This is a genomic window from Pseudomonas sp. FW305-25 (assembly GCF_017351415.1).
GTDB lineage: Bacteria > Pseudomonadota > Gammaproteobacteria > Pseudomonadales > Pseudomonadaceae > Aquipseudomonas > Aquipseudomonas chlororaphis.
The window spans coordinates 57,672-113,112 of sequence record NZ_JACNDE010000017.1 but is presented as its reverse complement, the minus strand read 5'-3'; the positions used below and the strand labels follow the sequence as shown (position 1 = coordinate 113,112).

The window sequence follows — 55,441 nt, the reverse complement described above, 5'->3', positions numbered from 1 at the left end:
CAGCACCGGGTCGATCGGCCAGATCAGCACCGAACTGGCGGCCCTGGCCTGAACCGCCCCCAGCAACGCCATGGCCAGCACGGCACAACCAACGACCTGCAACCGCCGGGAAGTCGAATACATACCGCTACTCCTTATGGTCTTGCCCCATCACCACGACAGCTGCACCTGCAGCACATCGCTGTACGTCCCCCCAGGCTGATTACCCGGTAATTGCACCTGGCCGTAGATCGGCAGGCTGATGTTGTTCGCGTCGCTATAGGCCACCGCCACGCTCTGGCCGATGCCCAGGCTCTGGCTGAATGCCGCGTCGCGAAACAGCTGATAAGCCACCCGCGCACTGCCGCCGTCGAGCTGCATGTGCCGTCCGCTGCTGTTGTACTGGCCGCCGTCGACGCTCATGTTCAGGGTTACCCCCGGCGTGCATTGCAGTTGCACGCTGTTCGCCAGGGCGACCTGCAGCGTGCTGGTGGACAACGCCAACTGGCTGCCGAAGTTCAGGTTGCCGTAATTGCTCACGCCACCCACCACCAGGCACCCGGCGACCACCGTGGCGCTGACCTGGAAGCTCTGGCTGGTCACCGCCGCCAGGGGCAGCGGCAGGCTGCTGGCACCGAGCAGCACCAGCACCGCGCACGCGTGACGGGCCATGGCGTCAGAAGGTCAGTTCGACGGCGACGGTATCGGTGTAGGTGCCCGCCGGCAGGCCAGCCTTGCCGAGCGCCTTGCCGTAGATATTGACGGTCTGCGCCACGCCGGTGCTGGTGGCCAGGTTGATAACATCGTCGATGGCCAGGAGCTGCGAATGCCCGGAGTCGGTGTACAAGTCGTAAGGCACGAAGTTGCCGCTGCCATCGGCCAGGGCCCGGGTGCCGCCGGCGGACTGGCCGTCGTGGGCGCCCGCGCGGACCTTCACCACCGGGCTGGTACCGCTGGAACAGAGGATCGACAAGGCCCCGCCGCCGCCACCGAGCACCTGGGCCGTGGCCTGGGTGAACAGGCTGTCGGTGGTGCCGAAGTTCAGGGCGCCGAAGTTCAGGCCGCTGCTGCCGCCCGCGCCATTGACCTGGCAACTGCTGGTGAGAATCAGGCTGGACGTGATCTGGCCGGTGACCGTCGCGGCCTGGGCCACGGAAAACATGGCCAGTCCAAGCAGCGACAAGGCGATCCGGGATACAAGCATGTGCATGACATTCGTCCTCTTTGGGTTTACCAATCCAGCGTCACCGTCAGGGTGTCGGTGTAGACCCCCGCCGGTAGCGCATGGCTATTCGCGACCACCGAGCCAAACACCGGGATCGGTACCTGGGCCCCACTGGTAACGGCGAAATTGCGTTGCTGACCGATGCTGTAGCTGTCGCCACCGGAGGCATCGAGGAACAGCCGATAGGCAATGGTCTGGCGACCATTGCTCAGGCGCCGGGTGTTGCCGTCGCCATTGCGGCCGCCGTCGATGGTCACGGTGAAACCGGTCACCGACGGGTTGCAGGCCACCTCCAGGCGCCCGCTGCCGCTACCGCTGACATTGGCTCTCAGGGGCGCACTCCAGGTCGGGCCATGCTGGCCGAAATCCAGCAGGCCGAAGTCGTCGACCGGATTCTCGGGCGTGCGGGTCGCACCATTGGTCACTTCACAGCCGGCGATGATGGTCAGCCGCGCGTGTATCTGCCCGCTGATCGCCGCTTGCGCATCGCCAGCCGGAAGGAGCAAGGAACCCAGGGCGGCCAGCGCCCAGCTTCTGATCGTCATCGCCGCCCTCCTGGAGCCATGGGTTCTCTCACCTTGACCGCCCTTGGTGCGCGGTCTCCCTGCGCTGCCCGGACCCACCGGGCAGCTCCCGCGCCGCCACTACCAGGTGACCGTCACTTTCAGCAGATCGGAATAACGGCTGACCCGCGGGATCTCGGCCAGCGGCTCGATCCGCCCGTACAACGGCAGGTCCACCGAACCCGAGTCCGGCACCCGGCCGCTCACCGGCACATTCACCGGCAGCGGAATGCGCCGGGCCGCGTCCTGGTACAGGCGATAGGGAATGGGCTTGCTGTGTGCGGCACTGCCGGCCAGGTAGCGCACTTCGCCGACACCCCCGTGTTGCCCGCCATCGACGCGCACTTGATAAGGGGTGTCCGGGTTGCACTCGAGCCTGGGCAGGCGAGTGTCGAGCAACGCCGCGCTGAGGGGGCCGGCGGGGTTGTCGAGACGCGGGCTGCTGCCGAAATCCAGCACGCCCAGTTGCTCGGCGCCGGCGTCGCGCTGCTGTTCCACCAGCTGGCAGCCACGCTGCACGTCGACCCGGACCTCCACCTGGAGTTCCACGGCCGATGCTGTCGCGGCGAGCAGCATGCTCATGACTGCAAAAAACCGGCTTGCCATTCAACGCCTCAATCCTTTTGAGGAACGATAGGTACAGCTCAGGTTAGTCAGCGCCAGGGAAATCGCCAGCGCCGGGGGCAAGCCGCCCGCCAATGAAACACCCCCTTGGGTGCCCGATGCACCAGGGTCGAACACAGTGACACGGGCAAAAAACTGTACCGACCAGAACTTTCCGTAGAATAAATCAGCGCCGTCAGACAGCGCTGGATGCCGGGCCGGGGATTGGTTAAATTACCGCGCCGGTTCCAGGGGGGGAGCGGGCCTGGAACCATCGGGGTGACACCATTGGCCGCTTTACCGCCAAACCGCTCGCTACGCCCATCGCGCTGGCCCAGGCTGCGCGCGTTCTTCGGCAAGGCCTTCGCCCGGCCCGCCGCCAGCACCAGCCACGGCCGAGTGATTCACGAGTATTTCCGGCACAAGGCCCACGACCAGGGCTACACCCTGAGCCACAGCCAGCAGCGGGTGATCGACTACATGGCCCAGCAGGCCAACGCCCTGCTCCAGCCAGACGCCAAGCCAAACGCCAGCCGCAGCCTGTACCTTTATGGCGCGGTGGGACGGGGCAAGAGCTGGCTGCTGGACGGTTTCTTCCGCGCCATCCCGCTGGCGGAAAAACAGCGCCTGCACTTCCACGATTTCTTCGCCCAACTGCACCAGGGCATGTTCCGTCACCGCGAACAGCCCGACGCCCTCGAGGCCACCCTCGACGAACTGCTCAGCCACTGCCGCGTATTGTGCTTCGACGAGTTCCATGTCCACGACATCGGCGATGCGATGCTGATCACGCGGCTGTTCAAGGCCCTGTTCCAGCGCGGCATCCTGCTGCTGGTGACCTCCAACTACGCCCCCCAGGGCTTGCTGCCCAACCCGCTCTACCACGCACGCTTCAAACCGGTGATCGACCTGATCGCCAGCCGCATGCAGGTGATGGAGGTCGGCGGCCCCCACGACTACCGCAGCCAGCCCCGCAGCCATTCGCAGCAGGTATTCACCCAGGGCCGTTACCTCTGGCCCGGCAGCGAGCAGCAGCGCCTGAGCCTGGGCCTGCCGCGGCGCAACGGCCCGACCTCGGCGCTGATGGTCGGCGCGCGCCAACTCCAGGTACGGCTGTGCGAACAACACAGCGTGGGTTTTGCCTTCAGTGACCTGTGCGAACAGCCGACCGCGGTCATGGACTACCTGGAGCTGAGCCGGCGTTTCGACCACTGGATCATCGACGAACTGCCCGAGCTGGGCGAATGCCCGATTGCCGTGCAGCAACGCTTTATCAACCTGATCGACGTGCTGTACGACCAGGACAAACACCTGACCCTGATCGGCGAACGCTCCCTGCGCGAAAGCCTGGGCGGTAACGCCATCGACCTGGCGCGCACCCGCAGCCGCCTGGGCCAGTTGCAGGAAATCAGCGCGGATACGCCGCCGGGCTGAACCGGCGGTCGCCACCCACCGCTCCACGCCGCTATCATGGCGGCCATTTCCAGGGCCACGCGCCCTCCTCCTGCCTGAGTGTCGAACCTGTTCATGGATACCCTTGCCCAACTGCGAGCCGGCCAATTGACCGGGCTCAAGCGTCTGGACCTGTCTTGCGGGCTGAGCGAATTCCCCCGGGAAATCTTCGACCTGGCGGACTCGCTGGAAGTCCTCAACCTCAGCGGCAATGCCCTGAGCAGCCTGCCGGACGACTTGCACCGCCTGACCCGCCTGCGGGTGCTGTTCTGCTCCGATAACCTCTTCACCGAGATGCCGGCCTGTGTCGGCCAGTGCACGCAACTGAGCATGGTCGGCTTCAAGGCCAACCGCATCGAGCGGGTGCCCGCCGCCGCCCTGCCGCCGCTGTTGCGCTGGCTGATCCTCACCGACAACCGCATCGAGGAACTGCCGGACGAGCTGGGCCAGCGCCCGCACCTGCAAAAGTTGATGCTCTCCGGCAACCGCCTGACCCGGTTGCCCCAGAGCCTCGGCCAATGCCAGCAGTTGGAGCTGATCCGCATCGCCGCCAACCGGCTCAGCGCACTGCCGGCCTTCCTGCTTGGCCTGCCGCGCCTGACCTGGCTGGCCTATGCCGGCAACCCGCTGGAATCCGAGGCCGACGCCGCGGCGCTGGAATCGGTGGTACGCATTCCCTGGGCCGAGCTGGAAGTGCAGCAGCGCCTGGGCGAAGGCGCGTCCGGAGTGATTCACCAGGCCCGCTGGCAGCCCCCCGGGCAAGCGCCAAGCGAGGTGGCGGTCAAGCTGTACAAGGGCAGCATGACCAGCGACGGCTCGCCGCTGCATGAAATGAACGCCTGCATCAGCGCCGGCCGGCACCCGAACCTGATCCGGGTCGAAGGCCGGATCAGCGATCATCCCGAAGGGCAGAACGGCCTGGTGATGCAGTTGATCGAGCCGAGCTACCGCAACCTAGCGGCCTTGCCGAGCCTGGCCTCCTGCACCCGGGACATCTACGACGAGAGCACCCGCTTCAGCGCCGACGCGGCCTTGCGCATGGCCCGCGGCATCGCTTCGGTCGGCGCGCACTTGCACCACCAGGGCATCACCCACGGCGACCTGTACGGCCATAACATTCTGTGGAACCCACAGGGCGAGTGCCTGCTGGGGGATTTTGGCGCGGCGTCCTTCCATGCGCTGGCCGACACCGAGGAAACCCGGGCCCTGCAACGCATCGAAGTACGGGCCTTCGGCATTCTGCTGGAGGAGTTGCTGGCAAGGATCGAGTCGGGCCTGAGCCCGCAGCAGCATGAACGCCTGGCGGCGCTGATCAACGACTGCTGTCAGCCGCAGGTGCTGGCGCGACCGGGATTTGCCGAAGTCGGGGACGTGTTGCGGGGGATTTGAAGAGCATCGCCAGCCAACTCGCTCCTGCTGGAGCTTGCCGGCTGGCGCAAGAATCGCTCAGGTAGCGCGATTCACCGGGCCGGGCTCAACCCGCCAGGCCGACGAACATGTCCTGCACGTCGTCATGGTTGTCCAGGCCTTCGAGGAAGGCTTCGACTTCCGCCATCTGCTCGTCGGACAGGCCGCTGACCGGGTTCTTCGGCTGGTAGCCGAGCTTGGCCGAGAGCACGGTGAAGCCTTGCTCGGGCAGGGCTTTCTGCACCGCGTCGAGGTCGGCAGGCTCGGTCAGGAACAGGGTCGCGCCCTCGTCCCCAGGCTCGAAATCCTGGGCCCCGGCTTCGATGGCCGCCAGCTCCGGATCGGCGTCCGGGCTGTCCGGCGCGGCTTCGATCATGCCGACATGGTTGAAGTCCCAGGACACCGAACCGGAAGCGCCCAGTTGGCCCTTGCGGAAGGCCACGCGGATTTCCGCCACGGTGCGGTTGATGTTGTCCGTCACGCATTCGACGATCAGCGGCACCTGGTGCGGCGCGAAACCTTCGTAGGTCACGCGGTGGTACTGCACGGTCTCGCCGAGCTGGCCCGAACCTTTCTTGATCGCACGCTCCAGGGTCTCGCGGGGCATCGAGGCCTTTTTCGCCTGCTCCACCACCAGACGCAGGTGTGCGTTGGTGGCGACGTCAGCGCCGTTGCGGGCAGCAATGGTGATCTCTTTGACCAGCTTGCCGAAGATCTTGCCCTTGGCGTTGGCTGCTGCTTCTTTGTGTTTAACCTTCCACTGTGCGCCCATTACTCACTCTCTTTGATCTGTGGCGTCGAGTTGGATGTGGCCGACGCGATGGGCAAGTTTATACGGCCTGAAGGCACCAATCGACCAAAAAGTCAGATCCACGACCACCTGTCCCGCATCGGAGCCCGTGGCGACCTTTCCTGAATCGTGGTCGCGAAAGCCGGGTGCCCCTGTAGCCGCGCCGCAGGCTGCGATAAGGCCGAAGGCCTTCAGCGGTCTCAAGATCGTGCGCCCGCGTTGTCGGAATGCCGCCCAGATCGATCGCAACCTGCGGCAGCGGCGACAGGTTCAGGGCAATCCGCGCGTCAGTTCGTCGGCGCCAGCTGTAGAAACGCCTGGATCAAGCGCAAGTCCCGGCGCCGCTCCAGGCAGCCGAGCATGTGCCGGTTCAACAGCCCCTCGCCGATAATCGGCACCGCCCGCACCCGCGGGTCGGGGCTGAGTTCCAGCGACGACACCACGCCCACCCCCAGTTGCGCCGCCACCGCCTCGGTCACCGCCTCACGGCTGTCCAGTTCCAGCAGCACCTTGGGGTTGACCCCGGCCTGGGCACAGGCCTGGTCGAAGGTGCGGCGGGTGATCGAGCTGGGTTCGCGCAGGACCATGATCACCTGGTCCAGTCGCTCCAGCCGCACGCCCTCAGGCTCGGTCAGCCATGGATGGCCCTGCGGCACCAGCGCGCAGATCCGCGACTCGCCAAGGCTTTGCAGATGCAGGCCCTTGCGCGGCTCGACCTCGGTCAGCACCGCCACATCGGCGTGCTCCGAAAGCAGCGCCGCCAGGGTTTCCTGGGCATTGCCCAGGCGCAGGTTGACGGTAATCCCCGGATAGCGCTCGCGCAGGCTGGCAAGCATCGGCATCACCAGGTGCGGGCCGTCCGCCGCCACTTCCAGGCGCCCGGTGAGCAGTTGCCGGTTGGCTTCGAGCATGGCCTGGGCCTCTTCGGCCAGGCCGAACATGGCGCGGGTGATCGCCGCCAGCCTGGTGCCCTCTTCTGTCAGTTCGACCCGGCGCGCGGTGCGGCGCAGCAGGGTGATCTGGTAGTGCTCTTCCAGCGCCTTGATATGCCCGGTGACCGCCGGCTGGCTGATGAACAGCCGCGCCGCGGCCCGGGTGAAGCTGCCTTCACGGGCCACGGCATCGAATGCGCGCAGCTGGAACAGGTTCATATCTATCGGCCTCACTTATGGCTGGCATAACGACAAACAATTTGATTGATAAAGAGCCAAACTGCAATTTAGGCCCCGTAGTTTTTATCCCAAGCGCATCCCACAGCGCTTCTACGAGGACACCCGAATTGAGTACTGCCGAGCCCATCCTGCTCACCCCCGGCCCCCTGACCACCTCGGCCCGCACCCGCCAGGCGATGCTGGTGGACTGGGGTTCCTGGGATGAGCGTTTCAACCAACTGACCGCCAGCCTCTGCGAACAGCTGCTGGGCATCGTCAACGGCGCCGCCAGCCACCACTGCGTGCCCCTGCAAGGCAGCGGCACCTTCGCCGTGGAAGCCGCCATCGGCACCCTGGTGCCACGGGGCGGCAAGGTGCTGGTGCTGATCAACGGTGCCTACGGCAAGCGCCTGGCGAAGATCTGTGCAGTGCTGGGGCGCGACTTCAGCACCTTCGAAACCGCCGAGGACCAACCGACCAGCGCCGCCGACGTCGATCGCCTGCTGCAAGCCGATGCCGCCATCAGCCATGTGGCGCTGATCCACTGCGAAACCAGCACCGGCATCCTCAACCCGTTGCCGGAGATCGCCCAGGTCGTGGCCGGGCATGGCAAGCGCCTGATCATCGACGCCATGAGTTCCTTCGGCGCGCTGCCGATCGATGCCAGGCACGTGCCGTTCGACGCGCTGATCTCCGCGTCCGGCAAATGCCTGGAAGGCGTCCCCGGCATGGGTTTCGTCTTCGCCCGCAAGGAAGCCCTGGCCGCGGCCGCCGGCAACTCGCACTCGCTGGCCATGGACCTGCACGACCAGCACGGCTACATGGTCAAGACCGGGCAATGGCGCTTCACGCCGCCGACCCATGTGGTCGCGGCGCTGCACGAAGCGCTGCTGCAATACCACGAAGAAGGCGGCCTGCCGGCGCGCCACCAGCGCTATGCCGCCAACTGCCAGGCGCTGCTCGACGGCATGGCCCGGCTGAGCCTGCGCAGCTTCCTGCCGGCGGCGATCCAGGCACCGATCATCGTCACCTTCCACGCGCCGAAAGATCCGCGCTACCAGTTCAAGGAGTTCTACGAACGGGTCAAGGCCAAGGGTTTCATCCTCTATCCCGGCAAGCTGACCCAGGTCGAAACCTTCCGCGTCGGCTGCATCGGCCATGTCGACCCGGCCGGGATGCGCGCCGCGGTCCAGGCCATCGCCGACGTGCTGCGGGAAATGCAAGTGCTGGATATCTGACCCCGACACACAACCTGTAGGAGCGAGGCTCGCCCGCGAATGCGGGCACCGCGCTCTTTCAGGTCAACCTCATCATCGCGGGCAAGCCTCGCCCCCACACAGGTCTTCGACACATGAACTACAACACCCCCAACCAGCTGCAAGCCGCCATCCTCGACTGGGCCGGCACCGTGGTCGACTTCGGCTCCTTCGCGCCGACCCAGATCTTCGTCGAAGCCTTCGCCGAGTTCGATGTGCAGGTCTCCATCGAAGAAGCCCGCGGCCCGATGGGCATGGGCAAGTGGGACCATATCCGCACCCTGTGCGACCTGCCGCAGGTTGCCGAGCGTTATCGCCAGGTGTTCGGCCGCACCCCGACCGATGAGGATGTCACCGCCATCTACCAGCGCTTCATGCCGCTGCAGATCGAAAAGATCGCCGAACATTCGGCGCTGATTCCCGGCGCCCTGGAGACCATCGCCAACCTGCGCCAGCAAGGCATAAAGATCGGCTCCTGCTCCGGCTACCCGAAGCAGGTCATGGACAAGGTGGTGGAACTGGCCGCGACCAATGGATACGTCGCCGACCATGTGGTAGCCACCGATGAAGTGCCGAACGGCCGCCCATGGCCGGCCCAGGCCCTGGCCAACGTGATCGCCCTGGGGATCGACGATGTCGCCGCCTGCGTGAAGATCGACGACACCGTGCCGGGCATTCTCGAAGGCCGTCGCGCCGGCATGTGGACCGTGGCCCTGATCTGCTCCGGCAATGCCCTGGGGCTGACCTACGAAGGTTATCGCACCCTGGGCAGCGACACCCTGGCCGGCGAGCGCCAGCGCATCCACGCGTTATTCGAAGGTTCGCGCCCGCACTACATGATCGACACCATCAGCGACCTGCCACAGGTGATCGCCGACATCAACCAGCGCCTGGCCAACGGCGAGATGCCGCAAAGCAACTGATCGGCCACTTGCCCCCCAACGGCAGCCCCGATCCGCGGCTGCCGTTTTTTTCCGCTACCCGCTCAAACCGCGCATTTGCCCCGGGCAGAGCCTCGGAAACAGGATTACAGTTACAGCACTCCGTCGTTAAGAACGGAGACAACTGACCTGATGAACGAGGAAGGATCTATGCCCTGGAAGAACTCCGACAGCCGTTACAGTACGGTGTCGATTGCATTGCATTGGCTGATGCTGGTGTTGTTGATCGCGGTGTACGCCTGCATCGAACTGCGCGGCATTTTCCCCAAGGGCAGCGGTGGCCGGACGCTGATCAAGGAAGCGCACTTCATGCTCGGCCTGACCGTGTTCGTGCTGGTCTGGCTGCGCCTGTTCGCCCGCAGCCTGGGGGTAGCGCCGAAGATCCTGCCGACCCCGCCGAGCTGGCAGACGATCCTGGCCAAGCTGATGCACTGGGCCCTGTACCTGTTCATGATCGCCATGCCGATCCTCGGCTGGCTGATCACCAGCGCCGAAGGCCATCAGGTGATGTTCTACGGCATCGACCTGCCGCTGCTGGTGGCTGAAGACAAACAGTTCGCCAAGCAGGTCGAAGGCTGGCACGTGCTGCTGGGCACCGTCGGCTACTGGCTGATCGGGTTGCATGCGGTGGCCGGGCTCTATCACCACTACTTTATGCGCGACAACACCCTGCAACGCATGCTGCCCAAGCGCGGCTAAGGCTGCGCCGGCGCGGCGAACCCCCGGCGGCCCTGCAAGCCGCCGGTATGGACGAAGACCAGACGGCTGCCGGCGGCAAACCGCCCGGCCTCGACCTGTTGCTTGAGGGCCAGCAAGGCCTTGCCGGTGTACAGCGGCTCCAGGGAGATGCCGCTGTGCCGTTCGCTCTCCTCGATAAATTCCAGCAGCATCGGGTCGACCTTGGCGAAACCGCCACGACTGCTATCGAGCAGTTCATAGCCTGCAGCCTGCAGCCCCGCCTCCCGCACAATCGCCGCCACCTGTTGCGCGACGCCATGATCGTCCGGCACCGCCAGGGCGCCATACACCGGGTGGGCACCGGCCTCCCCCAACACCAGTCCGGCCAGGGTGGTGCCGGTGCCGGCGGCCAGCCACCAGCCGTGATAGTCATCCCAACCCAGGGCATCCAGTTGGCCGCGCAGCTGCTTCACCAGCGGCATGCAGCCGGTCGCCCCGAGCAAGCCACCGCCGCCCTCCGCCACCGGGAACAGCCTGGGGTACTGCGCCTGCCAGGGTTGCCAGAAATCAGGCTCATGCCGCGCCCGGTAGCCGGCGTAACCGAGCCAGTGCAGCTGCATGCCAAAGCCTTGCAGGTCGAGCACGGTGGGCGTGTCCTGCGGATGGCCGCGCAGCAGCCCCACGGTGGCGAAACCAAAACGCTTGCCGGCGGCCGCCAGCGCATGCAGGTGATTGGAGTGCGCGCCGCCCAGGCTGATGATGCCCTCGGCGCCGGCTTGGCGAGCCGCCGCCAGATGCGGGGCGAGCTTGAACCACTTGTTGCCGGAAATCAGCGGGTCGATCTGGTCCAGGCGCAGGACCGCCACCTCGACCCCGGCCTCGGTCAGCCAGTCGAGGTCCAGGGGTTGCAAGGGTGCGCTGGGCAGCCAGTCGAAGGAAGCAGGAAACGCCATGGATGGGGAGGTTTGGAAGGAGTGAGGCGGGAGTCTATCAGCAAAACCGCGGAGTCCCTGATAGCGGGTCCTACGGCCCCGATCGCAGGCTTCGCCAGCGGCTACCTGATCCCCGGTGTAACCGCTGGCGCAGGCTGCGATCGGCCACGCAGCGGACGTAATCAGGCCACCGCGCTAGTCGCGGTGGCCATGATTAGCGGCGGATCAGAGTTCGGCGGCCAGGCGCGAGCCCTGGTTGATCGCGCGCTTGGCGTCCAGCTCGGCCGCCACGTCGGCGCCACCGATCAGGTGCACGTTCTGCCCGGCGGCCACCAGGCCTTCGTGCAGTTCGCGCAGCGGGTCCTGGCCGGCGCAGATAACAATGTTGTCCACCGGCAAGACTTGCGGTTCGCCACTCTCACCGATGCGGATGTGCAGGCCGGCGTCGTCGATCTTCAGGTATTCGACGCTGTTGAGCATCTGCACCTGCTTGTTCTTCAGGCCGGTACGGTGGATCCAGCCGGTGGTCTTGCCCAGGCCGTCGCCGACCTTGGAAGTCTTGCGCTGCAACAGGAACACCTGGCGCGCCGGGGCATGACGCTCGGGCTTGATGCCGGCGACGCCACCACGGGCCTCCAGGTGCGTGTCGATGCCCCACTCCTTCCAGAACGCTTCACGGTCCTGGCTGGTGGCCACGCCCTGATGCACGAGGAATTCGGAGACGTCGAAGCCGATGCCGCCGGCCCCGATCACCGCCACTTTCTGGCCCACCGGCTTGCGCTGCAAGAGCACGTCCAGGTAGCTCAGGACCTTGGCGTTGTCGACGCCCGGGATCGCCGGCGTGCGCGGGGCGATACCAGTGGCCAGGATGATTTCGTCATAGCCGCCGGCCACCAGTTGCTCGACATCGACCCGGCGGTTCAGGCACAGCTCGACGTGGGTGGTCTGCAGCTTGCGCTTGAAGTAGCGCAGGGTTTCGAAGAACTCTTCCTTGCCCGGCACGCGCTTGGCGACATTGAACTGGCCGCCGATTTCGCTGGCCGAATCGAAGAGCGTCACCTGATGGCCACGCTCGGCCGCCACGGTCGCGGCGGACAGCCCGGCAGGGCCGGCGCCGACCACGGCGATCTTCTTGATCTGCTGCACCGGCAAATAGTTGAGCTCGGTCTCGTGGCAGGCCCGCGGGTTGACCAGGCAGCTGGTGAGCTTGCCACCGAAGGTGTGGTCCAGGCAGGCCTGGTTGCAGCCGATGCAGGTATTGATTTCGTCGCCACGCCCCGCGGCCGCCTTGTTGACGAACTCCGGGTCGGCGAGGAACGGCCGCGCCATGGAAACCATGTCGGCGTCGCCTTCGGCAAGGATCTGCTCGGCCACTTCCGGGGTGTTGATGCGGTTGGTGGTGATCAGCGGGATCGATACCGAACCGCGCAGCTTGGCCGTGACCTTGCTGAAGGCGGCACGCGGCACCTTGGTGGCGATGGTCGGGATCCGCGCTTCGTGCCAGCCGATCCCGGTGTTGATGAGGGTCGCGCCGGCCTGCTCGATGGCCTGGGCCAGTTGCACGATTTCTTCCCAGGTACTGCCGCCTTCCACCAGGTCGAGCATCGACAGGCGGAAGATGATGATGAAGTTCGGGCCTACCGCTTCGCGCACGCGGCGGACGATTTCCACCGGCAGGCGCATGCGGTTTTCGTAGCTGCCGCCCCAGCGGTCGGTCCGGTGGTTGGTATGCGCGGCGAGAAACTGGTTAATGAAGTAGCCCTCGGAACCCATGATCTCGACGCCGTCGTACTCGGCCTGCTGCGCCAGACTGGAGCAGGTGACGAAGTCGCGGATCTGTTTCTCAATGCCTTCTTCGTCCAGCTCCTTGGGCTTGAACGGGTTGATCGGCGCCTGGATCGCGCTCGGTGCCACCTGTTTCGGGCTGTAGGCATAACGCCCGGCGTGGAGGATCTGCATGCAGATCTTGCCGCCCGCCTCGTGGACCGCACGGGTGACAACGCGGTGCTTGAGCGCTTCTTCCTCGGTGGTCAGCTTGGCCGCGCCGGAGTACACGCCGCCTTCGTCATTGGGGCCGATGCCGCCGGTGACCATCAGGCCAACGCCGCCGCGGGCGCGCTCGGCGAAGTAGGCGGCCATGCGCTCGAAGCCACCGGGCTTTTCTTCCAGGCCGGTGTGCATCGAGCCCATCAGGGTACGGTTGCGCAGGGTGGTAAAGCCCAGGTCCAGCGGGGCCAGCAAATGCGGGTAGTGAGCGGCGGCCATCGGTAACTCCACATCGAACGATCACGGAAAAAATGCGGAAGCTCTGCGGCCTCCGTCGGTCATGTTCGACAGACTAAGAGCAGCCCCCAAGGCGCTCAATGACCGTAACTGACAACTTATTGATCCAAATGCGCAGCCCGGCCTTGGCAATCGCGGACATGGGCCCTACCCTAGTCAGCGAATCCCGCACACGGCTGCCGACTGTCTTCCCATGCGCAAACTTCTTTATTTCACCTTCACCCTGGCCCTGATTGCCGCCATCACCAGCTACGCCCTGTGGACCCGCGAGCGGCCGATCGGTCACTACCTTTCCGACCTGCGCATCCAGCTCGCAGTGGACCAGGGCACTCCCGCCGATCACGGCAATCTGCTGGGCATCCAGCCCGAGCTGTTCCCCACCGACTACCAGAGCCCCGAGCGCCTGCACCGCAAGCTTGCGGCCTACCTGCAGCAGGCCCGGGACCAGGGGCTGTTGAATGAAAAGACCGTGGTGGTGCTGCCGGAGCACATTGGCACCTGGCTGATGGTCAGCGGCGAGAAAAACGAGCTGTACCAGGCCGCCAGCCTGAAAGAAGCGATGAACTGGCTGGCGGTGAGCAACCCACTGCCCTTCCTGCGCGCGCTGATCACCGCCAAGGGTGACAATCGCCTGGACGACGCGCACCTGCGGATGAAGGCCAGGAGCATGGCCGATCAATACCAGCGGCTGTTCGGCGGCCTGGCCAAGGAGTTTGGCATCACCCTGGTGGCCGGCTCCATTGTCCTGCCCGAGCCGGTGATCGAAGGCAGCAACCTGCGCATCGGCAGCGGCGCGCTGTACAACACCACCCTGGTCTTCGGCAGCGACGGCCTGCCGATCGGCCAGCCGCAACGCCAGCTGTACCCGACCTTCGACGAGCGCGGTTTTATCCAGGCCAGCACCGACCAGGCTGTCCAGGTGGTCGACACCCCGGCCGGCCGCCTGGGGGTGCTGATCGGCAGCGACAGCTGGTACCCGGACAACTACCGCAAGCTCAACGCCCAGGGCGCGCAACTGGTGGCGGTCCCGGCCTTCGTCATGGGCCGTGGCGCCTGGGACCGGCCGTGGCGTGGCTACAAGAATCTCTCGACCCCGAGCGAGGTCAGCCTCAAGCCGGAAGAAGTCAGCGAAGGCGAAGCCTGGCGCCGCCTGACCCTGACCAGCCGCGCGCCCAGCAGCCTGGCCAGCGCCGGTGTCAGCGTGTTTCTGCGCGGCCAGTTCTGGGATCAGGGCAGCGCCGGGCAAAGCTTCATCAACAGCAACGGCGAGCACTTCGCCGATGGCGATGCCCGTGGCGCGCGCTTGCTGAATATCTGGTTGTAAATCCATGAAGCCCCAGCCGATGCGCCTCGGAGACCTGTCGGTGGGCTTCGTCCATAGCCTGGCGGACGCCGTGCGCAGCCATGGCCTCGACCCGCAGCCGCTGCTGGAACAATACGGACTGGATACCGCACGCCTGGCCGAGGCCGGGGCGCGGCTGTCGATTCCCCGTTACATGCGCCTGGGCCACGCGGCGATTCAACTGACCGGCGATCCGGCGCTGGGGCTGCGCATGGGCCAGCTCAGCCGCCTGAGCCAGGCCGGGCTGGCGGGCGTCACCGCCGCCCAGGCGCCGACCGTACGTGAAGCCGCACGCTGCCTGACCCGCTTCGAGGCCCTGTATGGCTCGAACTATCGCGGCCAGTCGAGCTTCCACGAAGACGCCGACGGCGCCTGGCTGCGCTTCTACTCCATCAGCCCCTATAACGCTTACAACCGCTTTGTGGTGGATTCGATCCTGGCCGGCTGGCTCCAACAACTGGGCAGCCTCGGTTTACCGGTCAAGGCCGAACGCATCGAGATCGAGTTTGCCCAGACTGATTACCGCGAACGCTACACCAGCCTGGGGGATTGCCCGATCCAGTTCGGCGCCGAGCACAATCAGCTACGCCTGAGCCAGGCCACCCTGGCCCAGCGCAATGTCGAGCACTGCCCCAGTACCTGGCGCCATCTGCTGCAACTGTGTGAACGGGAACTGGAGCAACTGACCCGTACCCGCAGCCTGCGTGAACGCATCACTCAGTTGCTGGGGCCTTTGCTCAATGGTGGCCGGGAACCCGACCTGGAAGAAGTGGCGGCACGCCTGAAGCTGCCAACCTGGACTTTGCGCCGCAAACTGGCCGAGGAAGGCACGCAGTTTCGCGCCATTCTCAACGACACCCGTCGCGACCTGGCCATGACCTACATTCGCGATACCGAACTGGCCTTCGGGGAAATTGCCTATCTGTTGGGGTTTGCCTCAGCCGAGGCCTTTCAACGCGCCTTCAAGCGCTGGAGCGGCCAGACACCGGGTGAATTTCGTCGCAGCCACCGGCAGTCCGCCTAAAAAAAACGCCACCGGCGTTACAGCTCGGTGGCGTCTTCTGCGGGTTCCAGCGGGTCCAGTTCGAAAGCCTGGAATTCCAGCAGTTCTTCTTGGTAATCGTCCATGGCGGACTCCTTGTGTGTGGGGTGTAGGTAATCTGCTCGCTGAGAGGTCTTCTTACTGACCTTGGCCACCAGCATAAAGTGCCGGTGTGACAGAAAAAATACCGCGCGCAATCTGCGTCCCTTAAATGGAACGTAGCAGCTGGCAACGGATTTACCGTGGGCTGGCAAAGAAATTTTCAGAGAGGCTCGGCAACCGCGGGATCGACACCTGGGTCGATCTCGCAGCTATCTGCAGATGCTTACTGTGGCAGCGCCGGAATCGGCTCTGTCGGGGCCGGCAAGGTGCTGGCGGGAGGCGGGGTAACGATCTCGGTGGGCGGCGTCGGCTCGGCAGGTGCGCCCGGCGCAATGGGCGCCGCTTCCGCCGGTGGTGCCAGCGGTTGCGAGAGGTTCGATTCGGCTGGCACAACCGGAGGGGTGGCCGGGGCCGGCTCGGCGGCCGGTGCAACAGGCGCCGGTTGTGGCGTCACTGGGGCCGGCGCTGCGGCAGGCTCGGCGGGCTTGGGTTCGGGCACGCCCAGATCGGTCTTGGGTTTCTCGATGATGTGCGCGGCCTTTTTCGCTTCCTGCGGCAGGAACAGCTCCACCAGGGCGAAATAACGCTCGTAGAACTTCGCCGAGGAAACCGTCTCGCTGGCGACCTTGACCATCGAGTCGTCGGTCGAGCCGATCGGCATCGATACCGAGCCCAGCACACCCACCCCCAGGCTTGCCGAGTTGTTGACCTTCTTCAGGGCATAACGGTCTTGCAGGGCGTTGGCGAACACCGTGGAACGGTGGCCGCTGTTGCCATCCTGGGCGCACACCACGCTGAAGCTGATCTCCATGTGGGTTTCGCCGGTCTGCTGGAAGCTCTTGTGACCACTGACCAGCTTCGGATCGCTGCTGGTGATGATGTAGCCCTGGCTGAGCAAGGCGCGACGGGCGGCCTCGCAGGACGCCGTCTCATTCACCGGGTAATTGCGCGAAAAAGTGCCGGAGTCATCGAAGTTTTCATGCTCGTAAATGGCGGTCTTCTGCGACGAACAACCGGCGACGGCCGCCAGCAGCAGCGTCAACCCGGCAGCACGCAGGTGAAATGATCTATGCATCGAAAATCCTGAGGAAAACGGTCCGGGGCGTATTGTGCAACAGTTCGAGGCCACTGGGCGCGCGGATTAGTGTCTTAAAATTAATACAAGGCTACTGACCACGGTTTGCCGGAAAAAGTCGCGCGCACAGATGATCGATGAACACCCGCAGCTTGGCGGCGGTGTGTCGGCTCGCAGGCCAGAGCAGCCAGAAGGTGCCGCGGTGTTCCAGATGCTCATCGAGCACCTGCTGCAACTCGCCCCGTGCAACCGCCTCACGCACCATGAAATCGGGCAGGCAGGCGATCCCCAGCCCACTGCGCACGGCGTGGTCCACCGCTTCGATAGAGGTACTGACAAAACGCGTCGGCAACAGCGGCTCCGGGGCATCGACCGCCCGTCGCAGCGGCCAATGCTCGAATTTGCCGGTGTTATGGAAGGTATGCCGCAAGCACCCGTGGTTAGCCAGGTCCGCAGGGGCCTGCGGAACGCCCCGCTCGCGAAAGTACCCAGGCGTGCCCACCAGCACCAGGCGGAACTGGCCCAGCGACCGGGCCATCAGCCGTGAGTCGCCGGGGCTGCCGGTCCGTATCACGGCATCGAAGCCCTCCTCCACGACATCCACTATGCGGTCCGTCAGCTCGATATCCAGTTCTATTTGCGGATAACGCTGCATGAACTCCACCAATACCGGCATCACCAGGCCGTGAACCTGCGGCAGGCTGACTCGCAACTTGCCCCGCGGGGCATTGGAGGACTTGCACAGATCGAATTCGGCCGCCTCGGCCTCGGCGACAATTCTGCGACAGCGCTCGAGAAAACTCGCGCCTTCGGCGGTCAGGGTGATACTGCGGGTACTGCGATGGAACAGCCGGGTCTCCAGGCGCTCCTCGAGCCGCGCGATGCTCTTGCCGACAGCCGACGAGGATACCCCCAACAACCGCCCCGCCTCAGTGAAACTGCGGGTTTTCGCCACATGCAGGAAGACCGAGATATTGCTCAACCAGTCCATCGCCGACCTCACCATTACGGATACAGATGTCCGATAAGTTCGGAACCTTAGCCTATTTTTCTCTTTACCACAGCGCCCTACCCTCAGCCTCCCTACTTCCTGAAACCTGTAGCGAGCCTGACACCATGACCAAACCTCTTGGCACCGCCGACCTGCTGGACATCGAGTCCAGGCGTCGCGACCGACTTCCACTGGGTGGCCTGCTGGCGCTGGCGACCGCCGGCTTCATCACCATTCTTACCGAGGCCATGCCCGCGGGCCTGCTGCCGCAGATGAGCCAGGACCTGGCGGTGTCCCCGGCGCTGGTCGGCCAACTGGTCACCCTGTACGCCATTGGCTCACTGCTGGCGGCGATCCCGTTGGTGATCCTCACCCAAGGCTGGCGCCGCCGCCCTTTGCTGATGATCGCAATCGGTGGCTTTGCCCTGGTCAACAGTGTCACCGCGATCTCCACCAACTACAGCCTGACCCTGGTCGCCCGCTTGTTCGCCGGGGTATTTGCCGGGCTGCTCTGGGCCCTGCTAGCCGGCTACGCAAGCCGTATGGTCGCGCCGCACCTGCAGGGGCGGGCCATCGCCGTGGCCATGCTTGGCGCACCACTGGCACTGTCCCTGGGGATCCCCGCGGGCACACTGCTCGGCACGCTGGTGGGCTGGCGGGTGAGCTTTGCCCTGATGACTCTGCTGACGCTGTTGTTGCTCGGCTGGGTGCGCTGGCAGGTGCCGGACTTTCCCGGCCAGCGCGCCGACAAACGCTTGCCGCTCACGGGCGTGTTCGCTTTGCCCGGAGTCAAGCCAGTGCTGTTCGTGACCTTCGCTTATGTCCTGGGCCACAACATCCTGTACACCTATATCGCACCGTTTCTGGAGCCGGCTGGCATCGGCGGGCAAATTGACCGGGTGCTGCTGACGTTCGGCCTGAGCGCACTGCTGAGCATCTGGACCGTCGGCCTGCTGATCGATCGCTGGTTGCGTCAACTGGTACTGGTCAGTTGCGTCCTGTTCGCTCTTTCGGCGCTGCTGCTGGCGTTCCAGGCCGATACGCCGATGGCGGTCTATGCCTCGATAGCCCTCTGGGGATTGTCGTTCGGAGGCCTGGCCACGTTGCTGCAAACCGCGCTGGCCAAGGCTGCCGGGAGCGCTGCCGATGCCGCGCAGTCGATGCTGGTGACCGCCTGGAACCTGGCGATCGCCGGGGGCGGGCTGGTGGGTGGCGTGCTGCTGGAAGGCCCGGGCGTATTGTCGTTTCCCTGGGTGATCATCGGCCTGTTGCTGGCTTGCCTGCTGGTGGCCGTGAACGCCCGACGCCATGGGTTTCCCGCCATACGCTGAAAACAAAAACCCCGGCGCGTTGGCCGGGGTCCCTGTTTGTCACTTCAGTCGGACATCAGAAGCGCTTGATGTCAGCCTGGTTTTCCAACTGCTTGCGGTACGCGGCGAAGTCTTGCTGACCCGCACGCGACGCGAGGAAGCGACGGTACTGAGCCTTCTCTTCATCGGTTGGAGCAGCGGCTTCGTTCACACCACTCAGTTGCAAGACCACCAGGCTGCCGTTCGGCAGCGTCACGCTGCTGAAGGTCGGCTTGTCCTTGGCCGCTGGCTTGGCCATGCGGAACAGGGTCTGCAGCACGATCGGCTCGACGCCTTCCTGGCCACGGGTCACCGCTTCGGAAACCTTCCAGCTCTGACCGTCGACAGGCGCCTTCAGCGCAGTCTTGCCTTCGCGCAAGCTGGCGATCAAGGCATCGGCCTTGGCCTTGGCGGCAGCACTGGCGTGCTCCTTGGCCAATTGCGCGCGGATGCTGCTGGCGACGCTTTCCAACGGCAGTTGCTCTGGCTTGCGGTGCTCTTTGGCGCGCAGGACCACTACGGTTTCCGGGTCCAGCTCGATAGCGGTGCTGTTGGCACCCTCATCCAGCACTTCAGGGCTGAAAGCAGCCTGAATCACGGCGCGGTTGGCGGCGATGCCCTCGCCCCCTTCACGCCCGAACGGTGCGGAAGTGTGTACGGTCAGTTTCAGCTCTTGAGCCGGCTGGGCCAGATCCGAGGCTTCGAACGAGGAGTCTTCCAGCTGCTTGGTTGCCTCGACAAAACGTTGCTCGACCTGCTGGGTTTTCAGCTCGCGGGTCAGCTTGTCTTTCAGGCTGGCGAAACTTGGCACTTCAGGTGCCTCGACGCCCAGCAGCTTGATCAGGTGGAAACCGAAACCGGTGCGTACCGGTGCCGATACCTGGTCCTTGCTCAAGGCGTACAGCGCTTCCTCGAAGGCCGGGTCATAGACGCCAGGGCCGGCATAACCGAGGTCGCCACCGTTGTTCGCCGAACCCGGATCCTGGGAGAACTCCTTGGCCAGCGCCTCGAAGCTTTCGCCCTTGGCCAGGCGCGCCTGGATCTCTTCGATCTTGGCCTTGGCCTGCGCTTCGTTCACCTTGTCGTTCACTTCGATCAGGATGTGCGCGGCACGACGCTGCTCGGACAGGTTGGCGGTTTCTTTCTGATACAGCGCCTGCAGCTCTTCGTCCTTGACGCTGACCTGATCGAAGAAGGAAGCCTTCTTCAACTCCAGATAGTCGATAACCACCTGGTCCGGCGACATGAATTCCTTGGCGTGTTCGTCGTAGTAAGCCTTGACTTCATCGTCGGTCAGCTTGACTGCCGCGGGGTCGGCCTTGATGGTCAGGGAAGCGTAATCGCGGGTCTGCTTTTCCAGACGAGCGAATGCCAGCACCTGGGCATCGGTCACGAAACCGCTGCCAGCCAGACCGGCGCGTACCTGGCCGATCAGCATTTCCTGAGCCAGCATCTGACGGAACTGCATCCGGCTATAACCCAGCTGACGGATCACCTGGTCGAAACGCTCAGGGCTGAACTTGCCGTCCACCAGGAATTCCGGCGTTTGCAGGATCACTTGATCCAGAGCGGCGTCAGAGAAAGCGAACTTGGAGTTTTCCGCGCCTTGCAGCAGCAGCTTGCGGTCGATCAGACCTTTGAGAGCGGCTTCACGCAGCAGCTTCTCGTCGAGCAAGGAAGCGTCGAAATCCTTGCCCAGTTGTTGCATGAGCTGGCGGCGTTGCATATCAACCGCCTGGCTCAGCTCATTCTGGGTGATTTCTTCGCCATTGACCTTGGCCGCGTCCTGACTGGTGGAAGTGGCTTGAAAAATGGCATCGAAACCGGTCAGCGCCATCAGTGCGACGATGACCCCGATAATGGTCTTGGCAATCCAGCCTTGTGAATTGTCCCTGATATTCTGCAGCATGCGTCCCCCAGAAACGGTTGTACTTCAAATTAAGCAACCGTGGAGCGTGGGTAGAGTCCGGATAGAAGAAAGGCGCATCCGAGGATGCGCCTTTCTCGTAACTGGCGGAGCGGACTGGGGTTCGAACCTTCGATCCCCGATGTGACAAACCGGATTTCTAACCGGCTGCCCTACCGCTCCGCTGCCAGGTCGGGAAAGACCCCGACCCGGGTAGGCAAAGGCTTGAAGGAGGCTTAGTTAACGGCTTCTTTCAGTGCTTTACCGGCTTTGAAACCTGGTTTTTTGGCTGCAGCGATTTCCAGCGTCTTACCGGTCTGTGGGTTACGACCAATGCGAGCAGGACGATCGGTAACAGAGAAAGTACCGAAACCAACCAGTACAACGGAGTCGCCAGCCTTAAGAGCGCCAGTGACGGATTCGATTACTGCATCCAGCGCACGGCCAGCAGCAGCTTTCGGGATATCAGCAGATGCAGCGATAGCATCAATCAGTTCCGACTTGTTCACTCTAAGTCCCCTTATATATCTATTTGAGTATGATTCTAAGTTTTTTGGTGAAAGCAAAAACCAGTGCTGAATGGCCTACAGACACTTAAGAGCCGCTTTATAACAAGGGCTCTAAAAAGCTGTCAAGGAAGCCCCCCAGGCTAATGCGTACTAATGCGTGCTAATTCTTTCCTTAGAGTCAGACTCGCGTTTTTCATCCTTTGCAACTATCTCTGGAGCCACATCCGGCAAGGGCTCCGGCGCGTATTGCAGCGCAATTTGGAGGACTTCGTCAATCCATTTAACTGGCTTAATTTGCAGATCCTGCTTGATATTGTCAGGAATTTCCTTCAAATCGCGCACATTCTCTTCTGGAATGATGACGGTCTTGATTCCACCACGATGTGCTGCAAGAAGTTTCTCTTTCAAACCACCGATAGCCAACACCTGACCACGCAGGGTGATTTCCCCGGTCATGGCCACATCAGCCCGCACCGGAATACCGGTCAGTGCAGAAACCAGAGCCGTGCACATGCCTACGCCAGCGCTAGGGCCGTCTTTCGGGGTCGCCCCTTCCGGCATATGGATATGGGTGTCGCGCTTCTCGTGGAAGTCCAGGGGGATTCCCAGGCTCTTCGCACGGCTACGCACTACCGTCAGTGCCGCGGTGATCGATTCGACCATCACGTCGCCCAGCGAACCGGTCTTGATCAACTGACCTTTGCCAGGTACCACGGCGGCTTCGATGGTCAGTAGCTCGCCACCGACCTGGGTCCAGGCCAGGCCCGTTACCTGACCGATCTGATCCTGTTGCTCGGCCAGGCCGTAGCGGAATTTGCGCACGCCGAGGAAGTGCTCCAGCAGGTCGGAAGTGACCTTCACCGAGAAGCGTTTTTCCAGCGCGTGCTCCTTCACCGCCTTGCGGCAAACCTTGGCAATCTGGCGTTCCAGCCCACGTACACCGGCTTCGCGGGTGTAGTAGCGGATGATGTCGCGAATGGCTTCTTCGTCGAACTCCAGCTCGCCTTTCTTCAGGCCGTTGGCCTGGATCTGCTTCGGCGACAGGTATTTGACCGCGATGTTGATCTTCTCGTCCTCGGTGTAACCCGGCAGACGAATCACCTCCATCCGGTCCAGCAACGCTGGCGGAATATTCATCGAGTTGGAGGTGCAAAGGAACATCACATCGGAGAGGTCGTAATCGACTTCCAGATAGTGGTCGTTGAAGTTGTGGTTCTGCTCGGGATCGAGCACTTCGAGCAATGCCGAAGCCGGATCGCCGCGCATGTCGCTGCCCATCTTGTCGATTTCATCGAGCAGGAACAGCGGGTTGCGAACGCCCACTTTTGTCATCTTTTGAATCAATCTTCCCGGCATCGAACCAATATAGGTACGACGATGGCCGCGAATTTCCGCTTCATCGCGCACGCCGCCAAGGGCCATGCGTACGAATTTACGGTTAGTGGCGTGAGCAATCGACTCTGCCAGGGAGGTTTTACCGACCCCTGGAGGTCCGACCAGGCACAGTACCGGACCACGAATCTTCTTCACGCGCTTTTGCACGGCGAGGTATTCGAGAATCCGCTCTTTGACTTCTTCCAGGCCATAGTGGTCGGCGTCAAGGATGTCTTCGGCACGCGCCAGGTCCAGGCGAACCTTGCTTTGGGCCTTCCACGGCACCTGAACCAGCCAGTCGATGTACGAACGCACCACTGTGGCTTCAGCCGACATCGGCGACATTTGCTTGAGCTTGTTCAGCTCAGCCTGGGCCTTGGCCAGGGCATCCTTTGGCAAGCCGGCGGCGTCGATGCGTTTTTTCAGCTCTTCGACTTCGTTGTGACCTTCGTCACCGTCGCCCAGCTCTTTCTGAATGGCCTTCATCTGCTCATTCAGGTAGTACTCGCGCTGACTGCGCTCCATTTGCTTCTTCACACGACCGCGAATGCGCTTCTCGACCTGCAACAGATCGATTTCCGCATCCAGCAACGCCAGCACGTGTTCGACACGCGCCGACAGGTCGATGATTTCGAGAATTTCCTGCTTCTGCTCGATTTTCAGCGCCATGTGGGCGGCCATGGTGTCTACCAGGCGGCTCGGCTCATCGATGCTGTTGAGGGACGACAGCACTTCGGCGGGGACTTTCTTGCCCAACTGCACGTACTGCTCGAACTGGGACAGCAGACTGCGGACAAAGACTTCCGACTCGCGCTCAGGAGCGTCCACCTCGTCAATCAGGGAGACTTCGGCACGGCAGTGGCCATCCACTTCGCTGAAACGCTCCACAGCGCCCCGCTGCTCGCCCTCGACCAGTACTTTGACGGTGCCGTCGGGCAACTTGAGCAATTGCAGAACAGTGGCAATGGTACCTACGCGATAGAGTGCATCTTCACCGGGATCATCATCAGCAGGATTTTTCTGAGCCAACAGAAGAATCTGCTTGTCGCCCGTCATCGCGGCCTCGAGGGCTTCGATAGACTTCTCGCGCCCCACGAACAGCGGGATAACCATGTGCGGATAAACCACGACATCACGCAATGGCAGGAGAGGCAATTCGATGGTTGTCTTCATGATTTCGCCTCTACGGCGGCCATAAGGCCGTAAACAGATGGAAGTAAGCTTGAAACCAAGATGGGGGCTGCCTCGAAAAAAAACAAGCTCAAAGACAGTACTTTAAAGGCAGTAAAAGCAAAGGGGCCCGAAGGCCCCTTCTGTCAAACCAGCAGTCCGGCGCTTAGGCGTCCGGGGCTGCCTTGGCAGTCGGCTCACTGTTTTCATAGATATACAGTGGCTTGGACTTACCCTCTATAACGCTTTCATCGATCACTACTTTACTCACCTCGGACTGCGAGGGGATCTCATACATAGTGTCGAGCAACACGCCTTCGAGAATCGAACGCAATCCGCGAGCACCGGTCTTGCGCTCAAGCGCACGCTTGGCGACCGACTTGAGGGCATCGGTACGGAACTCCAGATCGACGCCTTCCATCTCGAACAGCTTGGCATACTGCTTGGTCAAGGCGTTCTTCGGCTCGGTGAGGATCTGGATCAGCGCTGCTTCATCCAACTCGTCCAGGGTTGCCAGAACCGGCAGACGACCCACGAACTCCGGAATCAGGCCGAACTTGACCAGATCGTCCGGTTCGACTTCACGCAGGGATTCGCCGACCTTCTTGCCCTCTTCCTTGCTGCGTACTTCGGCATTGAAGCCGATACCGCCGCGAGTCGAACGGTTCTGAATAACCTTTTCCAGACCCGAGAACGCACCACCGCAGATGAACAGGATGTTGCGCGTGTCGACCTGCAGGAACTCTTGCTGCGGATGCTTGCGACCACCTTGAGGCGGAACGGAAGCCACAGTACCTTCGATCAGTTTCAACAGGGCCTGCTGAACGCCTTCACCCGAAACGTCACGGGTAATCGAAGGGTTGTCAGACTTGCGGGAAATCTTGTCGATTTCATCGATATAGACGATGCCCATTTGAGCTTTCTCTACATCGTAATCGCACTTCTGCAGCAGTTTCTGAATGATGTTCTCAACGTCCTCACCCACATAACCGGCTTCGGTCAGGGTGGTGGCGTCGGCAATGGTGAACGGTACATTCAACAGGCGTGCCAGGGTCTCTGCCAGCAGAGTCTTGCCCGAACCTGTAGGGCCGATCAGCAAGATGTTGCTCTTGCCCAGTTCGACCTCGTCATTCTTCTTGTCACGCTGGTTGAGGCGCTTGTAGTGGTTGTATACCGCTACTGCCAGAACCTTTTTCGCACGTTCCTGACCAATCACATACTGATCAAGGATGCCGCTGATTTCTTTAGGCGAAGGCAATTTATGCGCGCTGCTTTCGGCCTGTGCTTCCTGCACCTCCTCACGGATGATGTCATTGCACAGGTCGACGCACTCGTCGCAGATAAAGACCGAGGGGCCGGCAATCAATTTGCGTACTTCATGCTGGCTTTTGCCACAGAAGGAGCAATAAAGCAGTTTGCCGTTGTCCTCGCCGTTGCGGGTGTCAGTCATTCGATCGATCCAAATCCGATAGGCTTGCAACACAAGATGAAGGCAATTGCGGGCTTTTTCAAGCCCACAGGTGGCCGGTTAAACCAACCACCTACATTTGAGTTGCTTAGGCAGGCATTTGACGCTTGGTGATCACAGAGTCAATCAGGCCGTATTCAGCCGCGCGCTCTGCGCTCATGAAGTTGTCGCGCTCGGTATCGCGCTCGATGGTCTCGAGGCTCTGACCGGTGTGATGAGCCAGCAGCGAGTTCAGACGCGAACGGATGTGCAGGATTTCCTTGGCATGGATGTCGATATCCGACGCCTGGCCCTGGAAACCGCCCAATGGCTGGTGAATCATCATCCGCGAGTTAGGCAGGCAATGACGCTTGCCCGCTGCGCCACCGGCGAGCAGGAAGGCCCCCATGCTGCAGGCCTGGCCGATGCAGATGGTGGAAACGTCCGGTTTGATGAATTGCATGGTGTCGTAGATCGACATGCCTGCAGTCACCGAACCGCCTGGCGAGTTGATGTAGAGATGGATGTCCTTGTCCGGGTTTTCCGCTTCAAGGAAGAGCAATTGTGCCGCGACCAGGTTGGCCATGTAGTCTTCTACCGGGCCAATCAGGAAGATCACCCGCTCCTTGAGGAGGCGCGAGTAGATGTCATAGGCGCGTTCGCCACGGGCAGACTGCTCGATAACCATCGGGACCAGGCCGCCTGCGGCCTGGATGTCAGAGCTCTGCTGATAATAAGAATTGCGGGACATGTCCTGCAGTCACTCCCAAATAGTCATGTCTTGAATACGCATAAGCCAGCACGAAGGCTGGCTTATGGTGTGTATTTTCGAACGAGTAAAAAATCAGTCGGCTTGTGGTGCTTCTACCGGCTTGACCGCTTCTTCGTAAGAGACCGATTTGTCGGTCACGCTAGCTTTCTGCAGAACAGTATCCACAACTTGTTCTTCCAGCACAACCGAACGGACTTCGTTCAGTTGCTGCTCGTTCTTGTAGTACCAGGACACGACCTGCTCTGGCTCTTGGTAAGCAGAAGCCATTTCCTGAATCAGCTCACGCACGCGGGCTTCGTCAGGCTTGAGGTCGAATTGCTTGACCACTTCGGCCACGATCAGACCCAGTACAACGCGACGCTTGGCTTGCTCTTCGAACAGCTCGGCCGGCAGTTGATCAGGCTTGATGTTGCCACCGAACTGTTGAACGGCCTGAACGCGCAGACGGTTCACTTCGTTGTCCAGCAGAGCCTTAGGCACTTCGATCGGGTTGGCAGCCAGCAGGCCGTCCATTACCTGGTTCTTGACCTTGGACTTGATGGCCTGACGCAGTTCACGCTCCATGTTCTTGCGAACTTCGGCGCGGAAACCTTCCAGACCGGCTTCTTTGATACCAAATTGAGCGAAGAACTCTTCGGTCAGCTCTGGCAGCTTAGGCTCGGAAACGGTGTTGACGGTGACCGTGAACTCGGCGGCTTTGTTAGCCAGGTCCAGGTTCTGGTAGTTCTCTGGGAAAGTCAGGTTCAGAACACGCTCTTCACCCGCTTTGGCGCCAACCAGGCCTTCTTCGAAGCCTGGGATCATGCGGCCGGAACCCAGCACCAGCTGAGTACCCTTGGCGGAACCGCCAGCGAACACTTCACCGTCGACCTTACCAACGAAATCGATGTTCAGTTGGTCTTCGTTCTGGGCGGCGCGGTCGGCCACTTCGAAGCGAATGTTCTGCTTGCGCAGGATTTCCAGCATGTTGTCCAGGTCGGCATCAGCCACGTCAGCGCTCAGGCGCTCAACGGCGATGGACTCGAAACCGGCAACGGTGAACTCAGGGAACACTTCGAACGTTGCAACGTATTCCAGATCCTTGCCCTTCTCCAGAACCTTTGGCTCAACCGAAGGAGCGCCAGCCGGGTTCAGCTTCTGCTCGACAACAGCTTCGTAGAAGGAAGCCTGGATCACGTCGCCCACAGCTTCTTGACGCGCATCAGCTTCATAACGCTGACGGATCACGCTCATTGGGACTTTGCCAGGACGGAAGCCTGGAATCTTGGCCTTTTGGGCAGTCTGCTGCAGACGCTTGTTGACCTGTGTCTCGATGCGCTCAGCCGGCACGGTGATGCTCATGCGGCGCTCAAGAGCAGAAGTATTTTCAACAGAAACTTGCATGGATATTCCTCGTTGCACAGACGTTAGCCGGCCGTTTCCGACCCCAGAATCAAGGGCATGCATTCTAGTGGGTCAAACTCAAGAAGTCACCCTACTGAAAACGGGTAAAAAAACAGCTGGCGATTTAAAGGCGGGGACCAACGGTTGAGCCGCGCCCTGAGAGCAAATACAGCGAATCAAACCAGGGCCTCTGCACCCGTGCTTCTATATATAGAAGGAATGGCGCGTCACACCCCGGATGACCGGACCAAACCACAGCCCGACCGGTAAACCTTCAGCATTCCAGCGACAAAAGGACGAGTGTTTCGTCGCCTCCCCGGCCCACCACCTGCAGCCCGCTGGAAATACAGACTTCTGAAACGAAAACGGCGCAGCCCTTTTCAGGTGCTGCGCCGTTTTCTGCTATATAAATAGCTACTTAATTGGTGCGGACGAAGAGACTCGAACTCTTACACCTTGCGGCGCTGGAACCTAAATCCAGTGTGTCTACCAATTCCACCACGTCCGCGTATCAAGCTTTTAAAGCAAAGGCGCCAGACTATTAATCTGGCGCCTTTCAGAATATGGGGTGGACGATGGGGATCGAACCCACGACAACAGGAGTCACAATCCTGTGCTCTACCAACTGAGCTACGCCCACCATATTGCGTTGTTGCGTTACTTGTGCCAAAGCTGCCTAATGGCGCACCCGGCAGGACTCGAACCTGCGACCATCCGCTTAGAAGGCGGATGCTCTATCCAGCTGAGCTACGGGCGCCTTATTAATCTGTATTCTTTAATGATTACAAACTAAGTGCTTTCAGTCGTTACGAGTTAAACATCAACTCTGCCCGACCTTCTTAACCAGTGCTAGGCTGTGCCCGACAAGTGCGACGAATGTTATAGACGAGCCGTTAGGTCGTCAACTCTTTTTTGAAAAAAATTCATTTAATTAAAGGAGTTAGGGGAATTTGCAGACCAAGCGCCTTTGCCCTCACGTCCTGGCATGCGAGAATGCGTTCTCTTTTTCTCTCCCTCTCGATGGTTAATCACGCGTCATGACTGCACAACTAATCGACGGCAAAGCGATCGCCGCTAGCCTGCGCCAGCAGATCGCCAAACGTGTCGCCGAGCGTCGCCAGCAAGGCCTGCGTACTCCAGGCCTCGCGGTGATCCTGGTCGGCAGCGACCCGGCCTCTCAGGTTTATGTCTCGCACAAGCGTAAAGACTGCGAAGAGGTCGGCTTTCTTTCACAAGCCTATGACTTACCTTCTGACACCACTCAAGAAGCACTGGCCGGCCTGATCGACCGCCTCAACGATGACCCGAACATCGATGGCGTCCTGCTGCAACTGCCACTGCCCGAACACCTCGATGCCTCCAAGCTGCTGGAGCGCATCCGCCCGGATAAAGACGTGGATGGTTTCCATCCTTATAACGTCGGTCGCCTGGCCCAACGTATCCCTCTGCTACGCCCATGCACGCCGAAAGGCATCATGACCCTGCTGGAAAGCACCGGTGCCGATCTGTACGGCATGGATGCGGTAGTGGTCGGCGCTTCCAACATCGTCGGGCGCCCGATGGCGATGGAGCTGCTGCTCGCCGGCTGCACCGTTACCGTTACCCACCGCTTCACCAAGGATCTGGCCGGCCACGTCGGGCGTGCCGACCTGGTGGTCGTGGCCGCCGGCAAGCCGGGCCTGGTCAAGGGTGAGTGGATCAAGGAAGGCGCCATCGTCATCGACGTCGGCATCAACCGCCAGGAAGACGGCAAGCTGGTGGGCGACGTGGTCTACGAGACCGCCCTGCCCCGCGCCGGCTGGATCACCCCGGTACCGGGCGGTGTTGGCCCGATGACTCGCGCCTGCCTGCTGGAAAATACGTTGTATGCGGCAGAAACGCTGCACGACTGACACTGGGAAATAGCCCGGATAAAAGAACCCCGCCACTGGCGGGGTTCTTTGTTTCTGCTCGCCGAAAACCTGAAGCGGATACCCACCGCTTGCAGTGGCGATCAACCCACCAGAAAGAAGGGGATCGAACTGATACAAAACTGATACAGGATGAAATTTAATTTACCTGAAGCCCTTTACCTACGGGCGTGTAGCTCTTTCCTGGCACATACTCATAAAATGTAACGTTTTTCTGAAAGCAGCCCGTTGCAGAACGGCATATCCACTTCATGAGTCCGCCCGCGTGAAAATCCGTCTTTCTATCCTGAGCCTATTTTTTGCATTTACAGGCACCTTTATCACGCAGAGCGCCGTCGCTCGCGAAACCACCGAAGCGCCACGCGACCCCTCCCAACTGCACATCGCCTCCGGCAGCGCCATGCTCCTGGATCTGCAGACCAACAAAGTCATCTATTCCAGCAATCCCGACGTGGTCGTGCCCATCGCTTCGGTGACCAAGCTGATGACCGGTCTGATCGTACTCGACGCCAAACAACCGCTGGATGAGTACATTTCCGTGGACATCAGCAACACCCCGGAAATGAAAGGCGTGTTTTCCCGGGTCAAGCTCAAGAGCGAACTCCCACGCAAAGAGATGCTGCTGATCGCCCTGATGTCGTCGGAAAACCGTGCCGCCGCCAGCCTCGCCCACCACTACCCGGGCGGGTACGCAGCCTTTATTGCCGCCATGAATGCCAAGGCCAAGGCACTGGGTATGACCAGCACGCACTATGTCGAGCCGACCGGCCTGTCGGTCCATAACGTGTCCACCGCCCGCGACCTGAGCAAACTGTTGCTGGCGGCACGCAAATACCCGCTGCTGAGCGAGCTGAGCACTACCAAGGAAAAGACCGTGGCGTTCCGCAAACCCAACTACACCCTGGGTTTTCGTAATACCGATCACCTGGTCAACAAGGCCAACTGGGACATCAAGCTGACCAAGACCGGCTTTACCGATGAAGCAGGCCACTGCCTGGTACTGGTGACCAGCATGAGCAACCGCCCGGTCGCCCTGGTCATTCTCGACGCCTTTGGCAAATACACGCACTTCGCCGATGCCAGCCGCATCCGCCAGTGGCTGGAAACCGGTAAAAGCGGCTCGGTACCGAATGCCGCCTTGAGCTACAAGGCCGGCAAAAACCTGAAAAGCCGTCAGAGCGGCGTCGCCCAAACTGCCGAATAGAACCCGGCAGACACAAAAAAGGCTGCAGATCCGTCGATCGCAGCCAGTTCAAAGGACGGCGCCCAAGGGCGCCGTCAGCGTTTCTGCAACCTCAGTGGGCGCTCAACGCCTTGGTCGCCCGTGCCGCCGCGTTCTCCTGCCCGGCCTGGGCCAACTCATCGGCCGCTTTCAGCCAACGCTGGCGATCGACCTGGGCTGGCACCTGGGTCGGCCCCTGAATCAACACCGCCCAGTGCCCCGCATTGCTCCAGGCCGATTCGAACTTGGCAAAGTCCATCAACAGACGACGATTCATTCCCGCTCGCAGCAGCACCGTCTGTTTGTGCCGGTTATAGCCCGCCAGCACGGCATAACGAGGTTCGGCCCAGAACGCCGAACCTTCGGTGTAACGCACCATCACCGGGTATCCCGCGGCAACCTGGGTCAGCAGCGCCGATAAATTGTCGTCCAGCGGATAGACCACCATCCCGTACTCACGCGCCAGGGTCAGCATGTTCTGCTGCAACTTCGCCTCGGCGCCTGGCAGATGCAGCGGCTTGTCCAGCAGACCTGGGGTGATCGCGATGCCTTGCTGGGACAGCATGCTGGCCAGGGTGCCCGGGCCGCTCTGATAGGTTTCGCCGCGGAAAAACGGCACGCCGTTGAGTTCCACCCGCTCGGGCAGGCGCTGAATCTCCGGCTGCACGCTGCTGGCGCAACCGGCCAGCGTCAGGGCGCAAGCGCCCGCCAACAACAGTGTTCGAAATCGCAGAAACATCCGTTCCATCATGACTCTCTTGTGCAGACGCCAAGCCAGGAGCCCCGGCCGAAACGCTGATCATAGGGTGCCGCGATGCAGGGGTATAGCGTTAAGCCGCGGTAATTTGCGCCCCATAGAGCAAAGCGGTCGATGACACTCGACTATTGGTCAATGGCTTGAAACACATCCGCGACTAGACTGTCCATTGCGAAGAGTGTGTGCCCTGGACAGGGCAACAAGGAGGCATGCATGAGCCTGACAACGACAATCCTGATGCTGATCGGCGGCTGGCTGGCCGTTGCCGCTGCCATGCTCTGGGGTGTCTTGCGGATCGTTCGCCGACACCATCATCCGCGTTTGCCGACTCCTGCGGCGAAAACCGCAAAACCGGCCCGGCATCACGCCACCGCGCACTGACTGGTACTTTTTCTTCTGCCCAATAAAAAACGGCGGCCTGTGTCCTTGAACACAGGCCGCCGTCGGTTGTTGCCGTAAATCAGGCTTCGACTTCCGCCTCCGCCGCCACCCGCTTCTGCCGGGCACGACGAGCCAGCATATTCAGCCCCTCGATGGCCGCCGAGAAGGCCATGGCCGCGTACACATAACCTTTTGGCACATGGGCACCGAAACCTTCGGCGATCAGGGTCATGCCGATCATGATCAGGAAGCCCAGGGCCAGCATGACCACCGTCGGGTTGTCATTGATGAACTTGGCCAGAGGCTCGGCCGCCAGCAACATCACCAGTACCGACACCACCACCGCAATGATCATGATCGGCAAATGCTCGGTCATGCCGACCGCGGTGATGATGCTGTCGATGGAGAACACCATGTCCAGCATCAGGATCTGGCCGATCGCCGCGGCGAACCCCAAGGACACGCCAGCGGTCTCGCTTTTGCTGTCCTGCGGTTCCGGGTCCATGCTGTGATGGATTTCCGTGGTGGCCTTCCACAGCAGGAACAGACCGCCGGCAATCAGGATCATGTCCTTCCAGGAGAAGACCTGGCCGAAGACATCGATCACCGGTTCGGTCAGCTGCACGATGAAGGCGATGGTGCTGAGCAGTGCCAGACGCAGGATCAGGGCCATGCCGATACCGATCCGCCGGGCCTTGGCCCGGTGTTGCTCGGGCAGCTTGTTGGTCAGGATCGAAATAAAGATCAGGTTATCGATGCCGAGCACGATTTCCATGACCACCAGGGTTGCCAGGGCGACCCAGGCGGTGGGGCTCGCGGCGAGTTGTAAAAGGTATTCCATGGCTCAGTCCTGAGTCGGGGTATGGGGGAATCAGATTTCCTGGGACGACGAGGTGGCTTCTTTGGCCTCGTCAGCCGGTTTTTCCTGCTTGCTGATCAAGCCTTGGGTCGCGTCGCTGATCGCCTGTTCGGCGGCCTTGTGCGTGTCGTCGATCGCCTGCTTGGCGTTTTCCGCGGCCTTGCCCAACAGCTGTTGCGCGCTTTTTTCCGCCTGCTCGCAACCGGCAAGGGTGATCAACGACAACGCCAGCAACGATGCGGCGATGGATTTATAGGTCATTGCGCTTTCCTCGTTAGAACGGACCGGGCCGAGACGATGGCCCGTCAATAGCGAGGCATTCTATGGAGGCGAACACTTCAGGAAAATTCGTATTTTTAACAGCTATACTTCGATTTTTACGAATCAAAGCCAGCCATGCTCAACTATCGCCAACTGCACTACTTCTGGGTCGTCGCCAAGACCGGCAGCATCGTCCGGGCTTGCGAGCAACTGAACCTGACCCCGCAAACCATCAGCGGCCAGATCACCCTGCTCGAACAAACCTACGGCATCGAGTTGTTTCGCCGGGTCGGCCGGCAATTGGAGTTGACCGAAGCCGGGCGCCAGACCCTGCCCTACGCCGAGCAGATGTTCCAGCTCGGCGGCGAACTGGAAGCCATGCTCCAGGCCCAGCCCAACGAGCAGCAGATCCTGTTTCGGGTCGGCGTGGCCGATGTGGTGCCCAAATCGATCGTCTACCGCCTGATCGCCCCGACCATGGAGCTGAACGAACCGATCCGCATCACCTGCCGCGAGGACAAACTCGAACGCCTGCTGGCCGACCTGGCCATCCAGCGCCTGGATCTGGTGATTTCCGACAGCCCCATGCCTTCGCACCTGGACATCAAGGGCTACAGCCAGAAACTCGGCGAATGCGGCATCAGTTTTTTCGCCACCGAAGAACTGGCCGAGCGCTATGGAACGAACTTTCCCCATAGCCTGCATGGCGCTCCGCTGCTGATTCCCGGGCAGGAAACCGTGGTGCGCAGCCGGCTGCTGCGCTGGCTGGCCGAGCAGCAGATACAACCCAGGATCATCGGTGAGTTCGACGACAGCGCATTGATGCAGGCATTCGGCCAGTCGGGCAGCGGGATCTTTATCAGCCCCAGCGTGATCGCCGACGAAGTGCGGCGCCAATACGGTGTGCAACTGATCGGCCAGACCGATGCGGTCAGCGAGTCGTTCTACGCCATTTCGGTCGAACGCAAGGTCAAGCACCCCGGCATCGTGGCGATCACCGAAGGCGCCCGCCGCGAGCTGTTCACCGCCATGGGCGCTTGAGGAGAGTCAGGCGCAGCTGGCCTGTGGCTTGAGGGTCATCAACAGCAGGGCCAGCAGGATCGACACCAGGATAAAACCGGCGGCGGCGAACCCCAGGCTGCCCAGCCCCAGGGTGTCGATTACCCGGCCGCCGACCATGGCGCCCAGGCCGATGCCCAGGTTGGCTCCGGCGATGTTCAGCGAAGCGGCAAACGCCGGCGCCTGAGGCGCGGCCTTGATCAGGCGGACATGGCTGACCAGAAACAGCGCCGCCTGGGTCACGCCCCAGATGCCCATGGCCGCGGCCAGGCCCAGCGGCGAGTGGATGCTCGGCACCAGCGCCACCATGCCGCCGATCATCAAGGCGCAGAAGCCCATGGAGGCCAGCAACGGATGGCGGTCCACCGCGCGGCCGCCCAGCGAGTTGCCGATCAGACCCACCGCGCCGAAGCCCATCAGGCACCAACCGACCAGCGTGCCGTTGAAACCCGCCAGGCGCTCGAGGATATCCGCCAGGTAGGTGTAGGCGGTGAACATGCCGCTGAACACCAGGATCGACAGCAGCACATGCCCCTGCATCAAGGGGCTGCGCAGGATGCCGAACTGCGAGCGCAGGCTGGCCTGCTCGTTGTGCACGCGGGTCTGCGGCAGGTAGACATACAGCAGCAACGCCTTGGCAAAGGCCACCAGTGCCAGGATGCCGAACGCGGCGCGCCAACCGAAGGCATCGGAAATCAGCGTGCCCACCGGAATGCCAAACACCGTGGCGCAGACGATGCCGAAGCCGATCTTGGCGATGGCCCGCCCGGCGTAGTCGGGGCCGACGATGTCCACCGCGGTTTCGCTGGCCAAAGCCCAGAACACCGGCAAGCCCAGCGCCGGGATCAACCGCGCCACCGCCATCACCCAGATATTCGGCGCCAGCGCCGCCAGGGTGTTGGCCAGGCCGAACATCACCAGCACCGAAATGAACAGGCGCTTGCGCTGGAAGCGGGCAAAGTAGGCCGTCAGGAACGGTCCGAACGCCGCCACGGTGAAGGCGAACAAGGTCACCAGTAGGCCGGCCTGCGGCACGCTGACCGCAAGATCCCGGGCAATCGAAGGCAGCAGGCCGACAATGATGAACTCCGTCGTCAGCACGGTAAAACCGGCGGCTGACAACAGCAGAATGGGCAACAGCATGGAAAACTCCGGAAACGACGACATCAGCGATGGCCTGGTGGCCCGCTGACTGGAGATGAGAAGAGGATGGCGAATCCTAACAGAATGTGTCCGCCCATGTCTGGGGCAGCGGCGAAAAAACCGCAGGCTACTCTGAAGGCTCAGGTGGCAGATCGTCACATCCGTGGGCGAACCCCGTGTGATAAAGTCCGCCCCCTGCCGCAACACCCCGTACCTTCAGCAACTCATCAGCACGGCGTCCCACGTCGACGCACGGCATATTAAAAAAATCAGAGATACCGCTATGACTGCTTCGCCCCCGTCGCTCCTGGAAAAACTCAAACGCACCAGCCTGGTCACGCAGATCGTCATTGGCCTGATCGCCGGTATCGCCCTGGCGCTGCTGACCCCCGAACTGGCGAAATCCACCGCCTTTATCGGCAAGGTCTTTGTCTCGGCGCTGAAAGCCGTCGCGCCGATCCTGGTATTCGTGCTGGTGATGGCCTCCATCGCCAACCACAAGCACGGCCAGGAAACCCATATCCGCCCGATCCTCTGGCTCTACCTGCTGGGCACTTTCGCCGCGGCGGTGGTGGCGGTGATCGCCAGCAGCCTGTTCCCCTCCTCCCTGGTGCTGAGCACCCATGATGTCGCCATCTCCGCCCCCGGCGGCATCAGCGAAGTCCTGCAAAGCCTGCTGCTGAGCATGGTGGACAACCCGGTCAGCGCGCTGATGAACGCCAACTTCATCGGCATCCTGGCCTGGGCCATCGGCATGGGCGTGGCCATCCGCCATGCCGGCGTCACCACCCGCACCGTGCTGGACGACCTGTCCAACGGCGTGACCCTGATCGTCCGAGTGGTGATCCGCTTCGCCCCCCTGGGCATCTTCGGCCTGGTGGCTTCGACCCTGGCCACCTCCGGCTTCGGCGCCCTGCTCGGTTATATGCACCTGCTGGCGGTACTGATTGGCTGCATGCTGTTCGTCGCGCTGGTGATGAACCCGCTGATCGTGTTCTGGAAGATCCGCCGCAACCCGTTCCCGCTGGTGCTCATGTGCCTGCGCGAAAGCGGCATCACCGCCTTCTTCACCCGCAGTTCGGCGGCCAACATTCCGGTCAACCTGGAGCTGAGCAAGCGCCTGGGCCTGCATGAAGACACCTATTCGGTGTCGATCCCGCTGGGCGCCACCATCAACATGGCCGGTGCCGCCATCACCATCACTGTGCTGACCCTGGCGGCCGTGCATACCCTGGGTATCGCCGTCGACCTGCCCACCGCCGTGCTGCTCAGCGTAGTCGCCGCCATCTGTGCCTGTGGCGCTTCCGGCGTGGCCGGCGGTTCGCTGCTGTTGATTCCGCTGGCCTGCAGCCTGTTCGGCATCCCCAGCGAAATCGCCATGCAGGTGGTCGCCGTCGGCTTCATCATCGGCGTACTGCAGGACTCGGCGGAAACCGCGCTGAACTCCTCCACCGACGTGCTCTTCACCGCCGCCGCGTGCATGGCCCAGGAAGAGAAAGTCCGCCAGACCGCCTGATCCTGCACGAATAGCGCGCACTAAAAAGCCCGGCAAGGCTCGCACCTTGCCGGGCTTTTTTATGGGCTTGGCCCCCAACTACATCAGAAAGCGCCCATGTAGTCGCGCTTGCCGATTTCCACGCCGTTGTGGCGCAGGATCGCGTAGGTGGTGGTGACATGGAAGAAGAACTGCGGCAGGCCGTAGGTCAGCAGGTAGGACTGGCCACTGAAGCGCTTCTCTTTCGGGGTGCCCGGACGGGTGACGATCTCGATGCCTTCCTTGCCATCGATCTGCGCTGGCTGGATGCCGTCGATAAAGGCCAGGACCTTGGCCAGCAGCGCCTGCAGCTCGGCAAAGGTGGTTTCGCTGTCGTCGTACTTCGGCAGTTCGACTTCAGCCAGGCGAGCGGAAACGCCCTTGGCGAAATCGACGGCGATCTGCACCTGGCGGATCAGCGGGAACATGTCCGGGTACAGGCGCGCCTGGAGGAAGGCATTCGGGTCGATGTTCTTGGCGGTGGCGTGGGCTTCGGCCTTGTTCAGGACATCGCTCAGGGCGTTGAGCATTTGCTTGAAGACAGGAACGGAGGCGGCGTACAGGGAAATAGTCATGGTGATCTCGACAGGCTGACAGAAAAAAGCACAAACAAAGGTGGCGCGATTATAGACCTGCTTGGGTGCCGCCGGCGGCTTGTCTTTTATCCAGCAAGGATTAGGCTAGTCGCCTTCGACAGCATAGGGAACGCGCGATGAGCATCGAGCAAGAAACCTCCAGCGAGCAATTGCAACTGAGCAGCACCGAACTGCGCATTCTCGGATCGCTGATCGAGAAGCAGGCCACCAGCCCGGAAACCTATCCGCTGACCCTCAATGCCCTGGTCATCGCCTGCAACCAGAAAACCAGCCGCGAACCGGTGATGAACCTCACCCAGGGCCAGGTCGGCCAGAGCCTGCGCGCCCTGGAAAACCGCGGCTTCGCCCGCCTGGTGATGGGCAGCCGCGCCGACCGCTGGGAGCATCGCCTGGACAAGGCGCTGGAGCTGGTACCGGCACAGGTGGCCCTGGCCGGACTGCTGTTTTTACGCGGTCCGCAGACCGTCAACGAACTGCTGACCCGCAGCAGCCGCATGCACGACTTCGAAGACAGCGAACAGGTGGTGCACCAACTGGAACGCCTGATCGCCCGTGGCCTGGCGCTGCTGATTCCGCGCCAGGCCGGGCAGCGCGAAGATCGCTACATGCATGCCCTGGGCGACCCAGCGGATATCGAAGCGATCCTCGCCGCCCGGCAGAACCCGGTGGAGCGCGGCTCGGCCAACGGCGTATCGGCGGAGCGCATCGAAGAGCTGGAAGCGCGCATCGCCGCCCTCGAAGAACGCCTGGCGAAACTCGAAGGCTGATCCCCGCTCCTGCGGCAGCGCCTTATAGCCGCTGCCGCAGGCTGCGATCGCCGACGCAGTCGGGGTAAAGCCTCAGAAGACTTCCCGCTACTCCCCGTCCCAGTAATCCACCCCGTCCGCATGCCGCGCCACCGCGACGAATCCCGAGGCGTTGCCCTCATCGTCGATCTTGAAGTCCTTCATCACCACATATTTGCCGGAGTCCGGGTATTCGCAGATGTCCGGCGCTTCCTGGGTACTGACCGCCAGGTAGCGCAATTCGCCCTGGCTGGTGTTGATGATCTGGTGCGCGCTGTCCATATCGCCCGGCGGGCAGGCGATCACATCGCCGGCGCGGATGGCAAAACGCTCGGCGCCGAGGCGGATCTCGCCCTCGCCGGCGACTATGTAGAACATCTCTTCGTTGACGCGATGGTTATGGAAGGGGCTGGCACGCATCCCCGGGCCCAGGGCAATCAGCCGGTAGCCGAGCTTCCGGGCGCCCAGTTGCTGGCCGATGCGGGCGATGCGCTGGACATAACGGCCGGCGGTCTCGCCGGTGGGGCTCAGGGCTTCAGGCAGCGGCTGAAGGTCCGCCTGATCCAGATTGAGAATGGCAGGTGGCATACAGACCTCGATCACGGTGGCAGGGAACAGGGGCAAGTCTGAGCTTGCTGGCGACCAGTATAGGCAGGGCTTTGCGCCCCACGGACCTGCCCCGCTCCCGCCGTCGATCAGGCCCGTGCGAAAGCCACCGCCTGCTGGAACTGCTCGGTGCTGGGGCGCACGCCGGTGTACAGCACGAACTGCTCCAGGGCCTGGATGGCGATCACTTCCAGGCCGGTGATCACTTGCTTGCCTTCGGCCCGGGCGCGCAGGATCAGCGGGGTTTCCGCCGGAACCGCCACCACGTCGAACACCGTGCGCGCGGCCTCGATCGCCTCGACCGGGAACGCCATCTGGTCGGCCTCGGGACCGCCGCTCATGCCGATCGGGGTGACGTTGATCAGCATCTGCGGGCGCAATTCGCCCAGCTCCGCCTGCCAGGCATACCCCAGCGAGTCGGCGAGGGCCTGCCCGGCTTGGGTATTGCGGGCAACTATCACGCCATCGCGGTAGCCACCATCGCGCAAGGCACTGGCCACCGCCTTGGCCATGCCGCCGCTGCCGCGCAGGGCAAAGCGGGTGTCCTTGGGAATCCGGTGGTGTTCGAGCAACTGGGCGACGGCGATGTAGTCGGTATTGTAGGCCTTGAGGTGGCCATTGGTGTTGACGATGGTGTTGATCGACTGGATGGCGCTGGCCGAGGCGTCCAGTTCGTCCACCAGGGCAATGCAGGCTTCCTTGAACGGCATGGACACGCCACAGCCACGAATGCCCAGGGCGCGGATCCCGCCGACGGCGCCTGGCAGGTCCTGGCTGCTGAAGGCCTTGTAGTAGAAGTTCAAGCCCAGCTGTTCATACAAGTGATTGTGAAAGCGCAAGCCGAAATTCCCCGGACGCCCTGACAGCGACATACACAATTGGGTGTCTTTGTTGGGGTTCATCTGCATGTTGATCTCCTTGGAACGCACTTTCGGATAGACGGGATTAGCCAGTCATCGGGTTCTGCCCGATCATATCGACGTGCCTGAAAGACGGGCCTGCCGCCCACGGACGAGGGTCAATAAACCGGTACAGACCTTACACAAAATTTACCCGGCGGCTGTGCAGTTTTTCAGAAAAAAGCGGTCTTAGAAGTATCCCCGCGACAGTCCTCGCGTCTATTGCAGACCGAGCGCTGGGGTCGGAACCGAGGAATAGCCATGATGCGTAAAATCCCCAAGATAGCCTTGCTCATTGGTGCACTTGCTGTCGCCGGTCAAGCGTCCGCCCACGGTGGCGGTGGTTGGGGTGGCCCGGCGGTAGTCGGTGCGGTGGTCGGCGCCGCGGTAGTGGGTTCGGTAATCGCCAGCCACAGCCGCCCGGTCTACGTGCAACAGCCAGTCTACGTCCAGCCGCAGCCGGTCTATGCCGCGCCGCCACCGGTCTACTACCAGCCACAGCCGGTGTACGTGGAAGGCCCGCCGGTCTATTACCGCCCGGCCCCGGTGTACTACGGCCCACCTCGTGGCTACTACGGCCCGCCCCGCCATTACTACTATGGCCCCGGCCGCTGGTAAGCCAGGCGACCACACACCCACAGGCCCCGCCTTCGCCAGCGGGGCCTGTTGCGTTTTGCCAAACGTCTGAATAAATCTTGCAAAGGTCGTTGCTGGAACAGTTTTTGCGATTCAATCCGGCAATAGTGTTGCCCAACGGCAGCCCGTGTAGGCGAGCCCACGACTGTCATATTTATGTCATGCCAGGTCCGCAAGATCGGATCTGTCCACAAAACAGCCCCATAACAACAAGGACGACTCCCATGCCGACACAGAACCCCCATCACTCCCCCACCCTGGGTACCGCGAGCAAGGTGTACAGCGCCCTGACCGAACTCAAGCACCTGGAAGGCCACCGCAGCGCCAAGTTCCTGGCCTTGCTGGCCGAGCACCTGGTGCGCAAGGGCCTGCTGCACGACCCGGAAGTGGTCTACATGCTCGATCAGGTCGTCGACTGATCGGGCTGGCGCTTTTTTCGCCGGTATCGATGTCCACTATCGAGCGCGGTGATTTTTCGTAGCACCTGCCGGTCCGTAAGGTAACTCCACAGATTGATGGAGGTACTTATGCCCAAGGTTCAGATCATGTCCGTTATCGGTAGCGCCGTTCCCACCTCGCTCAGGGAACTGGGGTTGCTGGCGTGTTGGTACCTGGTGCGCGACGGCGAGCCGGTCAGCGGCCCGCTCACTTCGCTGACCGCCGCCCAGGCCCTGTCGCAAAAGATCGAGCAGCGCGTCCTGCATGCCTAAGGCAACGGCAGCTGTGGCCGCGGCCGGGTATCGACGAACAGGCCCCAGCTGGAGATGAACAGCGCGGCGATCAATGGCCCGATGACAAAGCCGTTCAGGCCGAAGATCGCCAGGCCCCCCAGGGTTGAAATCAGAATCAGGTAATCCGGCATCCTGGTGTCCTTGCCCACCAGGATCGGGCGCAGCACGTTATCCACCAGGCCGATCACGAACACCCCGTACAAGCCCAGCAGCACCCCTTGCCAGATCGCCCCGCTGAACAGGAAGTACAGGGCCACCGGGCCCCAGACAATCGCCGCGCCCACCGCCGGCAACAACGACAGCAGGGCCATCAGCACCGCCCACAGCAGCGGGCTGGGAATCTCCAGAAACCAGAAGATCAACCCGCCCAGCAGCCCCTGGCTGATCGCCACTAGCACGTTACCCTTCACCGTGGCCCGCACCACCCGATTGAACTTGAGCTGCAGCCGGCGTTTCTGGTGCTCGGCCAACGGCACCGCGATGCGCACCTTGCGTACCAGTTCGGGGCCATCGCGCAAAAAGAAGAACAACAGGTACAGCATCACGAAAAAGCTCACCACGAACTTGAAGGTGCCCTGGCCGACGCTGAACGCCTGGGTGGCGAAGAACTGGCTGCCTTGCAGCGCATTCTTGACGATTTTCTCGCGCACGCTCTCCAGCTCACCCAGGCCGAAACGGTCCAGCAGTTGCTGGAAGTACGGCGGCAGGCTGTGCTTGAACTGGTCCAGGTGACCGGCGATGTCCAGCTTGCCGCTTTCGATGCTCTGGTAGAGGTTGGCGCCCTCCTGCACCAGCAAGGTGCTGATGATCGCCACCGGCAGAATGGCGATGACCAGGCAGATGCTCAGGGTGCACAGGGCGGTCAGGTTGCGTGGCCAACCGAACTTGAGTTGCAGGCGCCGTTGCAGCGGGTCGAACAGGATGCCGAGAATCACCGCCCAGAACACCGGGCCGTAAAAGGGCAGCAGAAGCCAGATAAAGGCGACGGTCACCAGGGTCAGCAGAAGCAACAGGCTTTTGTGTTGCATGAGGTGCTGGTTCATGTCCGCTCCCCGTCAATAAGGTCCAGGACGCCGCAAAGCGCTCCTAAAGCGTTAGTCCGCCGGCGTTCGGCCAAGTGCCCTGTTTTATTCGTCGAGCATAGATCCAGATCAATGCCGCCAACCGGCCCTGGCCTTACCCTCGCGACCTTTTGCCATCGACAATCGCCATGACGCCCCTGACCCGTCCCGAACTGCTCGCCCCCGCCGGCACCCTGAAAAACATGCGCTACGCCTTCGCCTATGGCGCCGACGCGGTGTACGCCGGCCAGCCGCGCTACAGCCTGCGGGTGCGCAACAACGAATTCGACCACGCCAACCTGGCCCTCGGCATTCGCGAGGCCCAGGGCCAGGGCAAGCGCTTCTACGTGGTGGTCAACATCGCCCCGCACAACGCCAAGCTCAAGACCTTCCTCAAGGACCTGGAGCCGGTGATCGCCATGGCCCCGGACGCGCTGATCATGTCCGACCCGGGGCTGATCATGCTGGTGCGCCGGCACTTCCCGCAGATGCCGATCCACCTGTCGGTGCAGGCCAATACGGTGAACTGGGCCAGCGTCGAGTTCTGGCAGCAACAGGGCCTGAGCCGGATCATCCTGTCCCGCGAGCTGTCCCTGGAAGAGATCGAGGAAATCCGCCAGCAAGTGCCGGCCATGGAGCTCGAGGTATTCGTCCACGGCGCGCTGTGCATGGCCTATTCCGGGCGCTGCCTGCTGTCGGGGTACATGAACAAGCGCGATGCCAACCAGGGCACCTGCACCAATGCCTGCCGCTGGAAATACCAGGCCCAGGAGGCTACGCAGAATACCCTCGGCGAGATCGTCCAGCCGTTCCAGCCCGAGCCGACCCTGGGCCTGGGCGCGCCGACCGACCAGGTGTTCCTGCTGCGCGAGGCCAATCGCCCGGACGAAGCGATGCCAGCCTTCGAGGACGAGCACGGCACCTACATCATGAACGCCAAGGATCTGCGCGCGGTGCAGCATGTCGAGCGCCTGACGCGCATGGGCGTGCACTCATTGAAGATCGAGGGCCGCACCAAGTCGCACTTCTATTGCGCCCGCACCACCCAGGTCTATCGCCGGGCCATCGACGACGCAGTGGCCGGCCGCGAGTTCGACCGCAGCCTGATGAACGACCTGGAGTCCCTGGCCCAGCGTGGCTACACCGAAGGTTTCCTGCGCCGCCACGTGCACGACGAGTACCAGAACTACCAGAACGGCAGCTCGGTGTCGGAACGCCAGCAGTTCGTCGGCGAACTCACCGGCGAACGCCGCGACCGGCTGGCGGAAGTGAAGGTGAAGAACCGCTTTGCCCTGGGCGACCATATGGAACTGATGACGCCCAAGGGCAACTTCCACTTCGACCTGCACCAGTTGCACAACGTGCGCGGCGAGCCGATCGAGGTCGCGCCGGGGGACGGGCATACGGTGTACCTGCCGATCCCGGACGCCGTGGATCTGCGCTTTGCCTTGTTGATGCGCGACGTGACGGCGAACAGCGCGGTGTAATCCTGATTGAGGTGGCGTCGCTGATGACGCCATCGCGGGCAAGCCGGATCGCCGCCCGCTCGCTTCTACACCGCAATAACCCTGCCCCTGCATCACGTACGCCCCCCTCCCCCAAATCCATCCCGACAGGCTGCGCCGACCGGTGCGGCCAGATATCCGTACGGGCCATTCTGACATTATTATTTTCACAATATTGATTTCTGAAATAATACATGTCATTTATAGCCACACCAAAATCACCAGGACCGAAGCACGCCAGAACGGACGGCTTGTACCCGTACCACCCCAACGCCCCTCCAAGGAGTCAACAATATGAACAAGACAGAACTTCTAGGTGCTCTGGCGCTGTGCGCCGCAAGCTTCCTGGCCCACGCCGACGAAGACCGCCTGCGTATCGGCATCGAAGCCGCCTACCCGCCCTTTTCCTTCAAGACGCCAGAGGGCAACGTCAGTGGTTTCGACTACGACATCGGCAACGCCTTATGCGCAGAGATGAAGGTGAAATGCGAGTGGGTCATCCAGGAATTCGACGGCATGATCCCGTCGCTCAAGGTGCGCAAGATCGATGCCGTGCTGTCGTCGATGTCGATCACCGAGGACCGGATGAAGTCGGTCGACTTCAGCAAAAAGTACTACCACACGCCGGGCAAGTTCGCGATGAAGGCCGGCAATGTGATCAACGACCCGGTGCAGGACCTCAAGGGCAAGAAAGTCGGCGTGCAACGCTCCTCGACCTACGACCGTTTCGCCACCGAGCAACTGGCCAACGCCGGGATCGAGGTGGTGCGCTACGCCTCGCAGAACGAAGCCTTCCTCGACCTCGCCTCGGGCCGTCTGGACGCCACCCTCGCTGACATCGTCAACACCGACGAGAGCTTTATCAAGACCGCGGCAGGCAAGGGTTTCGCCCTGGTCGGGCCGGACATCAGCGACCCGAACTATTTCGGCAGGGGCGCCGGGATCGCCGTGCGCAAGGGCGATAGCGCCAATGCCGCGCGCCTCAATGCGGCCATCGACGCCATCCGCGCCAACGGCAAGTACCAGCAGGTAATGGCCCGTTACTTCGCGTTCGATATCTACGGCGAATAAGCCTGACCCAGGGCCCTGGCGCCGGCCCGTTGCCGGTGCCGCGCCCGCCTTGCGCCTCGCGGCGCTCGCTTGAGGAACTTCATCATGCTCCACGGCTACGGATCGAGCATTCTCGATGGCGCCTGGCTGACCATCAACCTGGCGCTGACCTCCATGACCCTGGCCATTGCCCTGGGCCTGGTCGGCGCGGCCTTTCGCCTGTCGCCGCTGAAATGGCTGGCGATGCTGGGCGAAGGGTATACGACCCTGATTCGCGGGATTCCCGACCTGGTGTTGATCCTGCTGATCTTCTACGGCGGCCAGGATCTGGTGAACCGCCTTGCCCTGGCGCTCGGTTACACCCGCTATTTCGACATCAACCCGTTTATCGCCGGCGTCTGCACCATGGGCTTCATTTTTGGCGCCTATCTCTCGGAGACCTTTCGCGGCGCCTTCATGGCGATCCCCAAGGGCCAGGCCGAGGCCGGCGCGGCTTATGGCATGAGTGGCGCCCAAGTATTCTGGCGGATTCTGGTGCCGCAGATGATTCGCTTCGCCATTCCCGGCTTCACCAACAACTGGCTGGTACTGACCAAGTCCACCGCGCTGATTTCGGTGATCGGCCTGCAGGACATGATGTTCAAAGCCAAGAACGCGGCGGACGCCACCCATGAACCCTTCACCTTCTTTCTCGCCGTGGCGGCGCTTTACCTGCTGCTGACCAGCCTGTCGTTGCTGGTGTTGCGTTATCTGGAAAAACACTACTCGGTCGGCCTCAAAGCCGCCGAACTGTGATTGGGAGCCCCCATGATTCTCGACTACCACCTGATCTGGGAGAACCTGCCGCTGTATTTCGGTGGCGTACTGGTGACCCTCAAAGTGCTGCTGATTTCCCTGGCCTGCGGCCTGCTGCTGGCGGTTCCGTTGGCGCTGATGCGGGTGTCCCGCTCGCCGCTGATCAACTTCCCGGCGTGGCTCTACACCTACGTGATCCGCGGCACGCCGATGCTGGTGCAGCTGTTCCTGATCTACTACGGCCTGGCCCAGTTCGAAGCGGTACGCCAGAGCCTGCTCTGGCCTTACCTCTCCAGCGCCACCTTCTGTGCCTGCCTGGCCTTCGCGCTCAACACCGGCGCCTATAGCGCCGAACTGCTGGCCGGCAGCCTGAAGGCCACGGCCCACGGCGAGATCGAGGCCGCCAGGGCCATGGGCATGTCGCGCCTGACCCTGTACCGGCGCATTCTCCTGCCCTCGGCCTTGCGCCGGGCGCTGCCGCAGTACAGCAACGAAGTGCTGATGATGCTGCAAACCACCAGCCTGGCCTCCATCGTCACCCTCGTCGACATCACCGGCGCCGCGCGCACCGTCAGTTCGCGCTTCTACCTGCCGTTCGAGGCGTTCATCACCGCCGGGCTCATCTACCTGGTCCTGACTTTCATCCTGGTCCGCCTGTTCAAGCTCGCCGAGCGCCGCTGGCTGGCGTACCTGGCACCGCGCAAGCACTGAGGAGCTGTCATGGAACACATTCAATACCGCTTGCCCTGGAGCGCTTCGGGTACCGAACGCCAGCTGACGCTGTTTCGTTTCGGCAGCGGGCCGCGCAAGGCCTACATCCAGGCGTCCCTGCACGCCGACGAGCTGCCGGGCATGCGGGTGGCCGTCGAACTCAAGCGGCGCCTGCTCGAACTGGAAGAACAAGGCCGCCTGACGGGGGTGATCGAGCTGGTGCCGATGGCCAACCCGATCGGCATCGCCCAGATGTTCCAGGCCACCCACCAAGGCCGCTTCGAGTTCGGCAGCGGCAAGAACTTCAATCGCGATTTCCCGGAGCTGACCGAGGCCGTGACGCCGTTGCTGGAAGGCCGGCTGGGCGACGACGCCAGCGCCAACATCGCGCTGATCCGCCGCGCCCTGCTCGATGCCCTGGCAGACATGCCGGCGCCAGACTCGGAACTCGACGGCCTGCGCCGCCTGTTGTTGCAGCATGCCTGCGATGCCGATGTGGTGCTGGACCTGCACTGCGACTTCGAGTCGGTGATGCTGCTGTACGCCATGCCGCAGAACTGGCCACACCTGCGCTCTCTGGCCGCGCGCCTGTACGCAGGGGTCGCCCTGCTGGCCGAGGCCGCGGGCGGCAGCGCTTTCGATGAAGCCTGCGCGATCCCCTGGCTACAGTTGGCCGAGCGCTTTCCGGCGGCCGATATTCCGCTGGCGTGCGTGGCCACCACCATCGAATTGCGCGGCATGGCCGACACCGAACGCGAGCCCTGCGCCGACAGCGCCCAGGCCATTCTCGGCTACCTCGCCGACCAGGGCCTGATCAGCGGCGGCTGGCCGACACCGCCACCGTGCATCTGCGAAGCGACGCCCTTCGCCGGCGCGCAGTACGCCTATGCGCCGCACCCGGGGGTGGTGAGTTTTCTGCAACCCCTGGGGGCCCGGGTCAAGGTCGGCGACCCGCTGTTCGAGGTCATCGACCCGCTGACCGATCACCACAGCCTGGTGCGCGCCGAGACCAACGGCATCCTTTATGCCCGCGAGCGCCTGCGTTTTGCCCAACCCGGTCTGTGGCTGGCCAAGGTGGCCGGCAATACCCCCATCCGCCAGGGTCGCCTGCTCAGCGACTGACTCCAGAGAATCGCAACCATGTACAAACTTGAAATTCAGGACTTGCACAAAAGCTACGGCGCGCACCAGGTGCTCAAGGGTGTGTCCCTGCAGGCGAAAGCCGGCGACGTGATCAGCCTCATCGGCTCCAGCGGTTCCGGCAAAAGCACCTTCCTGCGCTGCATCAACCTGCTGGAGCAGCCCAGCGCAGGCAGCATCGTGCTCAATGGCGAACCCCTCGAACTGCGCGCCAGTAAACTCGGCAGCCTCAAGGCGGCCGACCCCAGGCAGTTGCAACGCATGCGTTCGCGGCTGTCGATGGTGTTCCAGCACTTCAACCTGTGGTCGCACATGAGCGCCCTGGAAAACGTCATGGAAGCACCGGTGCATGTGCTGGGCCTGAGCAAGCAGGAGGCCCGGGAAAAGGCCGGGCACTACCTGGACAAGGTCGGCGTAGCGCACCGCATGGACGCCTGGCCGGCCCATATGTCGGGCGGCGAGCAGCAGCGCGTGGCGATTGCCCGGGCGCTGGCCATGGAGCCGGAAGTGATGCTGTTCGACGAGCCGACTTCGGCACTCGACCCGGAACTGGTCGGCGACGTGCTCAAGGTGATGCAGGACCTCGCCCAGGAAGGCCGGACCATGGTCGTGGTGACCCACGAAATGGGTTTTGCCCGCGAGGTTTCGAACCAGCTGGTATTCCTCCACCAGGGCCTGGTCGAAGAACGCGGCGAGCCGCGCGAAGTGCTGGCCAGGCCCCAGTCCGAACGCCTGCGGCAGTTCCTCGCCGGCAGCCTGAAATAACCCGACGCGGCGCCCCCTGGCCTGGCGCTGCACGCCAGGGGGCGGCTTCGGATACACTCCGCCAACCTTGTGCCCCTCCTCCCATCCTCAGGACATGTGAGCCGGATATGCCGACCCCACTGAAAGACACCACGGTCTATGCCGCGCCGGTGATGCGCAAACTGGCACAAATCGTTGCCGACCTGCCGCCGTCGCTGCGCAAGGTCGCGGACTTTATCCTGCGCCATCCGTTGAAGGCCGCGACGCTGACCATCGAGGAGATGGCCCACGCAACCTCGACCTCGCCGGCGGCGGTCAACCGACTGGCCAAGACCCTCGATCTCGGCGGCTACACCGGCATGAAGGCCGAGTTGGTGACGACGCTGCAGCAAATGGTCTCGCCGGTCGACAAGCTGCGCAACGAACTGGCCCATCGTCCCGGTGGCGCCTTCGGCCTGCACGAGCAGATCCAGAGCGCCAGCAGCAACCTCGCCATGGCGGCGACCAACAATCATGCCCAGACCTTCGACGCCTTCGTCACCAGCCTGGTCCAGGCGCGCAAGATCTACATCCTGGGCTTTGGCAACAGCGTCTACTTCGCCGGCCTCGCCGCCTCGACCCTGATGCCCTTCTGTGCCGACGCCACCGCCATCAGCATGGAGGGCGGCAACGAAAATGCCGCCTACCGCCTGGCCGCGATCACCGATCAGGATGTATTGCTGGCGATCTCCCTGCCGCGCTACTCCCTCGATACCCTGCAACTCGCCCGTTTCGCCAACGAACGCGGCGCCTCAGTGCTGGCCATCACCGACTCGCCTGCCTCGCCGCTGGCCAGCATTGCCGAACATGTGCTGTTCGCCCCCGCCGACCATCCGGTGATGACCAGCTCCAACATCGCGGTGCTGGCCCTGATCGAAGGACTGGTAGCGGGGGTGATGGCGCGCAACAAGGAAGCGGTCAAGCTGGCGACCGAGCTGACCGAAAGCGTGATGTCCTACCTGCATATCCCGGGCAGCGGCAAACCGCGCAAGCCGTGAGGCGGTTTTTATCGGGCTACAGGGGCTGGCTCGATGTAAATGCCTGACAGCCCCTGTAGCCGCTGCCGCAGGCTGCGATAGGCTCCGAAGGAGCCGTGCTCTTGAGGGCCTCGGAAGGTTATCGCAGCCTGCGGCAGCGGCTACAAGAGAGCCTCCAGCGTCAGATACGGAACTGCCCCACCAGCTTGCCCAGGCGCTGGCCGAGGTCGGCCAGGCTGCGCGAGGTCTGGGCGCCGAGCTGGGTTTCGTCGGCGACGCTGTCCACCGCCACCGCGATCTGGTGCACGCTGCGGTTGATCTCTTCAGCCACCGCGGTCTGTTCTTCCGCGGCACTGGCGATCTGCGCGTTCATCGAGTTGATGGTGCCGATCAGTTGCGCCATGGCATCCAGCGAAGCCCCCGCCTCGTTGGCCTGGTGCGAAGTGCCGTCGCCGGCATCGCTGGAGCGGCGCATGGCCTCCACGGCAGTGCGCGTGCCCTGTTGCAGGCGGTCGATCATGCCCTGGATTTCCTGGGTGCTCTGCTGGGTGCGGCTGGCCAGCGCCCTGACCTCGTCGGCCACCACCGCGAAGCCACGCCCGGCCTCACCGGCCCGCGCCGCCTCGATGGCGGCGTTGAGGGCCAGCAGGTTGGTCTGCTCGGCGATGGAGCGGATCACGTCGAGCACGCTGACAATCGACGCCACGTCCTTCTGCAGGCTGTCCAGGGAGGTGCCGCTGCTGCGGATATCGCTGACCAGCGCGTGAATCTGTTGGATGCTGCCATCCACCACGCGCTTGGCCGCCTGGCCTTCCTCGTCGGTCTGCTGCGCCGCCACGGCCGCGCCCTGGGCACTGCGCGCCACTTCCTGGGCCGCCGAGGACATTTGATTGATCGCCGTGGCCACCTGATCGGTCTCGTGACGCTGGCGCTCCATGGCCTGCTCGGAACGCTGGGCCTGTTCGGACACCTGGGTCACCAGGCCGGTCAGTTGGCCGGTCATCTCGGTGATCTGCCGCACCAGGCCGTGGATCTTGTCGACGAAACGGTTGAAGGAACTGGCCAGGTCGCCCAGCTCGTCCTGGCTGGTGATGGCCAGGCGGCGGGTCAGGTCGCCCTCGCCGGCGGCGATATCGTCGAGGTTGAGCTTCATCAGGTTCAGCGGCCGCAGGATGGTATTGGCCACCAGCAGGCCGATGGCGGCGATCACCAGCAGCACCACCACGGCGATGCCGATGATGCTCAGGACCATGCCCCGCATGCGCTGGTTGACGCTGGCCTCGACCTCGGCCACCTGGGCGTCGATGCCGTCCAGGTTCACCGAGGAGCCGACGATCAGGTCCCACTTGGGCAGGTATTCGGTGTACCCCAGCTTCGGCACCAGCACGTCGCTGCCCGGCTGGGTCGAGCTGTACTGCACATAATGCGTGCCATCCTTGCCGACCTTGACCAGTTCGCGGTTGACGTACACGCCGTTGGGATCGCGGTTGTCCTTGAAGCTCTTGCCGACGCCGTCCGGGCTGTTGCCCTTGAACAGGCGCACCGTCTCGGAGTCGTAGCCGAAGAAGTAACCGTCCTTGCCGTAGGTGATGTTCGACAGCAGCTTCACCACTTGGGCGCGGGCCGCAGTATCGCCGGGCGCCGCCGCGTCGTAGAGCGGCTTGACGGTGCTCAAGGCCACCTCCACATAGCTTTGCAGCGTGGTCTTGGCCTCGCCGAGCAGGCGCTGCCGGGTCTCGTCCACCTCGTTCTGCGCCTGCTCCTTGAGCATGACGACCGTGGTCAGGCTGATCACCAGCGCAAACAACAGGACCGGGAGGACCGCGAGGGACAGGACTTTGCCCTTCAGACTTAAGCGCATAGGAGGTTCACTCTTGATGTTGTTGGCGTGATACAGACTTAACGGCACGCCGCCACAAAAGTTGAGCCCCGCAGGATGAAGAGCGGAATCTGCGGATACGCAGCGTCCTGGAGATCTTTCGCGAGCAAGCTTCGCTCCTACAGATATCTGATGCTTCTGTAGGAGCGAAGCTTGCTCGCGATAGGAACAACGCGGTGCAACTGAACCCCCGCGGGCTCAGAGCACCATGGCGGCCACCCAGCCGAACGCCAGCAGCGGCAGGTTGTAGTGCAGGAAGGTCGGGACCACGGTGTCCCAGATGTGGTGGTGCTGGCCGTCGATGTTCAGGCCGGAGGTCGGGCCCAGGGTCGAGTCCGAGGCCGGCGAGCCGGCGTCGCCCAATGCACCGGCGGTGCCGACGATGCAGACGATGGCCAGCGGGCTGAAGCCCAGCTGCACGCACAGCGGCACGAAGATGGTCGCCAGGATCGGCACGGTGGAGAACGACGAGCCGATGCCCATGGTCACCAGCAACCCCACCAGCAGCATCAGCAAGGCACCCACGCCCTTGCTGTGGCCGATCCAGCTGGCCGAGGACTCCACCAGGCTTTTCACCTCGCCGGTGGCCTTCATCACTTCGGCGAAACCGGCGGCGGCGATCATGATGAAGCCGATCATCGCCATCATCTTCATGCCTTCGGTGAACAGGTCGTCGGTCTCGCGCCAGCGCACGATGCCCGACACCGAGAAGATCAGGAAGCCGGACAACGCGCCGATAATCATCGAGTCCAGCAACAGCTGGATGACAAAGGCCGCGACAATCGCCAGGCCCGCCACCAGCAGCGTGCGCGGGTTGTATTGCACCGTCACCTGCTCGACTTTCTCGATCAGCTCCAGGTCATACACGCGCTTCTTGCGGTAGCTGACAAAGGCCAGCAGCAGGCCGAAGACCATGCCCAGCGCCGGAATGCCCATGGCGTGGGTGACATTGATGTTGCTGATGTCCACGCCGCTGCGGGCGACGTTGGCCAGCAGGATCTCGTTGAGGAAGATGTTGCCGAACCCCACCGGCAGGAACATGTACGGGGTGATCAGGCCGAAGGTGATGACGCAGGCGATCAGCCGTCGGTCCAGCTGCAGTTTGCTCAGCACATACAACAGCGGCGGCACCAGCAGCGGGATGAAGGCGATGTGGATCGGCAGGATGTTCTGCGAGGCGATCGCCACCACCCACAACAGGCCGATCAGCAGCCATTTGACGTTGCCGCCGCCATTGGCGTCCTGACGGTCCACCAGCAGCAGGATCTTGTCCGCCAGGGCGTGGGCCAGGCCGGACTTGGCGATCGCCACCGCGAAGGCGCCGAGCAAGGCATAGGACAGGGCCACCGTCGCCCCGCCACCCAGGCCATTGTTGAAGGCCTTGAGGGTCGCCTCAATGCCCAGGCCACCGGTCAGCCCTCCCACCAGCGCGCCTACGATCAGCGCGATCACCACATGCACACGGGACAGGCTGAGGACCAGCATGACGCCAACCGCGGCAATTACTGCATTAATCATCGTTACCTCATGGCACTGCGGCGGGAAAACGCCACAAAAGGAATGAGTCCGGCCAGAGGGCAAGCATTGCCGACGCCGGATTGAAAAAGGAGGGTCTTATTAGAGGGCGCGCACTTTGCAGCAGCGGGCAACGCTTGTCAAAACCGGCGGGCACTCGCTGCCCGACCGACTACCGCCTGCGCCGGCAGCTCCGCCGTCACTTGTAGCCGCTGGCGCAGCCTGCGATCGGCCGCGCAGCGGACGCCGGGTCTGAGGATCGAGTCTTCCAGGCCAGTCGCATTGCGTGCCTTTGCGAGTGCTGCGCACTCGATCGCAGCCTGCGGCAGCGGCTACAGGGAGCGGCATTCGAACAAGCGTTTAAAGAAGGCCGTTCTGCGGCCGATACGCTGCAAAGTCTCAAATAAATATCGAATAAGGACGTCTCCATGTCGCTCAGACAACTTTCCATCCAGTGGAAAATCACCCTGCTCGCCGGCCTCTGCCTGGCCGGTGTAGTGACCCTGCTGGTGGGGCTTTCGCTGTACCGCATGGAGCACAGCTCCGCACTGGTGAAGGCCTCGAGCATGGAGATGCTCAACGAAGCCGCCCAGGCCCGCATCGAGGCCCAGGGCGAGGTCCAGGCGCTGGGCATCCGCCAGCAATTCATGGACGCCTATCAATACGGCCACGGCTTCTCGCGCCAGGTGCTGTTCCTGCGCGAGCAGGCCGAAAAGCGCTTCCTCGATGCCTTCGACCTGCGCGAGGACCTGACCCGCCAGGTGAAGTCGGCGTTGCAGGCCAACCCCGACCTGCTCGGCCTGTCGCTGGTGTTCGAAGCCAACGCGCTGGACGGCAAGGACGAACTCTTTAGCGGCCAGAGCGAACTGGGCAGCAACGACAAGGGCCGCTTCGCCCTCTACTGGTCGCAGCCGACCCCGGGCAAGCTGACCTCCATGGCGCTGCCGGAAAGCGACATGAGCGACACCACCACCGGCCCCAGCGGCCAGCCGGCCAATGCCTGGTTCACCTGCCCGCGTAGCACCCTCAAGCCTTGTGTGATCGAGCCCTACTTCTATGTGATCGACGGCCAGAACGTGCTGATGACCAGCATCGTGTTCCCGCTGCTGGTGAACGGCAAAGTCATCGCCTCGCTGTCGGTGGACATCAACCTCAACAGCCTGCAATCGGTCAGCCAGCAAGCGAGCAAGGCGCTCTACGACGGCCAGACCACGGTCAGCATCATCAGCCCGGTCGGCCTGCTCGCCGGCTACAGCGCCGACGCCAGCAAGCTCAGCCAGCGCCTGGACCAACTGGACAAAACCAACGGTGGCGAACTGATCCGCCTGCTGTCGGCCAGCACCCAGACCCAGAGCCTGCACAACGACAACGCCCTGAAAGTGCTCGCGCCCTTCACCCCGATTCCCGACGGCAAGCCCTGGGGCGTGCTGCTGCAAGTGCCGGAGCGGGTCCTGGTGGGCCCGGCCGAAACCCTGAAAAACCAGCTGGACCAGAGCAATAAGGCCGGCACCCTGGTCGAACTGGGTCTGGGCCTGCTGGCCGCGGTGCTCGGCCTGCTGCTGGTGTGGCTGATGGCGCGCAGCGTGACCCGGCCGATCCTCGGCGTGGCGCACATGCTGGAAGACATCGCCAGCGGCGAAGGCGACCTGACCCGGCGCCTGGCCTACGACAAAAAAGATGAACTGGGCCAGCTGGCCGGCTGGTTCAACCGCTTCCTCGACAAGCTGCAACCGATCATCGCCGAGGTGAAACGCTCGGTGCAGGACGCCCGCGGCACCGCCGACCAGTCCTCGGCCATCGCCACCCAGACCAGCGCCGGCATGGAGCAGCAGTATCGCCAGGTCGATCAGGTAGCCACCGCGTCCCACGAGATGAGCGCCACCGCCCAGGACGTCGCCCGCAGCGCGGCCCAGGCTGCCCAGGCCGCCCGCGATGCCGACCAGGCCACGCGCCAGGGCCTGAGCGTGATCGACCGCACCACCGCGAGCATCGATCACCTTGCGGCCGATATGAGCACCGCCATGACCCAGGTCGAAGGCCTGGCCGCCAACAGTGAAAAGATTGGCTCGGTGCTGGAAGTGATTCGCGCCATCGCCGAGCAGACCAACCTGCTGGCCCTCAACGCCGCCATCGAGGCCGCTCGCGCCGGCGAGGCCGGGCGCGGTTTCGCGGTGGTCGCCGACGAAGTGCGCAACCTCGCCCGGCGCACCCAGGAATCGGTGGAGGACACCCGCCAGGTCATAGAGCAGCTGCAAAGCGGCACCCAGGAAGTGGTCGGTTCGATGGGCAACAGCCATCGCCAGGCCCAGGGCAGCGTCGAGCAGGTCGGCCAGGCGGTCACCGCCCTGCGGCAGATCGGCGACGCGGTGACGGTGATCAGTGACATGAACCTGCAGATCGCCAGCGCCGCCGAAGAGCAAAGCGCGGTGGCCGAGGAGATCAACAACAACGTGGCGACCATCCGCGACGTCACCGAATCGCTGTCGGAGCAGGCCAACGAATCGGCGCGGGTCAGCCAGTCGCTGAACAGCCTGGCCAACCAGCAGCAGAGCCTGATGGACCAGTTCCGGGTCTGACACCTCAAGCCCCCTCCCCCCTGTTGGGAGGGGAATCCATTTCGGGAGTGCCTCGGCAGCGGCTACAGGGATTCAGGGATTCAGCACCGGCAATATCAGCGCCCAGGCAACTCGATCAACACCCGCAGGCCGCCCTGCGGGCTTTCCAGCAAGCGCAGCACCCCGCCCCAGCTTTCGACTATGTCGCGCACGATGCCCAGGCCCAGGCCGTGGCCGTCGGTCTGTTCGTCCAGGCGCGTGCCACGGCTGAACACCTGGCTGCGCTGCTCCTCGGGAATCCCCGGCCCGTCGTCGTCCACCGCCAGGCCATAACCCTCGGCGGTTTGCCACACGCTCAGCGCCACTTCG

The 55,441-nt window shown here is 62.7% G+C and carries 54 protein-coding genes, 3 tRNA genes and 2 pseudogenes (2 of these 59 only partly in view); 26 read left to right on the top strand and 33 right to left on the bottom strand.

Annotated elements, in window-relative coordinates; genetic code table 11:
• The 5 genes from J4E58_RS17710 to J4E58_RS17690 form a co-directional block, all read right to left on the bottom strand.
• Nucleotides 1-123: the beginning of a molecular chaperone gene (locus J4E58_RS17710; protein ID WP_087091649.1), read on the bottom strand. Its footprint begins 669 nt before the window's first position; 123 of the gene's 792 nt are visible here — the first part of the coding sequence; its start codon is at nt 121-123; its stop codon lies beyond the left edge, outside the window.
• 27 nt (nt 124-150) lie between these two features.
• Nucleotides 151-651 (bottom strand): spore coat U domain-containing protein, encoded by a 501-nt coding sequence (locus tag J4E58_RS17705; protein WP_087091650.1) that lies wholly within the window; start codon nt 649-651, stop codon nt 151-153.
• 4 nt (nt 652-655) lie between these two features.
• Nucleotides 656-1,189 carry a spore coat U domain-containing protein gene (locus J4E58_RS17700; RefSeq protein ID WP_087091651.1) on the bottom strand — a complete coding sequence of 178 codons (534 nt, stop codon included), beginning with the start codon at nt 1,187-1,189 and terminating at the stop codon, nt 656-658.
• Between the two features lie 20 nt (nt 1,190-1,209).
• Nucleotides 1,210-1,749, bottom strand: coding sequence for a spore coat U domain-containing protein (locus tag J4E58_RS17695; protein ID WP_087091652.1), 540 nt, complete (start codon nt 1,747-1,749; stop codon nt 1,210-1,212).
• 99 nt (nt 1,750-1,848) lie between these two features.
• The gene (locus J4E58_RS17690) at nt 1,849-2,373 is read right to left on the bottom strand and encodes a spore coat U domain-containing protein (RefSeq protein WP_087091653.1); all 525 of its coding nucleotides are present in this window, start codon (nt 2,371-2,373) and stop codon (nt 1,849-1,851) included.
• A gap of 285 nt (nt 2,374-2,658) precedes the next feature.
• On the opposite strand from J4E58_RS17690, the gene zapE reads away from it, so the two are divergent.
• Both zapE and J4E58_RS17680 read left to right on the top strand, forming a co-directional pair.
• On the top strand, nt 2,659-3,804 hold the full coding sequence (gene zapE, locus J4E58_RS17685; RefSeq protein ID WP_087091654.1) for a cell division protein ZapE: 1,146 nt from the start codon (nt 2,659-2,661) through the stop codon (nt 3,802-3,804).
• Between the two features lie 93 nt (nt 3,805-3,897).
• Entirely contained in the window at nt 3,898-5,211 is a 1,314-nt protein-coding gene (locus tag J4E58_RS17680; protein WP_087091655.1) for a leucine-rich repeat-containing protein kinase family protein, read from the top strand.
• Between the two features lie 85 nt (nt 5,212-5,296).
• On the opposite strand, the gene J4E58_RS17675 is transcribed toward J4E58_RS17680, so the two are convergent.
• Entirely contained in the window at nt 5,297-6,001 is a 705-nt protein-coding gene (locus J4E58_RS17675) for a YebC/PmpR family DNA-binding transcriptional regulator (RefSeq protein ID WP_007927175.1), read from the bottom strand.
• 305 nt (nt 6,002-6,306) lie between these two features.
• Nucleotides 6,307-7,170: a LysR substrate-binding domain-containing protein gene (locus tag J4E58_RS17670; RefSeq protein ID WP_087091656.1), complete on the bottom strand. Its 864-nt coding sequence runs from the start codon at nt 7,168-7,170 to the stop codon at nt 6,307-6,309.
• Nucleotides 7,171-7,298: 128 nt separating this feature from the next.
• Between J4E58_RS17670 and J4E58_RS17665 the strand changes: the two genes are divergently transcribed.
• From J4E58_RS17665 to J4E58_RS17655, 3 genes are all read left to right on the top strand, one after another.
• Nucleotides 7,299-8,408: a 2-aminoethylphosphonate--pyruvate transaminase gene (locus J4E58_RS17665; protein ID WP_087091657.1), complete on the top strand. Its 1,110-nt coding sequence runs from the start codon at nt 7,299-7,301 to the stop codon at nt 8,406-8,408.
• Between the two features lie 113 nt (nt 8,409-8,521).
• Nucleotides 8,522-9,349 (top strand): phosphonoacetaldehyde hydrolase, encoded by an 828-nt coding sequence (gene phnX / locus J4E58_RS17660; RefSeq protein WP_087091658.1) that lies wholly within the window; start codon nt 8,522-8,524, stop codon nt 9,347-9,349.
• A 168-nt stretch (nt 9,350-9,517) separates the two neighbouring features.
• Nucleotides 9,518-10,066, top strand: coding sequence for a cytochrome b (locus J4E58_RS17655; protein ID WP_087091659.1), 549 nt, complete (start codon nt 9,518-9,520; stop codon nt 10,064-10,066).
• Here J4E58_RS17655 and J4E58_RS17650 read toward each other — a convergent pair.
• A complete protein-coding gene (locus J4E58_RS17650; protein WP_087091660.1) occupies nt 10,063-10,998 on the bottom strand; it encodes a 1-aminocyclopropane-1-carboxylate deaminase/D-cysteine desulfhydrase in 936 nt (311 codons plus the stop codon). The two genes, J4E58_RS17655 and J4E58_RS17650, sit on opposite strands and share 4 nt — an antisense overlap.
• Before the next feature lie 204 nt (nt 10,999-11,202).
• Nucleotides 11,203-13,242 (bottom strand): NADPH-dependent 2,4-dienoyl-CoA reductase, encoded by a 2,040-nt coding sequence (locus J4E58_RS17645; RefSeq protein WP_087091661.1) that lies wholly within the window; start codon nt 13,240-13,242, stop codon nt 11,203-11,205.
• A gap of 211 nt (nt 13,243-13,453) precedes the next feature.
• Here J4E58_RS17645 and J4E58_RS17640 point away from each other — a divergent pair, with 211 nt between their 5' ends.
• Both J4E58_RS17640 and J4E58_RS17635 read left to right on the top strand, forming a co-directional pair.
• Entirely contained in the window at nt 13,454-14,584 is a 1,131-nt protein-coding gene (locus tag J4E58_RS17640; RefSeq protein WP_007927192.1) for a carbon-nitrogen hydrolase family protein, read from the top strand.
• 4 nt (nt 14,585-14,588) lie between these two features.
• Complete coding sequence (locus J4E58_RS17635; RefSeq protein WP_007927193.1) at nt 14,589-15,626, top strand: AraC family transcriptional regulator; 1,038 nt, start codon at nt 14,589-14,591, stop codon at nt 15,624-15,626.
• A 17-nt stretch (nt 15,627-15,643) separates the two neighbouring features.
• On the opposite strand, the gene J4E58_RS17630 is transcribed toward J4E58_RS17635, so the two are convergent.
• The 3 genes from J4E58_RS17630 to J4E58_RS17620 form a co-directional block, all read right to left on the bottom strand.
• Nucleotides 15,644-15,841, bottom strand: coding sequence for a hypothetical protein (locus tag J4E58_RS17630; RefSeq protein ID WP_143481895.1), 198 nt, complete (start codon nt 15,839-15,841; stop codon nt 15,644-15,646).
• 128 nt (nt 15,842-15,969) lie between these two features.
• Nucleotides 15,970-16,821: a DUF2242 domain-containing protein gene (locus tag J4E58_RS17625; RefSeq protein WP_087091662.1), complete on the bottom strand. Its 852-nt coding sequence runs from the start codon at nt 16,819-16,821 to the stop codon at nt 15,970-15,972.
• Between the two features lie 91 nt (nt 16,822-16,912).
• A complete protein-coding gene (locus tag J4E58_RS17620; protein ID WP_087091663.1) occupies nt 16,913-17,812 on the bottom strand; it encodes a LysR family transcriptional regulator in 900 nt (299 codons plus the stop codon).
• A gap of 125 nt (nt 17,813-17,937) precedes the next feature.
• Here J4E58_RS17620 and J4E58_RS17615 point away from each other — a divergent pair, with 125 nt between their 5' ends.
• Entirely contained in the window at nt 17,938-19,143 is a 1,206-nt protein-coding gene (locus tag J4E58_RS17615; protein ID WP_007927199.1) for an MFS transporter, read from the top strand.
• A 55-nt stretch (nt 19,144-19,198) separates the two neighbouring features.
• On the opposite strand, the gene J4E58_RS17610 is transcribed toward J4E58_RS17615, so the two are convergent.
• The 9 genes from J4E58_RS17610 to J4E58_RS17570 form a co-directional block, all read right to left on the bottom strand.
• The gene (locus J4E58_RS17610; protein WP_087091664.1) at nt 19,199-21,070 is read right to left on the bottom strand and encodes a SurA N-terminal domain-containing protein; all 1,872 of its coding nucleotides are present in this window, start codon (nt 21,068-21,070) and stop codon (nt 19,199-19,201) included.
• Nucleotides 21,071-21,303: 233 nt separating this feature from the next.
• Nucleotides 21,304-21,633 carry an HU family DNA-binding protein gene (locus J4E58_RS17605; protein WP_020296819.1) on the bottom strand — a complete coding sequence of 110 codons (330 nt, stop codon included), beginning with the start codon at nt 21,631-21,633 and terminating at the stop codon, nt 21,304-21,306.
• 93 nt (nt 21,634-21,726) lie between these two features.
• The gene (gene lon / locus J4E58_RS17600) at nt 21,727-24,123 is read right to left on the bottom strand and encodes an endopeptidase La (RefSeq protein ID WP_009044652.1); all 2,397 of its coding nucleotides are present in this window, start codon (nt 24,121-24,123) and stop codon (nt 21,727-21,729) included.
• A gap of 163 nt (nt 24,124-24,286) precedes the next feature.
• Entirely contained in the window at nt 24,287-25,570 is a 1,284-nt protein-coding gene (clpX, locus tag J4E58_RS17595; protein ID WP_007927204.1) for an ATP-dependent Clp protease ATP-binding subunit ClpX, read from the bottom strand.
• A gap of 106 nt (nt 25,571-25,676) precedes the next feature.
• A complete protein-coding gene (gene clpP / locus J4E58_RS17590; RefSeq protein WP_007927205.1) occupies nt 25,677-26,318 on the bottom strand; it encodes an ATP-dependent Clp endopeptidase proteolytic subunit ClpP in 642 nt (213 codons plus the stop codon).
• 93 nt (nt 26,319-26,411) lie between these two features.
• A complete protein-coding gene (tig, locus tag J4E58_RS17585) occupies nt 26,412-27,722 on the bottom strand; it encodes a trigger factor (protein WP_009044653.1) in 1,311 nt (436 codons plus the stop codon).
• A gap of 423 nt (nt 27,723-28,145) precedes the next feature.
• Nucleotides 28,146-28,230, bottom strand: a tRNA-Leu gene (locus tag J4E58_RS17580).
• Nucleotides 28,231-28,286: 56 nt separating this feature from the next.
• Nucleotides 28,287-28,362: transfer RNA gene (locus tag J4E58_RS17575), tRNA-His, on the bottom strand.
• 40 nt (nt 28,363-28,402) lie between these two features.
• Nucleotides 28,403-28,479: transfer RNA gene (locus J4E58_RS17570), tRNA-Arg, on the bottom strand.
• 280 nt (nt 28,480-28,759) lie between these two features.
• On the opposite strand from J4E58_RS17570, the gene folD reads away from it, so the two are divergent.
• Nucleotides 28,760-29,614, top strand: coding sequence for a bifunctional methylenetetrahydrofolate dehydrogenase/methenyltetrahydrofolate cyclohydrolase FolD (folD, locus tag J4E58_RS17565; protein WP_007927213.1), 855 nt, complete (start codon nt 28,760-28,762; stop codon nt 29,612-29,614).
• Nucleotides 29,615-29,897: 283 nt separating this feature from the next.
• Complete coding sequence (gene pbpG, locus J4E58_RS17560; protein ID WP_007927214.1) at nt 29,898-30,836, top strand: D-alanyl-D-alanine endopeptidase; 939 nt, start codon at nt 29,898-29,900, stop codon at nt 30,834-30,836.
• A gap of 91 nt (nt 30,837-30,927) precedes the next feature.
• Here pbpG and J4E58_RS17555 read toward each other — a convergent pair whose 3' ends face one another.
• Nucleotides 30,928-31,602, bottom strand: a complete 675-nt coding sequence (locus tag J4E58_RS17555; protein WP_087091665.1) for a PA2778 family cysteine peptidase — start codon at nt 31,600-31,602, stop codon at nt 30,928-30,930.
• Nucleotides 31,603-31,824: 222 nt separating this feature from the next.
• Between J4E58_RS17555 and J4E58_RS17550 the strand changes: the two genes are divergently transcribed.
• Nucleotides 31,825-31,992, top strand: coding sequence for a hypothetical protein (locus tag J4E58_RS17550; RefSeq protein ID WP_009044656.1), 168 nt, complete (start codon nt 31,825-31,827; stop codon nt 31,990-31,992).
• A 79-nt stretch (nt 31,993-32,071) separates the two neighbouring features.
• On the opposite strand, the gene J4E58_RS17545 is transcribed toward J4E58_RS17550, so the two are convergent.
• On the bottom strand, nt 32,072-32,833 hold the full coding sequence (locus J4E58_RS17545; RefSeq protein ID WP_007927218.1) for a TerC family protein: 762 nt from the start codon (nt 32,831-32,833) through the stop codon (nt 32,072-32,074).
• Between the two features lie 30 nt (nt 32,834-32,863).
• Nucleotides 32,864-33,112 (bottom strand): hypothetical protein, encoded by a 249-nt coding sequence (locus J4E58_RS17540; protein ID WP_009044657.1) that lies wholly within the window; start codon nt 33,110-33,112, stop codon nt 32,864-32,866.
• A 135-nt stretch (nt 33,113-33,247) separates the two neighbouring features.
• On the opposite strand from J4E58_RS17540, the gene nhaR reads away from it, so the two are divergent.
• Entirely contained in the window at nt 33,248-34,153 is a 906-nt protein-coding gene (gene nhaR, locus J4E58_RS17535) for a transcriptional activator NhaR (RefSeq protein ID WP_007927225.1), read from the top strand.
• A 6-nt stretch (nt 34,154-34,159) separates the two neighbouring features.
• Here the strand turns inward: nhaR and J4E58_RS17530 are convergent, their stop codons facing one another.
• Entirely contained in the window at nt 34,160-35,314 is a 1,155-nt protein-coding gene (locus J4E58_RS17530; protein WP_007927226.1) for an MFS transporter, read from the bottom strand.
• A 283-nt stretch (nt 35,315-35,597) separates the two neighbouring features.
• On the opposite strand from J4E58_RS17530, the gene sstT reads away from it, so the two are divergent.
• Entirely contained in the window at nt 35,598-36,830 is a 1,233-nt protein-coding gene (gene sstT / locus J4E58_RS17525; RefSeq protein ID WP_087091666.1) for a serine/threonine transporter SstT, read from the top strand.
• Between the two features lie 83 nt (nt 36,831-36,913).
• On the opposite strand, the gene J4E58_RS17520 is transcribed toward sstT, so the two are convergent.
• Nucleotides 36,914-37,423: a DUF1993 family protein gene (locus tag J4E58_RS17520; protein WP_053261899.1), complete on the bottom strand. Its 510-nt coding sequence runs from the start codon at nt 37,421-37,423 to the stop codon at nt 36,914-36,916.
• 137 nt (nt 37,424-37,560) lie between these two features.
• On the opposite strand from J4E58_RS17520, the gene J4E58_RS17515 reads away from it, so the two are divergent.
• On the top strand, nt 37,561-38,211 hold the full coding sequence (locus J4E58_RS17515; RefSeq protein ID WP_087091667.1) for a YceH family protein: 651 nt from the start codon (nt 37,561-37,563) through the stop codon (nt 38,209-38,211).
• 87 nt (nt 38,212-38,298) lie between these two features.
• Here the strand turns inward: J4E58_RS17515 and J4E58_RS17510 are convergent, their stop codons facing one another.
• Both J4E58_RS17510 and J4E58_RS17505 read right to left on the bottom strand, forming a co-directional pair.
• Nucleotides 38,299-38,817, bottom strand: coding sequence for a cupin domain-containing protein (locus J4E58_RS17510; protein ID WP_087091668.1), 519 nt, complete (start codon nt 38,815-38,817; stop codon nt 38,299-38,301).
• A gap of 107 nt (nt 38,818-38,924) precedes the next feature.
• Nucleotides 38,925-39,743 (bottom strand): shikimate 5-dehydrogenase, encoded by an 819-nt coding sequence (locus J4E58_RS17505; RefSeq protein WP_087091669.1) that lies wholly within the window; start codon nt 39,741-39,743, stop codon nt 38,925-38,927.
• Between the two features lie 252 nt (nt 39,744-39,995).
• On the opposite strand from J4E58_RS17505, the gene J4E58_RS17500 reads away from it, so the two are divergent.
• The 3 genes from J4E58_RS17500 to J4E58_RS17490 all read left to right on the top strand — a co-directional run bounded on the left by J4E58_RS17500 (nt 39,996) and on the right by J4E58_RS17490 (nt 41,080).
• The gene (locus tag J4E58_RS17500; protein ID WP_007927233.1) at nt 39,996-40,352 is read left to right on the top strand and encodes a hypothetical protein; all 357 of its coding nucleotides are present in this window, start codon (nt 39,996-39,998) and stop codon (nt 40,350-40,352) included.
• A 242-nt stretch (nt 40,353-40,594) separates the two neighbouring features.
• A complete protein-coding gene (locus J4E58_RS17495) occupies nt 40,595-40,789 on the top strand; it encodes a hypothetical protein (RefSeq protein ID WP_007927235.1) in 195 nt (64 codons plus the stop codon).
• Nucleotides 40,790-40,897: 108 nt separating this feature from the next.
• Complete coding sequence (locus J4E58_RS17490; protein ID WP_007927236.1) at nt 40,898-41,080, top strand: hypothetical protein; 183 nt, start codon at nt 40,898-40,900, stop codon at nt 41,078-41,080.
• Here J4E58_RS17490 and J4E58_RS17485 read toward each other — a convergent pair.
• Nucleotides 41,077-42,144: an AI-2E family transporter gene (locus tag J4E58_RS17485; RefSeq protein WP_053261903.1), complete on the bottom strand. Its 1,068-nt coding sequence runs from the start codon at nt 42,142-42,144 to the stop codon at nt 41,077-41,079. The two genes, J4E58_RS17490 and J4E58_RS17485, sit on opposite strands and share 4 nt — an antisense overlap.
• A 167-nt stretch (nt 42,145-42,311) precedes the next feature.
• Between J4E58_RS17485 and yegQ the strand changes: the two genes are divergently transcribed.
• The 7 genes from yegQ (at nt 42,312) to J4E58_RS17450 (ending at nt 49,144) form a co-directional block, all read left to right on the top strand.
• Nucleotides 42,312-43,649, top strand: a complete 1,338-nt coding sequence (gene yegQ, locus J4E58_RS17480) for a tRNA 5-hydroxyuridine modification protein YegQ (RefSeq protein WP_087091670.1) — start codon at nt 42,312-42,314, stop codon at nt 43,647-43,649.
• Between the two features lie 312 nt (nt 43,650-43,961).
• Nucleotides 43,962-44,738: an ABC transporter substrate-binding protein gene (locus J4E58_RS17475; protein ID WP_007927242.1), complete on the top strand. Its 777-nt coding sequence runs from the start codon at nt 43,962-43,964 to the stop codon at nt 44,736-44,738.
• Nucleotides 44,739-44,822: 84 nt separating this feature from the next.
• Nucleotides 44,823-45,512, top strand: coding sequence for an ABC transporter permease (locus J4E58_RS17470; RefSeq protein ID WP_053261906.1), 690 nt, complete (start codon nt 44,823-44,825; stop codon nt 45,510-45,512).
• A gap of 12 nt (nt 45,513-45,524) precedes the next feature.
• On the top strand, nt 45,525-46,223 hold the full coding sequence (locus tag J4E58_RS17465) for an ABC transporter permease (protein WP_007927258.1): 699 nt from the start codon (nt 45,525-45,527) through the stop codon (nt 46,221-46,223).
• 9 nt (nt 46,224-46,232) lie between these two features.
• Nucleotides 46,233-47,345: a succinylglutamate desuccinylase/aspartoacylase family protein gene (locus J4E58_RS17460; protein WP_087091671.1), complete on the top strand. Its 1,113-nt coding sequence runs from the start codon at nt 46,233-46,235 to the stop codon at nt 47,343-47,345.
• A gap of 18 nt (nt 47,346-47,363) precedes the next feature.
• The gene (locus J4E58_RS17455; protein ID WP_007927261.1) at nt 47,364-48,128 is read left to right on the top strand and encodes an ABC transporter ATP-binding protein; all 765 of its coding nucleotides are present in this window, start codon (nt 47,364-47,366) and stop codon (nt 48,126-48,128) included.
• Nucleotides 48,129-48,235: 107 nt separating this feature from the next.
• A complete protein-coding gene (locus tag J4E58_RS17450) occupies nt 48,236-49,144 on the top strand; it encodes a MurR/RpiR family transcriptional regulator (RefSeq protein WP_053261908.1) in 909 nt (302 codons plus the stop codon).
• A gap of 160 nt (nt 49,145-49,304) precedes the next feature.
• On the opposite strand, the gene J4E58_RS32310 is transcribed toward J4E58_RS17450, so the two are convergent.
• The 3 genes and pseudogenes from J4E58_RS32310 to J4E58_RS17440 all read right to left on the bottom strand — a co-directional run bounded on the left by J4E58_RS32310 (nt 49,305) and on the right by J4E58_RS17440 (nt 52,517).
• A complete protein-coding gene (locus tag J4E58_RS32310) occupies nt 49,305-50,060 on the bottom strand; it encodes a methyl-accepting chemotaxis protein (RefSeq protein WP_371917953.1) in 756 nt (251 codons plus the stop codon).
• A gap of 102 nt (nt 50,061-50,162) precedes the next feature.
• Nucleotides 50,163-50,894, bottom strand: a pseudogene (locus J4E58_RS32305) (cache domain-containing protein); the annotation flags it as partial.
• A 306-nt stretch (nt 50,895-51,200) separates the two neighbouring features.
• A complete protein-coding gene (locus J4E58_RS17440) occupies nt 51,201-52,517 on the bottom strand; it encodes a Na+/H+ antiporter family protein (RefSeq protein ID WP_162096424.1) in 1,317 nt (438 codons plus the stop codon).
• Nucleotides 52,518-52,945: 428 nt separating this feature from the next.
• On the opposite strand from J4E58_RS17440, the pseudogene J4E58_RS32300 reads away from it, so the two are divergent.
• Both J4E58_RS32300 and J4E58_RS32295 read left to right on the top strand, forming a co-directional pair.
• Nucleotides 52,946-54,235, top strand: a pseudogene (locus tag J4E58_RS32300) (HAMP domain-containing protein); the annotation flags it as partial.
• 102 nt (nt 54,236-54,337) lie between these two features.
• Nucleotides 54,338-55,093 (top strand): methyl-accepting chemotaxis protein, encoded by a 756-nt coding sequence (locus tag J4E58_RS32295; protein ID WP_370686833.1) that lies wholly within the window; start codon nt 54,338-54,340, stop codon nt 55,091-55,093.
• A gap of 95 nt (nt 55,094-55,188) precedes the next feature.
• Here J4E58_RS32295 and J4E58_RS17430 read toward each other — a convergent pair whose 3' ends face one another.
• On the bottom strand, nt 55,189-55,441 hold the 3' portion of the coding sequence (locus J4E58_RS17430) for a sensor histidine kinase (RefSeq protein WP_053261911.1). 1,061 nt of this gene lie beyond the right edge of the window; 253 of the gene's 1,314 nt are visible here — the last part of the coding sequence; the start codon falls outside the window, past its right edge — the gene reads right to left on this strand; it ends in the stop codon at nt 55,189-55,191.

What these genes read in the sequence shown, in the direction of transcription:
- J4E58_RS17705 (WP_087091650.1), bottom strand. Translation starts at nt 651, where the DNA reads ATGGCCCGTCACGCGTGCGCGGTGCTGGTGCTGCTCGGTGCCAGCAGC.
- J4E58_RS17700 (WP_087091651.1), bottom strand. Translation starts at nt 1,189, where the DNA reads ATGCACATGCTTGTATCCCGGATCGCCTTGTCGCTGCTTGGACTGGCC.
- J4E58_RS17695 (WP_087091652.1), bottom strand. Translation starts at nt 1,749, where the DNA reads ATGACGATCAGAAGCTGGGCGCTGGCCGCCCTGGGTTCCTTGCTCCTT.
- J4E58_RS17690 (WP_087091653.1), bottom strand. Translation starts at nt 2,373, where the DNA reads ATGGCAAGCCGGTTTTTTGCAGTCATGAGCATGCTGCTCGCCGCGACA.
- J4E58_RS17680 (WP_087091655.1), top strand. Translation starts at nt 3,898, where the DNA reads ATGGATACCCTTGCCCAACTGCGAGCCGGCCAATTGACCGGGCTCAAG.
- J4E58_RS17675 (WP_007927175.1), bottom strand. Translation starts at nt 6,001, where the DNA reads ATGGGCGCACAGTGGAAGGTTAAACACAAAGAAGCAGCAGCCAACGCC.
- J4E58_RS17670 (WP_087091656.1), bottom strand. Translation starts at nt 7,170, where the DNA reads ATGAACCTGTTCCAGCTGCGCGCATTCGATGCCGTGGCCCGTGAAGGC.
- phnX (WP_087091658.1), top strand. Translation starts at nt 8,522, where the DNA reads ATGAACTACAACACCCCCAACCAGCTGCAAGCCGCCATCCTCGACTGG.
- J4E58_RS17655 (WP_087091659.1), top strand. Translation starts at nt 9,518, where the DNA reads ATGCCCTGGAAGAACTCCGACAGCCGTTACAGTACGGTGTCGATTGCA.
- J4E58_RS17650 (WP_087091660.1), bottom strand. Translation starts at nt 10,998, where the DNA reads ATGGCGTTTCCTGCTTCCTTCGACTGGCTGCCCAGCGCACCCTTGCAA.
- J4E58_RS17645 (WP_087091661.1), bottom strand. Translation starts at nt 13,242, where the DNA reads ATGGCCGCCGCTCACTACCCGCATTTGCTGGCCCCGCTGGACCTGGGC.
- J4E58_RS17640 (WP_007927192.1), top strand. Translation starts at nt 13,454, where the DNA reads ATGCGCAAACTTCTTTATTTCACCTTCACCCTGGCCCTGATTGCCGCC.
- J4E58_RS17635 (WP_007927193.1), top strand. Translation starts at nt 14,589, where the DNA reads ATGAAGCCCCAGCCGATGCGCCTCGGAGACCTGTCGGTGGGCTTCGTC.
- J4E58_RS17625 (WP_087091662.1), bottom strand. Translation starts at nt 16,821, where the DNA reads ATGCATAGATCATTTCACCTGCGTGCTGCCGGGTTGACGCTGCTGCTG.
- J4E58_RS17620 (WP_087091663.1), bottom strand. Translation starts at nt 17,812, where the DNA reads ATGGACTGGTTGAGCAATATCTCGGTCTTCCTGCATGTGGCGAAAACC.
- J4E58_RS17615 (WP_007927199.1), top strand. Translation starts at nt 17,938, where the DNA reads ATGACCAAACCTCTTGGCACCGCCGACCTGCTGGACATCGAGTCCAGG.
- J4E58_RS17610 (WP_087091664.1), bottom strand. Translation starts at nt 21,070, where the DNA reads ATGCTGCAGAATATCAGGGACAATTCACAAGGCTGGATTGCCAAGACC.
- lon (WP_009044652.1), bottom strand. Translation starts at nt 24,123, where the DNA reads ATGAAGACAACCATCGAATTGCCTCTCCTGCCATTGCGTGATGTCGTG.
- clpX (WP_007927204.1), bottom strand. Translation starts at nt 25,570, where the DNA reads ATGACTGACACCCGCAACGGCGAGGACAACGGCAAACTGCTTTATTGC.
- clpP (WP_007927205.1), bottom strand. Translation starts at nt 26,318, where the DNA reads ATGTCCCGCAATTCTTATTATCAGCAGAGCTCTGACATCCAGGCCGCA.
- tig (WP_009044653.1), bottom strand. Translation starts at nt 27,722, where the DNA reads ATGCAAGTTTCTGTTGAAAATACTTCTGCTCTTGAGCGCCGCATGAGC.
- folD (WP_007927213.1), top strand. Translation starts at nt 28,760, where the DNA reads ATGACTGCACAACTAATCGACGGCAAAGCGATCGCCGCTAGCCTGCGC.
- J4E58_RS17555 (WP_087091665.1), bottom strand. Translation starts at nt 31,602, where the DNA reads ATGGAACGGATGTTTCTGCGATTTCGAACACTGTTGTTGGCGGGCGCT.
- J4E58_RS17550 (WP_009044656.1), top strand. Translation starts at nt 31,825, where the DNA reads ATGAGCCTGACAACGACAATCCTGATGCTGATCGGCGGCTGGCTGGCC.
- J4E58_RS17545 (WP_007927218.1), bottom strand. Translation starts at nt 32,833, where the DNA reads ATGGAATACCTTTTACAACTCGCCGCGAGCCCCACCGCCTGGGTCGCC.
- J4E58_RS17540 (WP_009044657.1), bottom strand. Translation starts at nt 33,112, where the DNA reads ATGACCTATAAATCCATCGCCGCATCGTTGCTGGCGTTGTCGTTGATC.
- nhaR (WP_007927225.1), top strand. Translation starts at nt 33,248, where the DNA reads ATGCTCAACTATCGCCAACTGCACTACTTCTGGGTCGTCGCCAAGACC.
- J4E58_RS17530 (WP_007927226.1), bottom strand. Translation starts at nt 35,314, where the DNA reads ATGCTGTTGCCCATTCTGCTGTTGTCAGCCGCCGGTTTTACCGTGCTG.
- sstT (WP_087091666.1), top strand. Translation starts at nt 35,598, where the DNA reads ATGACTGCTTCGCCCCCGTCGCTCCTGGAAAAACTCAAACGCACCAGC.
- J4E58_RS17520 (WP_053261899.1), bottom strand. Translation starts at nt 37,423, where the DNA reads ATGACTATTTCCCTGTACGCCGCCTCCGTTCCTGTCTTCAAGCAAATG.
- J4E58_RS17515 (WP_087091667.1), top strand. Translation starts at nt 37,561, where the DNA reads ATGAGCATCGAGCAAGAAACCTCCAGCGAGCAATTGCAACTGAGCAGC.
- J4E58_RS17510 (WP_087091668.1), bottom strand. Translation starts at nt 38,817, where the DNA reads ATGCCACCTGCCATTCTCAATCTGGATCAGGCGGACCTTCAGCCGCTG.
- J4E58_RS17505 (WP_087091669.1), bottom strand. Translation starts at nt 39,743, where the DNA reads ATGCAGATGAACCCCAACAAAGACACCCAATTGTGTATGTCGCTGTCA.
- J4E58_RS17500 (WP_007927233.1), top strand. Translation starts at nt 39,996, where the DNA reads ATGATGCGTAAAATCCCCAAGATAGCCTTGCTCATTGGTGCACTTGCT.
- J4E58_RS17495 (WP_007927235.1), top strand. Translation starts at nt 40,595, where the DNA reads ATGCCGACACAGAACCCCCATCACTCCCCCACCCTGGGTACCGCGAGC.
- J4E58_RS17490 (WP_007927236.1), top strand. Translation starts at nt 40,898, where the DNA reads ATGCCCAAGGTTCAGATCATGTCCGTTATCGGTAGCGCCGTTCCCACC.
- J4E58_RS17485 (WP_053261903.1), bottom strand. Translation starts at nt 42,144, where the DNA reads ATGAACCAGCACCTCATGCAACACAAAAGCCTGTTGCTTCTGCTGACC.
- yegQ (WP_087091670.1), top strand. Translation starts at nt 42,312, where the DNA reads ATGACGCCCCTGACCCGTCCCGAACTGCTCGCCCCCGCCGGCACCCTG.
- J4E58_RS17475 (WP_007927242.1), top strand. Translation starts at nt 43,962, where the DNA reads ATGAACAAGACAGAACTTCTAGGTGCTCTGGCGCTGTGCGCCGCAAGC.
- J4E58_RS17470 (WP_053261906.1), top strand. Translation starts at nt 44,823, where the DNA reads ATGCTCCACGGCTACGGATCGAGCATTCTCGATGGCGCCTGGCTGACC.
- J4E58_RS17465 (WP_007927258.1), top strand. Translation starts at nt 45,525, where the DNA reads ATGATTCTCGACTACCACCTGATCTGGGAGAACCTGCCGCTGTATTTC.
- J4E58_RS17460 (WP_087091671.1), top strand. Translation starts at nt 46,233, where the DNA reads ATGGAACACATTCAATACCGCTTGCCCTGGAGCGCTTCGGGTACCGAA.
- J4E58_RS17455 (WP_007927261.1), top strand. Translation starts at nt 47,364, where the DNA reads ATGTACAAACTTGAAATTCAGGACTTGCACAAAAGCTACGGCGCGCAC.
- J4E58_RS17450 (WP_053261908.1), top strand. Translation starts at nt 48,236, where the DNA reads ATGCCGACCCCACTGAAAGACACCACGGTCTATGCCGCGCCGGTGATG.
- J4E58_RS32310 (WP_371917953.1), bottom strand. Translation starts at nt 50,060, where the DNA reads ATGGAGCGCCAGCGTCACGAGACCGATCAGGTGGCCACGGCGATCAAT.
- J4E58_RS32295 (WP_370686833.1), top strand. Translation starts at nt 54,338, where the DNA reads ATGGAGCAGCAGTATCGCCAGGTCGATCAGGTAGCCACCGCGTCCCAC.